Here is a 57,671-nt window from a genome sequence, read left to right on the forward strand (position 1 = left end):
GCGACGGGCATCACGGGTGCTACAGGCGATATTGGGCCAATCGGACCTACGGGCGCGATGGGCATCACGGGCGCTACAGGCGACATCGGGCCGACCGGACCTACGGGTGCGACGGGCATAACGGGCACTACCGGCGATATCGGGCCGACCGGACCTACGGGAGCGATGGGCATAACGGGCGCTACAGGCGACATCGGGCCGACCGGACCTACGGGTGCGACGGGCATAACGGGCACTACCGGCGATATCGGGCCGACCGGACCTACGGGCGCTACAGGCGATATTGGGCCAATCGGACCTACTGGTGCGACGGGCATAACGGGCGCTACCGGACCTACTGGGGCCACTGGCATCACTGGCGCTATCGGACCAACAGGACCTACGGGCGCGACGGGCATCACTGGGGCTCGTGGACCGACGGGACCTACTGGTGAAGAAGGAGACCGTGGAGCTACCGGTCCTACTGGTGCGACGGGTATCACTGGCGCTACCGGCGCTATTGGACCAACAGGACCTACTGGTGCAACCGGCGCGACAGGTGCTATTGGACCAACAGGACCTACTGGTGCAACCGGCGCGACAGGTGCTATCGGACCGACGGGACCTACTGGTGCAACAGGGCCAACAGGACCTACTGGGCCAGCTTTTACAGAAGGCTTCTCTGCATTTTTAAATACTCTAGCGGTTAGTAACTCTACTACTTTAACTAACTGGAGTGTAGCTTCACCTTATTTCACAACACCAGCATTTAACCCAACAACTGGTATATTCACAGTCCCAACAACTGGAAGATATTGCTTTGAAGCAACTATCAACTACTCAACAGTAGCTGCCATCAGTCTTGGCATTGGTGCAGGTGTTAACCCCTCATTTACAATTCGTAGAAATACTACAACTAATTTAATAAACGGTTTATTCCCAGTATTAAATTTAGCTGTTACCCTATTAACTATTAGAGCAGTTCTCGGTAATGGTACTGTAACATTAGCAGGAGAAGTCAATTTGAATGCAGGCGATTTGATTGATTTATTTTATGATGCAAATGGCTTAAGCATTGCATTGACCTTAGGGGGCGCTAACTCCGGTGGTATTGTTTGGTCATGCCACAGAATTTCTTAATCGCTAGACATAGTCTATTCTATGTTCAACAACTCCTATTACTTTTAAGAAAGATGGAAATCTACTAATCCATTGTGCTCCCATCCTGATTAACATTGCAGTTTCTTTTCAATAAACACTAATTATTTGGCGCCTTAAAATTGCCATGCTAATTTTAAAGCGCCCTTTCTTTATTTCAACATTTAAGTAATCCAACACTGTGAAGAACAAAAAAGTGCTTTCAATGATTGCTACTATCATTACTTAAACAAATACTTAAAAACCTATCAAAAAAAGTAGTACAAATGTAAATTTGCACTACTCTTTACTGTTTAAACATATCACTTAAAACTTCATTTGCCACTTTACAGCCTTGCTCTACACACTCTGGAATTGAAATCCCCTCAAAAGAGCTACCTGCAAGTTTTACTGTTGGAAAGTGTTGATAAAGTTCTTCCTTTACACGAGCAATTTTCGCTTCATGTCCAACAGTATATTGTGGCATAGCGTTTTTCCAACGAGAGACAACGGTTGTCACGGGTTCACCGTCTAGCCCTATTGTATTCTTTAAATCTTGTAATACTGTCTTTTCAATCTCTGAATCAGATAAGGCAACTATTGTTTCATCACCGACACGACCAATATAACTACGTAATAATACATAGCCTTCAGGGGTAGTATTCGGCCATTTTCGATTAATCCACGTACAAGATGTTATTGAAAAATCACTATTTCTAGAGACAAAAAACGAAAGTGCATCTAAGTCTCCAAGTTGCTCTTTTTTAAATGCCATCGTCACTGTAGCAATAGTTGCGGCTTTCATCGTATTTAACTCTGTCAAAAGCTGATGCTTATTAAACATCTTTTGTGCAACATTAAATGGTGTTGCGATAATAATTGCATCTGCTGTTATATGTGAAAAATTGTTTAGTACGACTTGCACAGCACCATCTTTACCATGATCAATTTGTTCTACTTTCGCACCTTTCATGACTGTCCCTGGAAGTAGAGATTCTTCTAACTTTTCGATAAGTGTCTCAAGCCCATTTTCAAAGGTTTGAAAAATCCCTTTATCCTTCGTTATCTGATTGAAACTTAGAAAATTTGTTCCTGATTTCTTCATCCCGAAAAGTAAACTACGATATTTTTGCTCCAATTCGTAAAGCTGTGGAAAAATAGAGCGCATACTTAGCTGTTCAATATCCCCTGCAAATGTTCCTGCAAGTAAAGGTTCCACTAGGTTTTCTACAACCTCTGCGCCAAATCTTCTTCGAAAAAACTCCCCTAATGGCTGGTCGTCATCCCGTGCAGAACGAGGGAGAATAAAATCTCCCGCTGCACGAATTTTCCCACTAAGTGAAAACAAACCAGATGTAATGAATGACGAGATATGTGGCGTTGCTCCTGACATCAGACTGCTCGGAATAGGGTACAATTTACTTCCTACAGCTACATAAGTCGGTCCTGAATCTCCGGTAATCATCTTATGTTCAATACTAAGCTCTTTTGCCAGTGCTTGTACATGATTTTCACGATCGAAAAAGGATTCTGGTCCACGCTCGATAATAAAGCCGTCTTTTCTAAGCGTTTGGATTTTTCCGCCAAGACGTAATGACGACTCGACAAGTACGATATCTACCGGCAATTCTTTTGTACGCGCTTGTTTTTGCATATAGAACGCAGCTGTAAGGCCTGTAATACCACCGCCAACAACAACTACCTTTCGTCTTTTTTGAGTCACCAACATCATCACTTTCTTTTCGCTTAGCTTAATTTTTTATGAATGGCATCTACCATCGCATCAATAAACAATGGATGTGTATTTGGCATTGCAGGACGATAATAGTTAGCACCTAACTCATCGCAAACCACTTTACATTCATAATCGTTATCATAAAGTACCTCTAAATGTTCTGTTACAAATCCTACTGGTGTGTAAACAAATGAACGGTACCCCTTTTGCTCATAAAGATCACGTGTTAAATCTTGCACATCTGGACCAAACCATGGCTCTGGTGTTTGTCCTGCTGATTGCCAGCCGACTTCTACATTTTTCACACCCGTCGCTTCTTGAATTAGGCGAGCTGTTTCAATTAATTGGTCTTCGTAAGGATCGCCTAGTTCTTTAATTTTTACTGGAAGTGAATGCGCTGATACGATTAAGCAAGCCTTCTCGCGTTCTTCAGCAGACATAGCATCGAATGTTTCGTTCACTTTCCCCTTCCAATATTCAATAAACTTAGGCTCATCATACCAAGACTCAACAGACGTAATTGTTAGGCGGTCACCTGCTGTTTCCGCTGCGCGGCCATTGTATGATTTAATAGAGAATGTTGAAAAATGTGGTGCTAAGACGATTGATACGGCTTCTTTAATGCCCGCAGCGACCATTTCCTCCACTGCATCCTCAATAAACGGATGAATATGCTTTAAACCAATAAATAACTTGTATTCTACTTCATCTTGCACTTCATTTAAACGTGCACACAAAGCTTCAGCCTGTGCTTCTGTTGCAGCAGCCAGTGGTGATAAACCACCAATTGCCTCATAGCGACTGCGTAAATCTTCTAAATGCTCGTCAGACGGTTTACGTCCATGACGAATATGTGTGTAGTACGGTTCAATATCTTCTTCTTTATAGGGTGTACCATATGCCATCACTAATAAACCTTTAACTTTTTTCATAGTCCTTTTCACCTCTAAATAATAGTTAAACTATATTTTTTGTCTGATTTCTATACGCTAGCACCAACTACACCATAATAAAGTGTAATTGTGTGATTTAAAATGTGCTCTTTTTCACTGTTGATATTTATGAACGTGCTTGAATTTGTTGGGCACTATATTCATGAATTAGTGTTGTTAAACGTTTTAATACGGCTGGATCAACCTCTGGGAATACTCCATGGCCTAAATTAAAGATATGACCTGGCACCTCTAAGCCTTGATCGATAATATCTTTTGTACGTTTTTCAATTACTGACCAATCAGCAAGTAATAATGAAGGATCTAAGTTTCCTTGTACTGGTTTTGTTATACCTTTTGCACGCGCTTCTTTAATCGGTAAGCGCCAATCTAAGCCTACTACGTCGATTGGTAAATCATTCCACTCTTTTACTAAATGGCTTGCACCTACACCGAATTGAATAAGTGGTACATTTTCTTTTTTTAACTCGCCGAAAATACGTGTCATAACTGGTTTAATAAAGACACGATAATCTTCAACACTTAAAGCACCTACCCATGAGTCAAATACTTGAATCGCTTTAGCACCTGCTTCTACTTGTGCAGAAACGTCCGCAATAATCATATCTGCTAATTTATCCATTAACGCAAACCATGCTTGTGGTTCTGAAACCATAAATGATTTTGTTTTATTATAGTTTTTAGAAGGTCCACCTTCAATCATATAGCTCGCTAATGTAAATGGCGCTCCTGCAAATCCAATTAATGGTACATTAAGCTGTTCTTCTGTTAGTAATTTTATTGTCTCTAATACGAAAGGTGTATGTTCCTTTGCATTGAACTCACCTAATTTTTCTACATCTGCTACTGAGCGAATTGGATTAGAAATAACTGGGCCTACACCCGCTTTAATTTTTACATCTATCCCGATACCTGGTAGTGGCGTTACGATATCTTTATATAAAATTGCAGCGTCCACATTGTAGTTTTCTACCGGTAAACGTGTTACATACGCACAAAGCTCAGGTTGATGTGTAATTTCCTCTAATGAATATTTTTCTTTAATTGCACGATATTCTGGCTGAGAACGACCTGCCTGTCGCATATACCAGACTGGTGTATGTTCAGTCCTTTCTCCTCGTGCAGCACGTAGAAGTGTATCATTAAAAAGTGTTGTCATTGATTATTTCCTTCCCCTCGATGAAATTCAAATCTTAAAAAATCACTTGTTTATTCCATTATTATTGATATCCGTTTTCAATAGTAAACGCTTCCTCTGCTATTGTATAGTTTTCCTCATGAAATGTCATAAAATTGTTCTTTCTACGCGCCTTCTTTTTTGACAAAGCGTTCGACTTGCACTTAAATGGAGTTAATCACGCAATTTTAGCTATTCATAAGGAGGGCAAAATAATGTATATTTATTTAACTTCTGGCACAGGAGAATTTATGGAACAGGTGAAAAATAAGTACCCTGATGAGCATATGATTTTATTGCATGGAGAAGGAAATTCTGTGCTTATACATGAAACGGAAGGAAAATCTGTTTTTGCAACCCCACGTAAATTCGAAGTATTGGATTCTGTAAACGAATTAGAAGAACGCGGCTTCTTTGTCTTCAACAATATTCCCGTTACTGATGAAGGTCGTCCTGTATTTGAACATCGTTTTTTAAATCGCGCACGTGCAATTGAGGACGAGCCTGGTTTTGTGGCGTTCCGACTACTACGTCCATTGAATGGTGACACGTATATTGTCATGACACAATGGAATGGACCACACTCATTTGAAGCATGGAAAAGCTCACAAGCCTATAAAACAGCTCATGCCCAACGTGAAGAGCCGACTGGCGTGCGACAACAAAATATTTTTTCTGCCGCTTCCTATGTTTCAACATATAGCGTTGCCCCTCAAGAAGAAGAAGAGGCTTAATTTTTAAAAGGAGCACTTATTTATGAATCAACAATTACTTGAAAAAATTGATGCTCATTTTGAAGAAATGGTGGCGATTCGCCGCCATCTACATATGCATCCAGAACTAAGCTTCCAAGAACAAGAAACAGCCAATTATATTATTCAATATTATCAAAAGCTTGGTGTCCCTGTTGAACCAAATGTTAGCGGCTACGGACTTATCGCGCGCATTAAAGGGAACAAACCTGGTAAAAGAATTGCCTTACGTGCAGATTTTGATGCACTTCCTATCCAAGATGAAAAGGACGTCCCTTACAAATCGACAGTAGCTGGTGTTATGCATGCTTGTGGTCATGATGGGCATACCGCTACATTATTAATCATAGGAAAACTTTTATGGGAAATGCGCGATGACTTAGCAGGAGAATATGTGCTGATTCATCAACATGCTGAAGAAGCCGATCCAGGTGGTGCTATCGGTATGGTACAAGCAGGTGCACTGAACGGGGTTGATGCTATATTTGGAACACACCTATCATCCAATCATCCAACAGGTATGATTGGCTACCGGGTTGGTCCATTAATGGCGGCAGTTGATAGTTTTGAACTGAAAATTCAAGGTAAAGGTGGCCATGGCGCACACCCTCATCAAACAAAAGACGCTATTGTGATTGGCTCCCAACTTGTTATGAACTTGCAACAACTTGTGGCACGCCGTGTAGCGCCAACTGAGTCAGCAGTTCTTACAGTTGGCTCATTCGTTGCTTCGAATGCTGATAACATTATTGCAGATACAGCCTATTTAAATGGAACAATCCGTACTTTTGACAAAGAGGTACGTGAAACGATGGAACGTGAATTTAAACGGGTTGTACATGGCACTGAAATTGCTCAAGATTGCACGATAGAACTTGATTACCGTCGAGGCTATCCAGCAATTGTCAATCATGAAAAAGAAACATATTTTGTTCGAGATATCTCACAAGATATTTGCGATGTTGTTGAAATACCAGCTACAATGGGCGGTGAAGATTTCGCTTACTACTTAGAGGAAAAGCCAGGGACATTTTTCTTCACAGGAGCGGCTCCTACTGAATATGCACCACATCATCATCCAAAATTTGATATTGATGAAAAAGGTATGCTTGTCGCAGCAAAAGTTATGTTAAACGCTGCGCTCGAATATCAATATGTAAAATAAACAAAAAGCTCATTTTACCTACGAAAAATAGGAAAATGAGCTTTTTAACATTGCCACAAACAAACATCCTTTTTTAAGACTTAGACATCTTGGCAGTCAAATCACTTATTACAAAGATAATGATTGGTGTCACATAAAACATCGGCTGTGTCACGCCACAAAGACCAACAATGACAGCTTGGGCAATCATAGTCAGGCGCACTAGTTGCTGAACGGCAACTTTACGTGCATTTTCTGGCAATGGATACAGCATGTCCATACGGAATTCTCCGCTAGCTATTAAAGCTTGCTTTAGCTGAACCGTCGTCGCAAAGCTAAGTGCACCCGCCACAATCCATGTTACCACTGGGATATTGACAAAGGCTGCAATTACGGCTGAGATAACCGTTAAGCGAAGCCATAAATAAAAATGATCGTCTGTACGAATAAACGTACGGAACACTAAATACTTTTGAGCATTGCCCTTTTGGTAGGGAATAAAATTGTAAAACCAGTCAAGCCACGCTCTCCGTCGAATACTTCCATGCAGATGGGGTACATCTGTGAAATAATTTGCAAAACGGTAGAAACTCATCATGCGATTTTGTTCTAGTTTTACAAAATGTTCATATGGTACAGGCTCATTCGCACATTTTTTACGAAACACCCATACATAGACATATCCGATGACCGCCACAAGGAGTGCTAAAAGAAGCTGCATTTGAAGCCCCATATAGACGGTTACACCACATACGATAGCGCGTACTAATCGATCGACCCATATGTAGTGACCACGTTCACTATAACGATAACTAAATTCTCCCTGCACACTTACAAATTTCAAGGCGATGACAATGAAAAATATTGACCAAATATTAAAGGTTGTTAATTCTGTGACAGCTTTTATTAACGGAATACTAATGATATAAACAATTGCCACAATCCAAACTTGTGACCAAAATGTCCACGCTAGCGCCTTTTTAAAATACTGTGACATTTTTGATTCTAATGGCAATAAATATACTTGGTCAGGCTCGCGCAATAATGTTGTTGGGCGGCTAAATGCTAATAGTATACCGATTATTAAAGCAATGAGCCCTTCCGCCGGAAAATCTGTTTCAACGATTTTCAACCATTCACTATATTGATAGCCCCCAGCGCCAACAAGAAATACAAGTACAATCGCTATATGTCCAGTGAAAATAAACTGCATATATTTTTGTACTTCACTGATATAGTGCATGAAGCGCGAGGACCATACATCACGCATGTTCTTCATGGTCCCGCTCCTTCGTCATAGCAATATAGAGGTCATCTAACGTTGCATGAGGCATTGCAAATGCTTTACGTAAATCAGCCATCGTTCCTTGCGCTCGCACTCTTCCTTCATGCAATAAGATAATGCGGTCACAATGTTTTTCGGCCGTCGATAAAATGTGCGTGGACATTAAAATCGATGCCCCCTCTTTTTTCTTTGTATCCATTTGATCTAGCAATGATTGAATACCAAGCGGGTCGAGCCCAACAAACGGCTCATCTATAATATAGAGGCTTGGATTAACTAAAAACGCACACATAATCATTACTTTTTGTCGCATCCCTTTAGAGAAATGCGATGGAAACCAGTTTAAACGCTTTTCCATTCGAAATTCTTTTAACAATAGTTCAGAACGGGCCGCGAGTGTAGCCTCATCTAAACCATAGGCCATCGCGGTTAATGCCAAATGTTCACGCAATGTTAACTCATCATATAAAACTGGTGTTTCAGGAATATATGAAAATGCTGTTCGATACTTGTCCGTGTTTTCTTTTAACGTTACGCCATTTAGACGAATGTCGCCTTCCTTTGGGAGCATTGTACCTATGATATGTTTAATGGTCGTACTTTTACCTGCACCATTTAAACCTATTAGCCCGACAAGTTCTCCTTTACCTATTGTAAATGACAAATCTCTAATCACAGGCTTTTTCGTATAACCACCTGTCACATGTTGCACTTCTAATACCGACATACCCTCACTCCTCTTCTAGTTATTATTTTATCAAAAATTAGCAAATGATTCAGTTATGAGTATGATAGAATAAACTTACATATTAAATAAGGGGGATTTTACGAATGAGCGATTGCCTATTTTGCAAAATCATTGATGGAACAATTCCAAGCACAAAAGTATATGAAGATGAACATGTCTATGCATTCACGGACATTGCACCTGTTGCAAAAGGTCATACTTTATTAATACCTAAACAGCACTGCCAAGACCTATTTGAAATGCCTGAAGATGTAGCGCGTAATTTATATGCGGTCGCACCTAAGCTAGCCAATGCCATTAAAGCAGCATTTAACCCAATTGGCATGAATACTATTAATAACAATGGTGCAGCAGCTGGACAAACTGTTTTCCACTACCACTTACATTTTATTCCGCGTTATGACGAAAAAGAAGGCTTAGGCTTAATTTGGCAAACACAAAAATATACGCCAGAGCAATTGACAGAAGTAGCCGACAACATTAAAGCGAATCTTTAGTGCATTCTTTGGTGCCAGGCACGCAAACAATTTGCATACATGAATGCTGGTTACAATTGGACATGGAACGCTATTGTCAAACGAACAATTTTAGCGTACAATCACTAATAAGTTTCGCTAACGGTCAAGAGGACACGTTAGGAAACAACTAGATTAGCATAGTTGAGGAGAGATTAGAAATGAATACAAAAAATTTAGTGTTAATGGCACTCTTAGTTGGTGTCGGTGCTGCCCTTTATGTGGTCACACCAGGTATGGTTAATGGCATGAAACCTGACTTCATGTTAACAATGATGTTTATCGGTATTTTATTGTTCCCTACAATAAAAGAAACGTTTTTACTTTCCTTGTCAACAGGGGTACTATCCGGTTTGTTTACAACTTTCCCAGCAGGCTTTATCCCAAATATTATTGATAAAGCAGTTACTGGATTTGCGTTTTTAGCAATACTGGTCGTGCTGAAAAAAGTCGTGAGTCATTTTGCTGTATCAGCTATTTTAGTTGGGTTAGGTACCATTTTATCAGGTACAGTCTTTTTATCCGTTGCCCTCTTTGTGTTTAACGCAAACGTTGGCGCAACATTCACAATGTTATTTGTTGGTGTTGTCATACCAGCTGTTGCATTTAACGTTGTAGCCTTTGTGATTATCTATCCAATCGTTGCAAAATTAGTGAAACGCTCTAAATTCAACACGGCAATTTCACAAGCTCTATAACAGCAGCAGATAGTTCTTGTTGCTACACTTTTTAAACGAACAATGAAGACAGGTCCGAACGTAAGACGTTTTAAGGCTAAATATAAGGGAAGAAGCTAAACTGTGAAGCAAAATCACTCGTTTAGCTTCTTTTTTCTTTTTGATTCTATAGATTTCATGGTTTAATAGAGGGAAAGATAACAAATATAGAAATGAGGGTACTTAATTATGAAAGCAAGACCATTTTTACTTGGATTAACAACAGGCATTATTGGTGGGGCAATTGCGGTCCTTTTTTCAACACCTCAATCAGGCCAACAATTACGCACTACTTTATTGTCCAACACAGATAGTGCAAAAGAAAAGCTTCAAGATGTAAAATATCAAGTTAACAACGTGAAACAATCCGTTAGCACATTAACAAATGAAGCGAAAAATAATATACCACAAATAATAAATGATCTAAAACAGTCGATTACTACTTTCTCACAAGAAATCGAACCGACAAAGAATAATTTACAACAAGAAATAGAAGCATTACAGAATTCAATTAACGAAATCGAGAAAAACATTGCACAATTTACTGACAAAAAGAAAAAACCACAAGAAAAAGTACAGGCATAAAGTTTCATAAACCGAAATAAAATCACGTTTTTTTACCAAAAATAATCATCAAAATATTATTTTTTAACCACTTTTCAATTTTTTAATTTTTCTAACTTTAAACTTTTTTTCTTTATTGCTATAATAATTTTAAAACGTTAAAGAAAGCAGCAGGTGATGGCTTTGTCAGAGGAATTATACACGCAAAAAGAAGCGATGCTTTACAGTCAAAGAATTGCACAGTTATCAAAGGCCTTATGGAAAGCAGTTGAAAAAGATTGGCAACAGTGGATTAAACCTTATGATCTAAACATTAACGAGCACCATATACTGTGGATTTCCTATCATTTAAAAGGGGCTTCCATTTCAGATGTAGCAAAATTTGGCGTAATGCACGTTTCAACCGCTTTTAACTTCTCTAAAAAACTAGAAGAACGTGGATTACTAAAGTTTTCGAAACGTGATGATGACAAACGTAATACTTATGTAGAGCTCACTGAAACAGGGACAGACCTTATTATTGAAATGAATAGCAATTATCATAACACATATCATTCTGTACTTGAGGGCTCGTTAGCGTTAAAAGACTTATATGGTCGCTTCCCGGAATTTTTAGATGTGATGGCTGTTATTCGTAATATTTATGGTGAAGACTTTATCGATATTTTTGAACGCTCATTTCAACACTTCCGTGATTCCTTTGACACGTTAGAAGAACGTTCAACTGTAAAAGGATAAATGTATGTTAAAAAGGAGGCGTTTCAGAAACATTTCTGAAATACCTCCTTTCTCTTGCATTCTGTTAGAAATCAATTTACATTAAATAGGACCCTTCCCTATTATGGAGTTGATATTAAACATGCATTGCTGGAAAATTTTAAACCTCGAACATCATTATGGCACCACACGTATCATCATGATGGCTGTAATCGTCTTTCTATCTGTCTTTTCAGTGTCCTATGTGACATTTAATTTATTCAATGATGAGTACTATACTGACCATTTATTCTGGCTATTCGTGGTTGCTGTACTTGCTCTTTACCCTATCCATAAATATATTCACTTTCTCGCATTATTTGACTTACGCCAGCATCTCAAATTACGGATCCGTACCCAATTTTATGTTATTCCTGTACTACACATGCGTATTCGAGAGCCCTTATCAAAAACTAGATATATTTTTGCATTGCTTGCACCCTTTATTGTGTTAAATACAAGTATCGTTATCGGTACATGGCTATTACCTGCCTATACACATTACGGAACATTACTTTTAGCGTATCATTGCAGTTTATGTTTAATTGATATTCTTTACGTGAAATATTTATTAAATTCACCTAAAGATGCCCAAATCGAAGAAACACCGAAGGGCTATGAAATTTTAGTACCACCTACGATTCATTGATTTGCTTGTACTTGTGTTTTATTGAAGTTTTTTGATATGCTAATAATACTGAAAGAGGGGAGGAATAGACTTGCTATTAATGATTGTAGTTCTATTCTCGGTATTCTATTTATTTCAAATTAACCGCATGACATACGCATTGTGCATGCGACGTGAAATTCCCGAAGAAAACCAACCAAAGATATTCCGAACTATCAATATACTTATTACAATTTTACTTGTATCATTTTATGTTGAAATTTTATTTGCAGTCTAATGAAGCCGCATCCGCGCCCGTCCGCACGCGGGTCTTTATTTTTAAAACATTGAAACAGCTATTGGTTTTAAGTGACGCCAAAATTCTTTTGGCCTCGACCCAAGCGTGCGGTGCGAATGCCTAGATATTGCTAAGAAAAGCTAAGGAAAAACATATCCTTAGCTTTTCGGCTTTTTATTAATTAGTATAGGAACGCTGCACCAACAATAATTAATAAAATAAATAACACAACTAATAAAGCAAAGCCTGAGCCGTAGCCACCGCCACCACCGTATCCTCCGTTGCTCATAACTTCACCCCCTTTCTTTTCTATATCCTATGCGCTTTGAAATTTGAAATTTAGGCTATACTCAAGGGGGAACCATTTTGTTTTTAAAACGTTTATGTTATAGTAAAAAATGGACGAAACGAAAGTAAGGAGAGAATATCCATATGAAAAAGACTGTATTATCTTTAACATTAGCAGCCTCAATTTTAGCTCTTGGTGCTTGTAGTGGAGCTGATAAAGCGTTAGTTACATCTAAAGTAGGCGATATTTCAGTATCTGATTTTAACGACAAAGCAAAGACTTTAACAGGCTCTTATGTATTACAACAGATGGTGACAGAAAAAGTATTAGCCGACAAATATGAAGTGACTGATAAAGAAATTAAAGAACAATACGACGCAACGAAATCACAATTTGGTGATAGCTTTGCACAAGCGCTTGCTGAGAACGGCTTAACGGAACAAGGCTTTAAAGATTCTTTACGTGTACAACTGCTTCAAGAAAAAGCTTTAAAAGACAAAGCAATTAAAGAAGAAGACGTAAAAAAATATTATGAACAAATGAAAACAGAATTAAATGGTCGTCATATTCTTGTAGCAGATGAAAAAACTGCGAAAGAAGCTATTGAGAAAATTAAAGGTGGGGCATCTTTTGCTGATGTTGCAAAAGAATACTCAACTGATACTGGTTCTGCAGCAAAAGGCGGCGAGCTAGGTTGGTTTACTGTTGGCTCTATGGTAGATGAGTTCAACGACGCTGCTTATGCACTTCCATTAAATACATTAAGTGAACCAGTTAAATCAAGCTACGGCTATCACGTAATTGAAATTACGGAAAAGCGCGATGTAAAAGGTGTTGGCTCATTTAAAGACGAAGAAGATAAAATTCGTACAACAATGATTAACAAATTAACACAATCTGGTGAAGCTCAAACATTGCTAAAAGACATTGTTGCAAAAATGGCAAAAGATGCAGACTTTAAAACTTCTGATAAAGAATTAAAAGATGCATTACAATCATTTACAACAACATCTGAAGAACAAGCAAAAGCGGCTGAAGAAGCAGCTAAAAAAGCTGAAGAAAAAAGCAAAGACGAATCTACAGATAAAGAATCTAAATAATCGTGGCTTGTCGATAGAAAAAAGGGTTACGCTGATAAAGCGTAACCCTTTTTATTTCCTTTTTGTTTACTAAATACTTGGCTTGTAAAACGAACGATTATCGAGTGGGAATAGTCGCTCTGTAAATTCTCCAGGAGCCGTTTTACCCAATGCTCGCGTAAGCATATTCATTTTTGCATCAATATTATCAATATAATGTAAGATTTCCGCTTCTTGAATCATCGGTTTTTTCGGACTGCCCCATTCTTCTTTCCCGTGATGTGAAAGTACTAAATGTTGTAAAAGCATCACTTCTTCGCCTTCGATTCCAAGCTCACTTGCAATTTTAGCTATTTCATTGACCATAATGGTAATATGACCAAGTAAATTCCCTTCCACTGTGTACATTGTTGCCACAGGTCCAGATAATTCAACAACTTTACCTATATCGTGTAAAATAATGCCCGCGTATAACAAATCACGATTTAACGTTGGATACAAATCAGCAATTGCTCTTCCTAGTCTCAGCATCGATACCATATGATCCAGCAAGCCAGAAGCATAATCATGATGGTTTTTTGTTGCTGCTGGATATACTAAAATAGCATCCTGGTGCTTTTTAATAGCTGCACGTGTAATACGAGAAATATTCGGATTTTTAATATCGAAGAAAAATTGCGTTAATTCTTCGTAAAGCTGTTCTTTTGGAGTAGCTGCAGAAGGAACTAAATCATTTACTGCAATTCCCTCCTCTGGTTTTGCCACACGAATCGTTTTAATACGTAATTGATTTTTCCCGCGATAGTCGTGAATTTCTCCACCTACATGGACAATCGCCTCTGCATGATACATTTTTTCATGCTCTTCGTTTGTGTCCCATAGTTTCGCCTCAATATCTCCACTTTTATCTTGTAGTAATAGTGACATAAATGGCTTACCTACAGTGGTAACCCCTTTTGTCGACTGTTTAATTAATAAAAATTGATCAACTGATTCTCCTACTTGGAGCGTCGTAATACCTTTCATGTGGACGTCACTCCCCTTTCATTTGCTAGTGCTCCTAGATCGACAATTTGTTCTTTTTGCCAAAGTTCGAGCATCCCTTCATGGCAAGTAAAATATAAAATTTGACGTTCATATCCTACTTCTTTCATCAATTGTACCATTTTGTTTGTACGGTTTCGATCAAAATGGACAAAAGGATCATCCATAATAAACGGGAATGGTGCTGAAGTTGCAAGGGTTTTCGCAAGTGCCATTCGCAGAGAAATATAAGCTTGCTCCTTTGTGGCTTGTGATAATTCTGCCACATGATAGCGTAATCCAGAAACAGCTTGTGCTTCGAAATAGCCTTCTTCATGAATAAAGAGCTTATCGTAACGACCAGCTGTTAAGGAGTGGAAAATAGCATTTACTTGCGTAAGGACATGTGGCAATTTCTCCTCACGTAGGCGGAATAATGTTTCATGAATTGCGGTTGCCAACATTTTTTTACTAGCCCATTGTTCTATCAGTTGTTGCAATAGTGCTTTTTCTTGCTCAAATTGTTGCAGCAATAGTCCATATTTTTCATCATTGAGCAATTGTTCTTTTTCAATCTGCAATGTAGCTCGTTCTTCTAGACATTGATCAATTGTTACTTGAAGGGCATTACGCTCTTCCTCTAATGCGTGTATTTTTTCGTAAAGTTGTGCCCCATTTAGCAAACGCTCTTGCTGCTGTATTTCTAAAGAAGCCAACTGATTTTGAATTGTTTGTAATTGTGCCTGTAGTTTTTGTTGCTGCTGAAAGTGCTCAAACATCTCATAAAAAGCGTGTTCTGAATTGACATTTGCGCTAGTAAATAACTGTGCGATTTGTGATTCATAGTTTTGCAAAAGTGATTGTACCTCTTGCTTTTTTGATAGTAGCTGGGCAACTTGTTCTGTTGTTTGCAACATTTGTTGTTGTGCCTGCTGAATCGCTAAATAGCTTGCACGCAGATGCATAAAAATTTCCTGCTCACTATATTCATTTTTTAAAACTTGCTGTATCGCTTCATAAAGCTCGTTTTTTTCATTTTGTATCGCATGCAAAAGCTTGAATGTGCTCCTTTGCTTTACGTCCATTTCCTGTACAGTGCGAATGCGCATAAACAACTCCGGCAATAAAGTCCTTGGCACATTTCCTTCTAAACGAAAACGCCGCAAAAAGTTTTCCAGCATTTGATTTGCTTCAGCGCTTGTTTGTTCAGCTTGTTGAATTTTATGTTCGAGCTGTGCATATTGGCGTTCTTTGTCGCGCTGTTGTTCATTAGCTACTATCCACCGATCTTCAAGACGCTGTTTTTTCGCAAGCAACTGTTGAACTAAGTGTTCTTCTTGCTCTAGTTCTTTTAATAAGTGGCTATTACGCTCCAGCGGCTCTTCTTCCACTTGTTTAACATGTTTTAAAAACAATAAGAATAATAACCCTAAGATGGCTCCAATCACAATGACCGCCCAATTCTTTTCAACAACACCATAAACAACTGCCACAATACTTAAAGCTAACACGAGATAGATAAAAAGTATCGGTTGCTTCGGTTTCGAGCGTTGTAACGGAACATGTCGTAATTGTTCCAAGCGCCTTTTTTTCTGGGGCCACTGTGCTAAAATATGTTCTTCCTCAGCAGTTAATGCCTCCTGTTGAAGCTGCTTTTTCTGTCTAGTAATGCTATCTAATTCCTCATGTATTTGCTCCAATGATTTTAAATAAAACTTTAACTCTTCTTCTGTTGTACTTAATACGGTCAAGTGTCGTTGAAATTGTTCCTCTTGTTGTAAAGATACAGTTCCCTCAAGAAGTATTGCTTGCGCTTCATTTTCTTGCACACCTAATAAACGAAACTGGGCTTCGATGTCTTGCTGTAAGACAAATAGCTCGTCCTTTAAGTTCTGTTCTTTAACAACAAGCTGATTCCACGTTGCTTCTTTATGCATCAGCCTTGTCATTTCTTCAATGGTCTGTTCATCCGCAGTCAATTGTAGCTTACTTTGTAGAACTTGATATTGGTCCTCTAGTTGCGTCAGTTGCAACGTTTCATGCGTTAATCGATCTTTTAACTGTTCATAGCGTCTAATCCCTTCTGGAGGGAATTGAACAGGTGCATTGCTATTCAGTGACTGCTGTAGCTTATCTTGCTGTTCAATAAGTGGCAGCGCTTGTTTCATGATAGTAAGTTGTTGCCATTCATGTTGCAATGTTTTTTGCTGGTTGTATAATTCCTTTAACTGGTGTTCGAGATGCTGTAATTTGAGCGACTTAGCTTCAAAGGTCTGAATGGTCGCCTGTTCTTTTTTAATCGTCTTTTCAAGCTGCTTTAAATGTTCAATCTTTTGATTAATAAGTGGTAGCTTCCCAGATTTTTTAAAAAGTTCGCCAGCATCTTTGTCTAATTTCTTTTCAAGTGCAGATAGTTGGTGAATACCGGTCGTTCCCGATGCGAGCAATAAATGCGTCAGTTCATCCTCCGACATTTTTTCGATGCCTTGTAGTTCATGAATGGAAAATGAAAAAATAGCTTCGAATGATGCGCGTGAATAGCCATACAAAAGCTTCGCTAACAGTTCCTCATGCCCCTTTGTACCATCTTCTGTATAAACTGTGACATCGCCCGTTGCCTTTCCTTTTACACGTTCAATTGTACACTGACCATATATTGGGTGTTGAATGGTCAACTGACCGCCAAATTTAGGTGATGTCTTCGGCTCATATTTCCGCTGGCTTTGCTGCTTTGTTGGAAAACCAAAAAGCATCTGCAATATAAATTGTTGGATTGTCGTTTTCCCAGCTTCATTCATACCGTAAAAAATGGTCACACCATCTTGGAGGGAAATGGTGATATTTTCATGTTTACCAAAGCCGTAAATGTGGATTTTCTGTATCGTCAACAAAGTTCTCACACCCTTTGAATTTCATCCGCTAATAACGCCTGCGCCTCAAGCTTCAAATGCTCAATTTCTCGTTCCGTTAAAGGTTCAACAAATCTCGCACCACTCGCATGTTGGTACAAATCCTTTAAAATATCCTTCCACTCCGTAATGTCCCATTGATCCATAACGCTTATGACCGATTGTGTTATAGCTGTCGATTCAGAAGAAGCTATACTTTTGTGGATAAATAGTTTTTGCACCCACCCCATCGGTTCAATGCCATCCTCTGCTTCCCGAATAGTTTCTAGCCATTCATCTATCGTGGCATGTTCAAATAATGTTTCAGCTTCATCATCTATATGGTGTAAGTGCAAGTCAATAACTGATGCACCATATTCCATGCGATTGTTGGCGATAGCCTCCTCGCATTTTTGCAGTAACTCGTTAGCATGCATTACATTTGTACAATCCACTTCCACGACGTTATAAACAACAGCAGAAGTTGGTACAAATGTTAAATTAGCTGTGGTTTGTGACAAGGTTACATCGTAAAATCCTTTTACACCTTGTTCATTACGATGGCGGCTTTGAATATTGCCTGGATAAACAATAGGTGGTTCTTTGTGTAATAACTGTCGTTTATGAATATGGCCAAGCGCCCAATAATGATATCCTTTTGCAAGAAGTTGTTCTTTTTTAAATGGTGCATAAACCGCGTGCGTTGAATCACTGGCTTCACTGCCATGCAACATACCTATATGGATTGCATGCTGATCCTGCGCCACTGGATAATGATGGATCATCGCTTCTTTTACATGACGCTGACCATAGCTGAAGCCATAAATATTGACCTGCTGACCACGAATTTTTAATTGCACAACACTCGTATCTGCTGGTAACTCGTAGACATTGCTTGGCAAGGCAAAGCGTGTCCAAGAACCATGTAAATGATCGTGATTGCCATAGCTGACAATAACGGGGATGTTATGCTCAAAAAGTGTTTCCATTGCTGTTTGAAAACGTCTTTGTGCCTGTAAGCTACGATTTTCTCCATCATAAATATCCCCAACAATCAGCAAGAAATCTGGTCTTTCTTCGATTGCCCTATGAATAATTTTATCAAATGCTTCAAAGGTACTTGCTCTAATTTTCTTAAGATTACTGTCAGGTAATCCAAATAAGCCTTTAAAAGGACTATCTAAATGTAAATCTGCCATATGGAAAAAACGAATTGCGGACATCTAATCACCTCTATAAATAAATTGAATCTCATCATTAAGTCTAGATTTTAATTTTTTTTGTAGATTTGTGCCTATCTACAGAATGGATGAATCAAAAGCGAATATTTGTTCTATTTTATCATACTTCCTACAATATGAGAAACGAATTCATGTAACAGCTCTTCTTAAGGTTGTACTAAATTTTCCACAATTTTCGTAAATTATCGAAATATTCGCTAGATATACCGTGAAGTTTATATTTCTTCTATGTATAATAGAGATATAATTTAGTAAAGGGTGGGGTTTGTGTATGAATAATTATCGTTTTACAGCTTTTGAGAAAACTGGTGAAACTTTGTATGATGAAACTTGGACATTTGAAAACGATGAAGCTGCAAAAGTAAACGGTCAACAGCAAATCGAAGAAAAGGGAGTTGCGGAAAAAACACATCGCCTTGTTAACTCTTCTGGAAAATTAATATTATTCCATGTTTAATTGATGACGCATGTCACATTGTAATTAGCTATATCTTTGAAAATAGGTAAGCCCCGCCACTTCGCTTTTTGTGGTCGAGCATCGAGCATTCTCTTTTGCATCATGCATGCAACGGAATCTCGTTGTCTCGCTACAGAAATGTTCGTGGCGGGGCTTACGTTGTATAGTCTATTGTTATCAAAACATCAATCGTACTTTTATCCAGCCTGTTCTTTGCTAAGCTGTGACCTATACCTCAATTACAGGAATGCCTTATTGTCCTACAAAGACAGGTGTTCTTTTTTCAACAAATGCATGAATGCCTTCTAAATGATCTGCCGTTTTTCGCATAGCTGATTGCCCTTGAGCTTCCATCGCTAAAATGCTCTCTAATTGAGGCATATTTTGACTATGCAAAATTCTTTTTGTCATAATCATTGACGCAATTGGTGAAGCAAGCATCTTTCCTACTAACTGATCAGCCACTGCAAAAACCGACCCTTCAGGTGCAACATAATCAATTAAGCCTACGCTATGTGCTTCCTCGGCTGTTAGCACTTTTCCTTCCCAAATCATTTGTTTTGCCTTTACGGTACCAATTCTTTCCTTCATAAAGAAATGACCCCCACCATCTGGTATTAAGCCAATCCCGATAAAGTTCATTGCCAGCTTGCTATTTTCACAAGCAACGATAATATCTGCACCAAGTGTTAAACTAAATCCTAACCCCGCTGAAGCACCATGAACTGCTGCTATTACAATCATTGGTAGTTGGTAATAGGCCTTAACAATACGAGTTAAATAGCCCATTGCCTCATCAATATTTAACGGCTTATTAGGATCAAGCATTGCTTTAATATCCCCACCCGCAGAAAAAACTTTACCTTCCCCGCGAATAACTAATACCTGTATTTCCTGTTCTTGCTGTAATGCTTCAAAGCACTCCGCTAATTCACGCATCATCACATCATCCATTGCATTCATAGCTTGTGGTCGATTGAGTGTTAATGTTGCACGACGCTCTAATTTTTCTAATGTAATTGTTGAAAATTCCATGTCCCACACCCCCAAATATGAATAGTCATTCACTATGTACTATTCGTCTTTTTTTGGAAAACTCCTTCTGTTCTACGCAAAATAGCTGTTGTTATGCTATATTTAATGTCGAATAATGAAATTAAAGGTGGGTATTTTTGTGACACAAAAGGACTTTCGTGTATTACTTTATTATAAATATGTTGCTATCGAGGATCCTGTAGCATTTGCAGCAGAGCATTTAGCATTCTGTAAAGAACTTGGTTTACTCGGTCGTATTTTAGTAGGATTAGAGGGCATTAACGGGACAGTATCTGGTACGGTTGAGCAAACTGAACGCTATATGAATCATATGAAGGCAGATCCTCGTTTTAAAGATATTATGTGGAAAATCGATGAAGCAGAAGGACATACCTTTAAAAAAATGCATGTACGTCCTCGTAAAGAGATTGTCCACCTAGGGCTAGAACAGGATATTAACCCATTAGAAATAACGGGCGATTATTTAACACCTAAGGAATTTATGACGCGTATGCAGGCAGATAATACCGTTATTATCGATGCCCGAAATGATTATGAATATGATTTAGGACATTTCCGTCATGCTGTGCGTCCAGATATCGAAAACTTCCGTGATCTTCCTGCTTGGATGGAGGAACATAAAGAGGATTTTGCTGGTAAAGATATTTTAACTTATTGCACAGGCGGCATTCGCTGCGAAAAGTTCTCTGGTTGGTTAAAGCGTGAGGGCTACGGTGAAAGTGTCGGTCAATTACATGGCGGCATTGCCACGTATGCTAAAGACCCTGAAGTTCAGGGACAATTATGGGATGGACAGATGTTTGTTTTTGACCGCCGTCGCAGTGTGCCGATTAATCAAGTAGAGCATGTGATTGTTGGCAAAGACTATTTTACAGGAGAGCCAACAGAGCGTTATACAAATTGCGCGAATCCGGAATGTCATAAATTAATGCTATGCGAGGAAAAGCATGAGGCATTTTATATGCGCAGCTGTTCAGATGATTGCCGACGCGCAAAACGTAATTTCTTTGTTGAAGAAAATGGCTGGACAAAAGAGCAAGTGGAAGAACAAATCGCAAAAATTGCACAAGTTCAACGTCAAATTGTTTGAGTGACTGGCACTGCGGGCACGTTGTAAGCCGCAAGCGGCTTACATTTCGTGCTTCCCGCAGATACCCTAATTGTGTGAGTGACTGGCACGGGCTAAATATCGTCCTACTTGCCGTCCAGTGAATAAACATCCTCCAACAAATGTGCCTTCCAACGCGCGGTATCCGTGTACCCCACCGCCACCGAAACCACTCACTTCTCCAGCTGCAAATAACCCTGGCATTGGTTGACCGTCCATACCAATTACAGCCCCATCTAAATTGGTTTGTAACCCCCCTAATGTTTTACGGGTTAAAATATTTAAGCGCACCGCAATTAATGGCCAATTTTTTGTATCCAACATTTTATGAGGCTTTGCAACGCGCACGACCTTATCACCAATATAATTTCTCGCTCCGTAAATGGCATTCACTTGGACATCCTTCGTAAATTTATTATCCATTTCGCGATCTCGTGCTAGAATTTGTTCCTTAATTTTTATAAAATCAAGCAAGTCATTACCTGCAAGCTTATTCATACCATCGACGAGTTGCTTTAAATCGTTCGCTATAACAAAATCCTCACCATGATTTTTGAATGCTTGAATCGGCGCAGGTGGACCAGGCAATATACGTTTCAGCAACTGCGGGATGCTTCTATTTGTTAAATCTGGATTTTGCTCTGAACCCGATAAAGCAAACTCCTTTTCAATAATTTTCTCCGTTAAAATAAACCATGAATAATCATAACCTGTTTTTTGAATAGCCTCTAATGTACTTAATGTATCAAACCCTGGAAAGTTGGGTGTCCCAAAGCGATTTCCCTCGGCATCAAACCACAAGGAGGAAGGGCCTGGTAAAATACGAATACCGTGATTGGGCCAAATTGGATCCCAATTTTTCAATCCCTCTGTATAATGCCACATACGATCACGATTAACGATACGGCCACCTACATGTTCAGTAATTTCTAGCATTCGGCCGTCTACATACGCTGGTACACCACATACCATATTTTTTGGTGGTGCCCCAAGTCGAGATGGCCAATTTTTGCGCACTAAGTCAATATTGGCACCAATACCACCACTTGCAACAATAACCGCATCTGCTTCATAGGAAAATGCACCAATGCCAAGACGCGAGCTTTGCTCTCCACGTTGGGCAAAGCTTTCTGCTAAAATTGTGCCACTTATTCCTGCAATTTTGTCGTCTTTTTGTATAAATTCATCAACACGGTGCCTCGGCTTAAAATCTACCAAGCCATCCATAATCGCTTTTTTCACTTTATCGGCAAATGGCTTTACAATCCCTGGGCCTGTTCCCCAGACAATATGAAAACGCGGAACTGAATTACCGTGACCACCTGCTAATGAGCCCCCACGTTCAGCCCAACCAACAACAGGGAAAAACTTTATTCCGAACGATTTAAGCCAAGCGTATTTTTCTCCGGCAGCAAAATCTACATACGCTCGTGCCCATTTGTAAGCCCATGCATCCTCATCTTGCAATCGGTCAAAACCAGCAGTCCCTAGCCAATCCTGCCATGCAAGCTCTTTACTATCCTTAATGCCAAGCCTCTTTTGCTCTGGTGAATTTACTAAAAAGATGCCACCAAAAGACCAAAATGCCTGTCCCCCCATCGAATTTTCAGGCTCCTGATCCACTAACAGTACACGCTTCTTCGCATCTATTAATTCACAGGCGGCAACAAGTCCAGCCAGTCCAGCACCAACAATCGCTACATCGTATTTCATACCCACACCCCCTAAAATCTAAATCCAGCTTTCTTTACATACATTCTTCTCTTGTTGTTGCTTTACCTTCTAACTTATTATTACTTTGCAAAAAATGTTTCAGCACAAAATTGTTCGCCTTCCGCATCAAAATAAAGAAAGTTTATTGGAAATAATCTATTATATTCCAATAATTATTTATTGTTTTTTTATCATTTCATTCTCTAGAAATCCCCATGTCACCTGTCTTGACAGATTCGTTAGCGCTTACATTGTCCTCTACAAAAAGACGAACGTTATTAAATTAAAAAGTTAATATAGTTCGTTTTTAGGTATTTTTCAGACTTTTGAAGTGAGGAATTTTAATCTTTTTTCGATTTATTGTTGACAAAGGTGAACAATAAGGATTATGATGTTATCAAATTTAATCACACAAAAATATAACGACGGAGACACGCTAGTCGAAAGAAAATCCAAAGAGAGCTGATGGTTGGTGTAAATCAGTGATTTCTACGATATAGTTCCACTCCCGAATAGATAAGCCGAAACTGTCAAAGTAAGCCTATCCGTCACATGCACGTTACGCATATAGCTAAGACTGCAACGAAATCCTTTCGTTCAGTGATTAAGGGTGGTACCGCGAACCTATATTTATTCAGCCTTTCGCCCCTTACGACACAATACCTGTGTTTGTAAGGCGTGGAGGGCTTTTATATTGTTTCGAATAAAGAAAGGAGATTGTTTGCATGCTGTAAGATGCCGCAATATTACAAAATCCGGACTGTCACATAGAGACACCACTAATAATTTTATTTAAAAGGAGCTAATTACAAATGACAACTGCAACAAAAACTATTAACGTATTTATCGCTGACCCACTAAGTGAAGATGGTATTTTCCCACTACGCCAAGAAAAAGATTTAAACTTAAACGTTATTATTGATACTGGGCTAGCACCAGAGGAGTTAATTGCAAAAATCGCTGATATTGACGTATTACTTGTGCGTTCTCAAACTACTGTGACACGTGAAGTAATCGAAGCTGCAAAAAATTTAAAATTAATTGGACGTGCTGGTGTAGGTGTTGACAACATTGACCTAGCTGCTGCAACAGAGCATGGTATTATCGTAGTCAATGCTCCAGATGGTAACACAAACTCTGCAGCTGAACATACAATCGCCATGATGACTTCTCTTGCTCGTCACATTCCACAAGCTTTCAACACACTGAAAAACGGTAAATGGGACCGTAAATCATATGTTGGGGTTGAGCTTAAAAATAAAACATTAGGTGTTGTTGGCTTCGGTCGTATCGGTGTAGAAGTAGCTTACCGTGCAAAAGGGCAACGTATGAATATTATGGCGTACGATCCATTCTTAACTGATGAACGTGCAAATGAATTAGGTGTAACAAAATCTACTGTAGAAGAAATTTGTGCTGCTGCTGATTTCATTACAGTACACACACCATTACTTCCTGAAACACGTAACCTTATTAACAAAGAAAAATTCGCTATGATGAAAGATGGCGTACGTATCATTAACTGTGCACGTGGTGGTATCATCAATGAAGACGATTTATATGATGCGATTGTAGAAGGCAAAGTAGCAGGTGCAGCACTAGACGTATTCGTTTCTGAACCAGCGACTGATCATAAATTACTAACTTTACCACAAGTGATTGCAACACCTCACTTAGGTGCATCTACAATTGAGGCGCAAGAATCTGTAGCCGTTGACGTTTCTAATGACATTATTAAATTCTACAAAACAGGTACAGTAACAAACCCAGTTAATATGCCTTCAATTCCAAAAGAACTTCTTGCACAAGTAGAACCTTTCTTTGAATTAGCTGAAAAACTTGGTTCATTCTTATCACAAGTTACAGTAGAGCCTGTAAAAGAGATTAACTTATCTTATGCTGGTGAAGTAGCAAATTACGACGTACGTCCTTTAACTTCTAATGCATTAAAAGGATTACTAGCTAAAAACCACGGCAACCATGTCAATGACGTTAATGCTCGCTACTTATCTGAACGTATCGGCATGAAAATTAACGAACATAAAACAACTACTGCTAAAGGCTTCACAAGCTTAATTACGATTGAAGTAAAAACAGCAAATGAAACACATACAGTAGCTGGTACATTACTAAATGGCCTTGGCGCACGTATTGTAAAAGTAGAAAACTATGTAGTAGACGTTGTACCAGAAGGACACCTTCTTTACATTAAAAACACAGATAAACCAGGTGCAATTGGACGTGTGGCAACGAAACTAGCTGAAAAAGACATCAACATCGCTACGATGCAAGTGGGACGCGCTGAAGTTGGCGGAACAGCTGTTATGATGCTAACGATCGATAATGTAGTGACAGAAGAAGATTTAAAATTCGTTGCACAACTTGAAAACATCGACGAAGTAAAAGCAATTGACCTTTAATCATTAACATAAGCAAGCAGAGAGTGATTACTCTCTGCTTTTTCTTATTCATGAAAAACGGAGTTTATTTTAACAAGCTGGGACAAAAAGAAAAAGTGTTAGATAATCTAACACTTTTGGCTATGCCGTTGTTGTCTGCCTTACTTTTTGTTTAAGTATTATTTTAACGCAATACAAATATTTTTTGCTTCGGTGAAAAATTCTAGACTATGGTGACCACCTTCACGCCCTACGCCGCTCTTTTTAAAGCCGCCAAACGGGGCACGTAAGTCTCGTACAAACCAGCAATTGACCCAAATTGTTCCCGCCCGCACATCATGTGAAATACGATGTGCACGCTGTAAATTTTCCGTCCAGACCACTGCATTCAATCCATATTCTGTGCCATTTGCAATCGCTAATGCTTCCGCTTCTGTGTCAAATGGAATAATCGTCACGATTGGCCCGAAAATTTCCTCTTGGCAAATACGTGCTTGAGCATTTTCCTGCAAATATATAGTCGGTTGTAGGTAATATCCAGTACTTAAATGTGCTGGTAATTCAGGACGTTTGCCACCATAAATAAGCGTAGAGTTTTCATATTCAGCGATGCTTAAATAGCTAGTTACTTTGTTGTAATGGGCTTGACTTACGACTGGTCCCATATTTGTTTTAGCATCTTGCGGATCGCCAACAACTAATGCTGCAGCCGCTTCTTTAAAGCGTGAGAGGAATTCATCTAAAATAGTACGCTGCACTAAAATACGTGATCCTGCTAAGCATACTTGACCCGAATTCATAAATGCTGCCTGAATGGAGACAGGAACGGCCTTATCTAAATTGGCATCTTCAAAAATAATATTAGCTGCCTTTCCACCTAATTCAAACGATACCTTTTTTAATGAATCTGCACCATTTTTCATTATAGCTTTCCCTGTTGTTGTTTCCCCCGTAAAAGAAATTAAATCAACTTCAGGATGTGTCGTCATAAATTCTCCTGCCGACTGAACACCAAAACCATGCACGACATTAACGACCCCATCTGGAATGCCAGCCTGTTGTGCTATCTCCCCAAGTAACGATACGGTTAGTGGAGTAATTTCTGCTGGTTTAATAACTGCCGTATTCCCTGAAGCTAAACATGGCCCAAGCTTCCATGTTGTCAGCATAAATGGTAAATTCCATGGTGTAATTAATGCAGCCACCCCAACTGGCTCATAACGCGTATAATTTAAATACGCATCATCCATTGGATATACCTCACCACCTTGCTGTTCCATAAAATCCGCAAAAAACTTTAAATTTTCTGCTGCCCGTGGGATTTCACGCTCTAATGCTACTTGGTAAGGCTTCCCTACGTCTAATGCTTCTAAGCGTGCTAACTCTTCTTTGCGTTCGATGATGATTTCTGCCATCCGTCGAATTTTTGCACAACGTTCCGATAGTTTCATCGTTCGCCAAGGACCTTCTTCAAAAGCTTGACGTGCAGCTTCACAAGCACGATCCACATCTTCAAAACTAGCTTCGTGAACTTTTGCAATAATTTCCTGAGTCGCTGGATTCTTCACCTCGAACAATGTTTGAGAAGAAGATTCTACATATTCTCCATTTATGAATAGTTTAACTTCCTTCAATTTCGTTTGTGTATTTGCCATGATAGACCACTCCTTACTCTTCATTTTGTCGACGTTGGATGGACTTTCCTGCAATCCCCCAATGAGAACTTGGGATTTCATTTAAACATACACGAACCGTTTCCAGTGGTGCCTCGAGTACCGAAGAAACGGTTTTACTTAGTTCTTCTATTAATAGTTCCTTCTGTTCTTTCGTTCGCCCCTCAATAAACGTTACTTGAATAAATGGCATCTCGACTCCTCCTTATCTATCGCTCCACTTGAACAGATAATGATTCCATTCCATCAAAACTGACAGTAAAGCTATCTCCTGCATGCATTGTAGCAGAACCAGTTAGTGCGCCACTAAGTACAATATCCCCTGCTCGAATATGCTGACCACGGGCAATTAATTTATTCGCCATCCATGCAATGGCTCTTGCTGGATGCCCCATAACGGAACCTGCTGTACTCGTCGCAATCATTTCATCATTTTGTGTAAAAATACAGCCCATATTAACCAGATCCACTTCATTCACTGCATATTTTTGAGAACCCACTATGTAGCGAGAGGAAGAGGAATTATCAGCGATTACATCCGGTAATGTAAAATGGAAGTTTAAATAGCGACTATCAATTATTTCCATGGCAGGTGCAACATACGCAGTTGCTGTCAGTACGTGCGCGACAGTCACTACTGGGCCGACTAAATCTTGCTTAAACACGAAGGCAATCTCTGGCTCAATTTTGGGGTGAATAAGTGATTTTAATGATATTGGATGTTGGGCATTGACCGCCATATTCGCTAATAACACGCCATAAGTAGGCTCATGCACTCCCATCATTTGCTGTTTAGCTTTGCTTGTTAAACCGAGCTTAAGTCCCGAGATGGATGTTTGCTCATGTTTGCACTTTAGTTCAATAAGTTTGTCTTGAATATCATAAGCTGTTTCAACGGTTAATTCTGGATAGCGCTCGGCAAACTTCGTAACCTCATACACATCCCGCTCTGCTAAATACAACGCATATGCAATTTGATCTAGCGTATCGGTTTTCATCATCGCTCGTTCCTCCATTCCCTTTATACTGACTGCTTAACAACTGCTAAGTTACGTGCAATCTCTGCTATTAAATCTTCCTGACCACCTACTGCTTTCATTTTGCCAAGTTCTACTAAAATTTCGCGTTCATCTACGTTATATTTTTTCGCTGCTTCTTGAGTGAAGAGTAAAAAGCTTGAGTAAACGCCTGCATAGCCCATCATTAAGCTAGACCCTGTTATTTCCTGTGATCGTGGCATAAATGGTGCTACTACTTCATTGGCAACGTCGATTGTTCGATATAAATCAATGCCTGTTTCATAGCCTAAACGATTGAAAACCGCTACCATCACTTCTGTTTGAGTATTTCCACTACCGGCACCTAAACAGCGTAAACTACCATCCACATACGTAGCACCTGCTTCGACTGCAGCCATCGTATTTGCCATAGCGAGTGATAAATTATTATGGGCATGGAAGCCAATTTCGCAAGAAACATGCGATTTTAGCGCAGCTACCCGCTCTTTCACCTCATGGGGAAGCATGGCACCTGCTGAATCTGTCACATAGATAATTTCAGCTCCATAACTTTCAAATAATTTCGCCTGCTCCACTATTACTGACGTCGGAGCCATATGTGCCATCATTAAAAAGCCGACTGTTTTCAATCCTAATTCTCGACTTAAATAAATATGTTGACTAGCAACATTGGCCTCGGTAACATGCGTTGCAACTCGCGCCATAGTAGCGCCCGCCTTCACAGCATTTTTCAAATCTTCCTTTAGACCAATTCCAGGTAATATTAAAACTGAAATCGAAGCATCACCACATTCTTCTTTTGCCGCAGCTATTAACTTCAGTTCATCCACTTTCGAAAAACCGTATTGCAAAGAGGAACCACCTAATCCATCCCCATGGGAAACCTCAAAGTATTTCACTTTTGCTTCTCCTAAACCTATTGCAACATCTCGCACTTGCTGCTCCGTAAATGCATGACGCATTGAATGACTACCATCCCTCAATGTCACATCTAAAATGGTTAGTTGTTTTGTCATCATCCTCACCTCCAATTAGTTCGACTTGACTGTTCCATGTTGCAACTTAGCCATTTGATTTCCGACTTGCACTGCTGCCGCCGTCATAATATCGAGATTTCCTGAATACGGTGGGAAAAAGTCTCCCGCCCCCTCAACTTCCAGAAAAACTGATATTTGTTGACCATCAAAAATAGGCGCACTCGTCATGCGATAACCCGGTACATATTGTTGTACAGCGCTCACAATCTCTTCAATAGCCTTTGTAATTTCTTCTTCCTTGCCACCTTCATTCACTAATACATGTACGGTGTCACGCATCATAATTGACGGCTCTGCGGGATTTAATATAATAATGGCTTTCCCTTTGTTTGCACCGCCTACTTCCTCTAGCGCCTTAGCTGTTGTGCGTGTAAATTCATCAATGTTAGCGCGTGTGCCAGGCCCTGCACTTTTACTCGCCACTGTTGCCACAATTTCTGCATACGTAACATCCACCACTTGATTAATGGCATACACAATGGGAATCGTCGCTTGCCCCCCACAAGTCACCATATTGACATTGTCAACTGCCACGTACTTTTCCAAGTTTGCACACGGCACAACAAATGGACCAATAGCCGCCGGTGTTAAATCGACTATCTTTTTGCCAAGTGCCAGTACTTGTTCACTGTGCGCACTATGGGCATTAGCAGTTGTTGCATCAAACACAATATCGAAGAGCTCTGGACGTGCAACTAAGCCTGCAATCCCATTTGTAATGGTATGATAGCCACGATCTTTCGCACGCTGAATGCCCTCTGATGTTGGCTCTATTCCCACCATTACACTCATCGTTAAATCCTCACTGCGCTCAATTTTGTACATTAAATCTGTCCCAATATTTCCAGAGCCTAGAATGGCAACTTTCAATTTGACCACTTTTATTTCTCCTCCTTTCTTTTAAACGTGGCGGAAACAGCACCAAGATGAGCAAACTCCGCTGTAAAACTATCTCCATCTTCTATCGTTACGGCTGATGTTAATGCGCCTGCTAAAACTATTTCCCCTGCTTGCAAGCCAATATGGTATTTACTTAGCTTGTTAGCAAGCCATGCTACTGCCCGTAGTGGATTTCCCATTACAGCAGCCGCTGCTGCACTATCAAAAAGCTCGCCATTGCGATAAACATTCATACCAATATGCGGTAAATCTACCTCAGTCAATTTTGTTGGTGTGCCGCCAATAATGACCATTGCGGAAGAACCATTATCTGCTACTGTATCTTCAAAATTAATTTTCCAATCGGTAATACGACTATCAATAATTTCTAAAGCTGGCACAATATAATCTGTCGCTTCGATAACATCCATCTCCGTAATAGAGGGCCCATATAAATCCTTCTTCAAGATAAATGCTATTTCAAATTCCAACTTCGGCTGAATAAAATGATTAAGAGAAATGGTTGCACCGTCCACCTCAACCATATCCGATAAAATATGACCGTAGTCTGGTTCTGTTACTTGAAATTGTTGTTGCATCGCCTTGCTTGTTAAACCTATTTTTTTACCGATAATGTGTTTGCCCATTTGTTGCTTTGCTGCAATTTGAAGTAATTGAATTGTATAAGCGTCATCGACAGTAATATCTGGTACAGTGGACGTTAATGGGGCAATAGGTCGCTTTGCTTCTTCTGCTTCTAATAACTTCTTTGCATAAAGTTGTCTATCCATTGTCAACCTCCTAAGCCTGCATTGTTGTTTCCACTGCAAGTGAGCCGTATCTTCCATTGAAAAATAGTAAGGGCTCTCCTTCTTCTAGCTGAATGTCCTTTACACTGCCGATAAATAAAGTGTGGTCGCCTTCAACATATGTGCTCGCTACTTCACAGCTTATTTGTGCAAGCGCACCCTCAATTGTTGGGGCCCCTTGTAAATCACTGAATTGGACCTCGCGCTTTTCTTTTAGTTGGCCGGAAAATAACATAGACAATTCTTGCTGTTGTGCTGATAAAATATTGACTGTAAATGTACCACTTTGCTTGATATGCTCAAGCATTGAAGCCTTCTCCCCGATCGAGATCACTACTAGTTTTGGATTAAGTGAAACAGACATGAACGCATTTGCCGTCATGCCATGAATAGTGCCATTCACATTTGTTGTAATGACAGTTACACCTGTTGCAAATTTCCCCATTGCATTTCTAAACAGACGATCATCCATTACATAACCTCCTCATCAATTAGTGCTGTCTCAAATACTAAAAAGTAGTAGTTAAGACAGCTATTTAGGCACGCTATTTATTAATCACCATTATTACTCACCTATTTATTTCACTGGAACTCTTACTGCACGATCAGGTGTGCCATATAAGAAATACTCATTAGGTAGAGGTGAGCCATACCAAATAATCGCCTCATCTAACTCATTTTCGCGCCAAGTGATTGGCTTCCAGTCAGGGTCAAAAATGAGATAACCAGAGTCACCAAATAATTCTACTCGGTTTCCACCAGGCTCCATTACATACATGAAATACGCTTGGCTTACACCATGTTTTCCAGGGCCCGCTTCTATTTGAATTCCGTTTTCTACGAAAATATCCGCTGTATCCATTAAATGCTGTGGATAGCCATACCAAAACGCAATATGATGGAAGCGACCACTATTACCAGTTTGATCGTTCATTAATGCCACTTCATGTACTAATGGGCTCACACTCATCCACGCACCAATTTCTTCGTTATTATTTAAGACAATTTGTTCACGTAGCTTAAAGCCTAAATGTTCCGACATAAATTCACGATTTTTTGCTACATCTCTACACATTAAATTGATATGATCTAAACGGCGGGCAGGGACACCCATTAATGGCCTTTTTTGTGGACGGCTTTTTAATAATGTTTTTTGATCTTCCGCTGGCTGGAAATAATCTACTTCCCACAAAATTTCTTGTTTATGACCATCAGGTGTAACAAATTGATAAGCACGACCATGCCCTAAATCGCCATCGATCCAACCTTTTCCATAGCCGCTTTTCTCTAACGATGCAACCCGTCGTTCTAACGCTTCAGGTGAACTTGCACGCCATGCCGAATGGCCAAGACCAGCTTCTTTACCTTCTGTTAACTTTAATGTGTGATGATAAAAATCCTCGTACCCTCGTAAATAAACCGATTGCCCTTCACGCGCTGTAATTTGTAGCCCCATATAATCGGTGAAAAATTTTAAAGATTCCTCTGGTTTTGGTGTAAAAAGCTCCACGTGTGCTAATTGTGCTACATCAAAATTTGTCATCCATCATTCCCCCTGATTTTTTATTTATTTGTAAAGTAATTCACATCATCCGGATTTACCCAAGTTGGGTCTGTCCAACCGGTTAAATCATAATCAGCCATACATTGCTCTGCAAAAGCGATAAACTCGTCTGTTTTCCCGCTTCCCTGTGCACCAAACAACGTTTGTAACCTTATGTCTTCATGGTTTCCAGCGTAATTCCGTTCATATAGCTCACTTCGACCACCGAATTCTGTACCAATCGCATCCCACAGTAGCTTGATTGTTTTAATTTTTTCAAGAGCCTCAATACCATTTGAACCACGATAAAGCTTATCCAATGTTGGACGGAATTCCTCATTTAAAAAGTCCCTTGCACTGGAAGGCTGTACAATTAAATTTCCTGCTACGATTTGCTGTATAATGCCTTTAATCTTCGGCCAGCCTTCCTGCAAAAATACACGATAGGCTAATCCACCATTTAAATTTGGAATGACAATACCATTCTCTTTTTTCTCTGGATTCAGCGCCATCGCATCACTTAATGACCAGAACATATGACGCCACGCCATAATCTCGCCTATATGCACTTGGACACCTCGGAATTGATCCGTACCTGCTGTCTTTAATGCCTTTAGCAAGACACCAATAATAAAATCTAATTTCACCGCTAAGCGCGTGACACCTTGGAACGTAAAACGATTAATGAATCCGCTTTCTACAAAGAATGAAGTCGTCTTCTGCATATCTTCATAAATTAAAATATTTTCCCATGGAATAAGCGCTTGTTCGAATACAAGTACGGCGTCATTTTCATCGAAGCGACTACTTAATGGGTAATCGAACGGACTTCCCATAATCGCTGACGTCATTTCATATGAAGCACGGCTTATAAGCTTCACTCCTGGAGCATCCATAGGTGCAATAAAAACCACCGCAAATTTTTTATCTTTGATAGGTAAACCATACGAACCAACGAAATTGTAGTTTGTGATTGCAGAGCCAGTAGCCACCATTTTCGAACCACTAACGATTAAGCCCTTATCCGTTTCACGCTCTACTTGAATAAATACATCGCCGACTTCATGCACGTCTTTATGGCGATCCACTGGTGGATTGACAATGGCATGATTGAAAAACCAATTGCGCTCTTGTGACTCTTTATACCAACGCTTTGCATTTTCTTGAAAAGGTGAATAGTATTCGGGATTTCCTCCGAGTGTTGCAAGGAAGGATGCTTTATAATCTGGTGTGCGTCCCATTTGTCCATAAGTGAGTTTTGCCCAAGCAACAATTGCGTCTCGCCCTTGAATTAAATCATCTGCGCTCCGTGCTGCTCGGAAGTACTTATGTGTATACCCCCCGCTCCCCGTATCCGTTTCACAAGTTAAAATATCTTTGTATTGCGGGTCATGCATGGCATCATATAAACGTGAAATCGATCGTGCTGAATTTCGAAAAGCTGGATGTGTCGTGACATCCTTCACACGTTCACCATGTAACCAAATTTCCCGACCATCCTTTAAACTTTCTAAATATTCCTGCCCTGTTAATGGCTTCGTACTTTGTTGAACAACCATTCCCTTCCCTCCTACAAATCTTTTTTCTTGTTTGACATGTCTATTTCAATTTAATACTTTTTGAATTTTTTGATAATTAACAAAAAGTATAGTCTTCTCTTTTTTTTCTTTAAAATTTGAAAGAAATTTTCGTATAAACTAGAAAAAGTCAGCGAAATCGCTGACTTTTCTCATTTTTCATTTTCTAAAGTTTTAATTGCATAATAAATTTTTAACGCTAAATGACAGCGAAAACGACCATCCCCTGTACGCATGTCTTCCTGCAATAATGATTCAATTTTTTCCATACGATAACGAAAACCAGGGATTGATAGATTCAAAGCTTTTGCAGTTTGATTGACGTTACCGCTATGGTTTAGAAAGACTTCTAACGTATGGACAAGTGTTGCATGATTTTGCTCATCATATTCCAATAACTGACCAAGTACCTCTTTATAAAACTGTAAAAGCTCTCTTGGATTTGTCGTTTTTAAAAATAACATAATATGCTGGAAGTTTTCATAAATGGCCGCTTGTGTTTGTTGTGGGGATGCGTAACGTAAAAATTGGCATATTAATTTCGCATCGTTATAGCTATTCCCGATTTCTTCTAACTTCTCTGCATTTTTTCCTACGCCAATTTGGAAAGTTGCTTGCTTAAAGCGCTCCATTACCCTTTTCGATAAACTACTAAGGAAATTCGACATATATTGAACATCTTTCTTGCAATCTTCAAGAATAAGCAGTACTTCCTGGTTTTTAATAAAGCACTCCACATTTAAATACTCAGTAGCTAAAAAGCTATGCACGATTTCGGGTTCTTCCTGTTCCATTGTTATAACGATAACACGATTATTTTTACTCGGATCAAAATAAAAAATATTTCGTGCTTTTTTAATAAGCTCCTCAGAGGGAGATTGTTGACTCATAACTTCATCTAAAAAATCCGATTTTTTCTTCCACTGCGATTGTGCGATTTGTATTTGTGTATATAAATAAATTGAAAAAACCGTTACAGCGCGTTCAATAATCATTTCCTGTTCACGTGTTAATGCTTTGTGACTTAAAATTACTAATGTACCCAATTGTTTTTTCATCGTCATAATATCATATTCATGGCGAAACTCTTTTTTCTTACGACTCGCTTCTATATAAAGACGTTCATCGTCCTCATGCATAAAATAGTAACCAATTGGTTTCATTAAGTATCTTCGTTCCACAGTTACACTGCATTGTAACGCATCACTTAACAGGTATAACAGCTGGTTTAATGTATATCCTTCAAGCATTGCATGTGTCATTTGTTTATGAATAGTGTCTGAATGCACAATGGAATTATTGAGACTTTTTAACTCATTAAATGTATTATCTAATTCATCAGCTAACGAAGTATCTTGAAAGTAGCGTAATATTTCCAACTGTTCTTCAGTAGCGTGCTCCTTTGTCCGTACAACAAATTTACAATAATCATCACATTTTCCCCGGCATTTTTCCTCAAAAACGACAATCTCTTTTGGATACGTTTTGGCTAAAAAGCCTGCTACATAACCGATTAATGTCCAACAAACACTTTCATCACTAAAACCAAAATGGCGGACATGTTCCTCTGCCTCGTAAGAATGAAACCATTTCCCTTCCATTTCAAATTTGTCATTAGTTATTTCTAATACATCAATTTGTACACTGACAACGCCCTCTAATGTATGAATGGCAGCACCAGCCCTAATTAACTCTTTTAACTCTTTCCAGTTGTACATTTTCTTGATAGAGCCACCAGCACTGTAGCCACACGCCCAGCCATATCGTAATAAAAAACCTTTTGCACGCTCCATATTCAAGGTTTGAATAATATCACGTCTAAAAAAGCCAAGCGCTTCAGCTGACTTTAAAATCATTCGATTCCCATTGAATTTTATAATGCCTGAGCGTGGATTAATATCTATAGCATTTTCAAACACTAAACGATTTGCTTTCATGAATAGGCACCCCCATAAACATGCTGTTTTCTCCCATCATGTTTTTACTGTCTACACATCTTCCCTTACTACTACGATTTCCCAGACGAATAAGTAAGCGTTTTCTTGACATTAAACAAAGAAGAGCACAAAAGCGTTGCCAGATCGATAATTCGAAGATTTAAAGTGTTTAAGTTTACTAACAATCATAGTATATTTTTAGTTTTCAGACAATTTAAATTACTAGACGCCAATATGTTTGCATAAAAAAAGTACTGACCATTTAAGAATCAGTACTTAAAAAATAGTAAAGATATTAAAGTTCTTGTATAAGCTTTAATAAGGCTGTTAACGAATCTACCTCAAAGGTTGGTGTTACATTCCCAGTTAGTTCGTTGTTTTCACGGTTAATCCACACATTGCGCATGCCCACTCGAGAGGAGCCTAAAATATCCGTATTTAAGTTATCGCCAACCATAATAGCATCGCTAGCAGTAATGCCCGCCGTTTCCATCACATGCTCAAAAATAGAGGCATCTGGTTTTCCTTTACCAAAATCACCAGAAATAATGATATGGTCGAAGTACGGTGCGATTTCAGGTGTAATTTCAAGCTTTAAATTTTGTAAACTTGGTGCACCGTTCGTTAGTAATATCAGTTGATATTTGCCTTTTAGCTCATCTAAAACGGTAAAAGTATCTTCATATAAAAAAGGTGAAACTTTGCGTTCGGCTACAAAGCGTTCTCCTAGTTCAGCACCTAACTTTGCATCGTCAATACCAAGTGCCGCTAAACCCTTTGTCCATGCTTCAGTACGATAACCTGGCACAAGTTTTTTCATTTTTTGAAAAGAATCAGTAGGGTCATCAAATGTTCCCCAAAGCCCTTCAAAAGGGTTAATACCGATTAATACTGTATAATCATATGTTTCGTAGCCTTCATAAAGTGCACGTGCTTCTTTGCGTACGGCTTCCTCTAATGCTGCTGAATCCACATTATGTATTGTCGCTGCATATTCACATGTTTTTTCAAAAGCTGTTTTAACAGATTTTTTGTCCCATAACAACGTATCATCCAAATCAAAAATAATTGTATTAATTGACATAGTGTCAGCTCCTAGCTTCTTTTCTACTTGAACAAAAAGCATTCATATCGCTTATTTTAGCATATTTTCAAAATAGTTAGCATAGCTTTTTGAGCAAGTTCTCGCTCCTACAAACATCATAATTGTTTGCGTGACTGGCACTCAATTTTTCACGTAATGCGCTACTAGTTGTTTTGTTTTCATGCGAATGAAACGATATGGTTCTTGCATTGCCTGCACAACAGTAGTGGATTCATCTACTAGTGATTCCACAACGGTAAAAAAATCAAGCAAAGCAGGCTTATCCTTTTCATCAATAGCACCAGACAATAGCACAACATGAGCATTTGTTGATTTTGCAGCTAGCGCTACCCCCAATGGCGCCTTTCCATGTAATGTTTGACGATCCGATTTGCCCTCACCAGTAATAACTATTTGAGCGCCTATCAAATGCCTTTTTAACTGTACTGCCTCTAACACAATATCTATGCCTGCTTGGAAAGTGCCATTTAAAAAAGCCATTAATGCGCCACCAACACCTCCTGCCGCACCAGCTCCTTTATAATCGTGTAAACGAATGTGAAATTGTCTTTCCACAATATCTGCAAATCGTTTTAAACACTCATCGAACAAAGCAATTTCATGCTCTTTTACACCCTTTTGCGGACCAAAAATTGCTGTAGCTCCGCGCTCTCCAATCAAAGGATTATCCACATCACAGGCAATAGTAAATGTTGCCTCAGACAACCGTACATCGAGTTGACTACTATCAATGGATGCTAAATCTAGTAATCCCGACACGCCATTAGCAATGGATGAACCATCACCTTTCCTAAATTGCAGCCCAAGTGCCTGTAATAGACCGATACCAGCATCGTTTGTTGCACTGCCACCAATACCGATAATAAACTGACGAAAACCTTTATCCAATGCAGCCCTAATTAACTGCCCTGTGCCATACGTTGATGCTAGCTCAGGATTTTTTTCGCTATCCTGCAACAGCATAATACCCGAAGCTTGTGCCATCTCAATAACACAGGTTTCTTCATCCCCAAGCACTCCATAGTTTGCTTTAATCATTCTGCCTAGCGGATCAAGTACACTTGCTGAAATATATCTCCCGCCCGTTGAAGCAATAAGTGATTCTAATGTACCCTCTCCTCCATCCGCTACTGGTAAAATAACTGTCTCAATTGCTTGATCTACATCCAAGACCCCTGCCTGCATTGCCTTTGCAACCTCAAATGCAGATAAAGTACCTTTATAAGAATCTGGACAAATAATGACTTTCATCTTATACCCCCACTCTGTTCATATTTACCTCGTTGTTAGCAGTCAGACAATCCTATAAAATATCAAATGTTAAGCGCTTACAAATTAGTATAATGACAATAAATTCAAAAGCTAGAGGAAGGTTTTGTGGCGATTTGTCCTGCCTTTATGGCGATTCGTAGACATTAAAACAGCAAAAGTGTTAGATTCTCACGATCAATCTAACACTTTGCTCTTTATGCATGATATAAATCATTTAATAGCTCGATTTTTTTACCTATGGCTTCTTCAAATGTCATAATATAAGCCGCCGGATCTTTTGGATTATGGAACTGTGTAATCTTCCCTGTCTCAGGGTGAACAAATTTAGAAGATGCTCCACAGCCAATCCCTAAAATCGTCTGCACTTCCTCCATAATGACAATATTATAAATGCTTTCTTCGCCTGCTTTACTATAGCCTACATTTTCTAAATTACCTAAAATATTTTTTTGACGGTATAGATAATAGGGAACATAATCATTTTCCTTCGTCCACACTTGTGCCATCTGCATCATTTCTGCTACCGTATCACGATCAGCTACTTTATATTTATCTTTATTACGCGTCATTTCTGAAGCACGTTTAAAGGATAGCGTGTGCACAGTTAACGACTCTGGTTGCATTTTTGCTGATTCCTCTAAAGAATGTCGGATCTCCTCTGTCCCTTCATTCGGCAAGCCAATAATTAAATCCATATTAATATTATTCATACCGGATTCACGTGCTAACCAAAACTTATCAACCGTTTCTTGTACCGTATGATGACGTCCAATTGCCTTTAGTGTTTCATCTGTATAAGACTGCGGATTAACACTAATTCGATCAATGCCCCATTTTTTTAAAACAGCTAATTTTTCTGGTGTAATCGTATCCGGACGACCGGCTTCAACTGTTACCTCACGAATCGTTTCAGGATGTGGGAAAGAGTCATACATCGTTTGATATAATGCATCCATTTCATGTGCTTCGATTGAAGTTGGTGTACCCCCGCCCCAATAAATAGAAGTTATTTTCATGTTATTTTCTGTCAGCCATTTACCCATTTCACGTAATTCGATGTGTAGTCCATCTAAAAACGTGGTCACACGCCCTTGCTTACGGTTACTACCAATTGCATAGGCTGGGAAGGTACAATAAGCGCATTTGGTTGGGCAGAACGGAATGCCAATATAAACGCTAATCTCTTTCCCGATATGGTCTAAGTCAGGAATTGTAACTAACTGTCGTTCAACAATGTTTTTCAACAATGCTACCTTTTCCTCTGACAATCGAAAATCACGAATTAACACTTCCGCAATCGCTGCGTCATCCATACCAGCTTTACGGAATTTGTGATAGAGTTTTGTAGGACGGACACCTGTTAAAATACCCCATTGTTGATGCATCCCCGTATGTTGCTCAAGCACATCTAAAAATACATGCGATAATGCACGTTTCATACGAATATTTTGCTCACGTCCAACAGCTTCTGTCGCATATTCAATATGGTAATCATTTGTATAGCGTTTATCATCAACCTCTAATACCGCGCTTGTATAGACAGTAAAATTAGCATCAACGCGGTAAGTGAATGCAACTGACATCTCCGCTTCTTGTGCATTTGTACTCAACTTCGAATCCTCAAAAAATAAATTCGCAATATGATTTAAAACGCGAATCCAATCTTCAGGATATTTTTGATCTATTTGAATAATTTTCATCGTATTCGCTCTCTTCTTTCAATATTCCAGTGTACTCTGTTCAATAAATGGATTGCCTCAATAGTTTAACAAATTTTATTCATGATAAGCAAAACTACCATAATGACAGAATATTCCGTCTAATGATAGACATATAAAATAATATTACTTATAATTTAAAAAAGGTGGTGTTGATAGTGGTTTTAGTTAAAGGCAAGTATTCTCCTGTTTCTAACTTCATTGAGCAATTAGAAGTAGCTTTCCATCATTTTGATTTACAACGCTGTGATGAAAAGACTTTGTATGTAACCATATTACTGAAATATCGTGGGCAAAAAGTTCTTTGTGATTTGATTTATCTTATCAATCAACAAGAAATGTACGGGGCTATCTCTATCAACGAGCATTATAAACACGCCCGAAACTTTATTCAACAACATTTTCGCCATACCCTTCTCTATTCTGATGAATTACGTTTAGCTCATAACTTTATGCATACATTTCCTTTCAAGGAAACTTTACAGCAATTCGCCAAAAAGTATCCGAAGTATATAACAAATAAACAGCTCGTATAGGACAAGTAAGCACAGAGACTCCTACCGCAAAACATCACGAAATCTAATATGTATGGTCAATAAAAAGACTAAAGACAATTTCAAATTTCTTTGACCTTATCTTCAGTCTTAGGAGCTATCATTAGTTTGACACCTCACGTTCGTGTATTATTCCTTTATCATTTCACTCAACCCTGTAATATCAATACCGTTTAATGCTTGTGTAGCCAATCTGTCCGCTTCAGTATTTTCTTTTCTGGAAATTAGTTGATAGTTTGCCTGTAGGCCAAGCTCGCTTAGTTTTGCATCGATCTTATCCGCCCAATCTGACAAATCCTTTTCCAAAGCTGGCCACTCGCCAGTTAGCTGATTAATAACTACTTGCGAATCACCTACAATCTGTATCGGTAGATGATGAGCATTTAATAATTCAAGCTCTACTAAACCTAAATATAGCGCGGCATATTCGGCCTCATTATTTGATTTCAGTTCAGCAGAAAATGCATTTTTTCTTAACCTAAAAGGCTTACCATTTTGCTCATAATAAATGGCACAACCAAGACCAGATTGTCTCGTTGCACGGTCAAAGCCTCCATCAAAATAAACAGTAATGTTATGAGGTTCTGTTTCAACTTCTTTTAAATAAGCCTTGAGCTCCTTGATAGACCAGTTCGTATTCTGTCGGTCAATAAATTGTAGTGATTTGACACGTCCAGTCCGTTCCATATCTTCTGCCAACAATAAAGCTTGTACTGCTGGCATTTCCTCTGACCTTAATACTGTTCCCGCACCCTTTGGTGTTTTATAAGCCCATTCAATTAAAACATGCATGACAATCCCTCCAAAATATAAGCTACGGTTAACTAAAGTGAAAACGTGTCTCGAATAGCCGAGACACGTTTTCCTACTTACTTTGTTATATGTGCAAATAACCGTTTATTTATTCGTCGCAACATGTAACAGTCTATCGACAACTATTTTCAGCTACTATAGTTTTTGACTTACTTACATACCTTCATACAACGACTGTATCGGTTTTACTAAAATGCGATTTACTTCTTCAATTACACCACTTAGCTTCATCTCTGCCTCAAGCATCGCTACAATTTTCTCATTTTGTTGCGCAAGCTGAGCAGTTTTTTGTGCATAAATCAGTTCATCTTCTTGTAAATCCTCACCAGCCATTTGTTTCTTCTGTAAATCCACCTGAATTTTACGGAAGTTTTGGAATAACTTTATCGCATCTTCATCTGCCTTCACTACAGCGACCGCTGCTTCCAATACTTTAAATTCCTCTGTTTTACGGAAAGTAGCCTCCAAAGCATTAATTTCATTATAAATATTAACCATTCTTATTTCCCCTTTCTAAATCAAGTAAACAATTAAACCTTGCACAATACCAATTAAACCACCAAGAACTGCACCTAGCACTGTAATCATTTTAAATTCACGCTTGGAAATACCAAGTACAAGCTCTTCTAGTTTCGATACTGGGAACGAATCCACTTGTTCACGAACTACTTCTTGTAAATTTAAACGTTTTAGTACATCTTCTAATTTCTCTTCCGCTCTAACAAATGCTTTATCAATTACTTGAGGTATTACCGTTTCCCTCATCCAAGAACTACCTGTTGGCCAATAATAAGAAATAGAATGCTGTAAGCGTTCTGCTACTGCTAATTGATTTTTTACATAGCTTTGTAAATTTGCCAATATCGGTTCAAAGTCAATATCCCCTAAATAATCCATAGCCGGTCGGTCTTTTAACTTTTCCCATTCTTGTGTAAAAATGTTTGTCAGCAGCGATGTTGTCCCTGGGGCTTGTAAAAACTTTACAAGCTCGCGTTGTACTTTGCCGACAAGTGAGGAGGAATCCCCTAAAAACATATTAATCATACCGCCAAATGACCCTTTTGACGATAAAAAGTCATCAATCATTGCTTTTATCGTCATCTCGCCTGCGGGTGATAAAAAATACTCCTCACCCTTCTCTAAAATATGTCCCACTGCTAATGGAATTTTAGCATCAATCGTATTTTGGATGTCCTCCGATAACAGTGTACGAATTGATCTCGTGGATAATGTATTCTTTACTGATTCAAATTGTCCCGCTACAATTCGTTCAACTTTTTGTTCAATAGTGGCAGGCATATCAGAGAAGCCAGCTAAATCTAGCCAGTCCTGAATGGTTTTATCGTTCGTGAAAAATGTCTCTTCAACTTTTACTTGTGCAAATTGTTCAACTTTATCTTGAATATCTTTAGAGAAAAATTTCTTTCTAAACGTCTCAGGTGTTAATAAATAATTTACAACGGTAAGACCTAATTGTTTCGCTAGTTCATCACGTCTTTTTGGAATAAGACCCGGTGTAAATGGTACGCGCCAATTTTTAATATAAATTGCTTCGTGCGGTCGAAAAAGCATTTTAATCGCTAGATGATTTGTTATACCACCGATTGCGGCGCCGATAATTGCCATAAATAATAATGTCACTAAAAAATTGTCCATTAGCATCCTCTCATTTCAATCGTATTCACATTTGGCGTAATTTGTCGCCTATTGCACTCATTATAGCAGAGCAATGAAATCCAACGAAAGAAATACCCTCCATTTTATTACGACAAAGCATAATTGTTCCTATCAAAACATCATCCGATATTGTTTAGTTGCAATATTACCACTATCCTTGAATAATATTAAATACATATCATTAGAAATGGGGTTTGTATATGATTCAGCATTTTAGCTTTAAACCTTTATTTGAAAATACACAGCTTCCTGGATGGGCCATTTCCTTTTTCTATCAACGTGAACGTTACGCGGCAGAATATTTAAAGGATGGCGTCATCCAATGGATTGGTCCTATTCCTCCACATGAAGAAGATGTTAAAAAAATGATTCATGAGTTAATGCTCTTCCATATTTATGACTAAAAAAACCAATATTTTTTTGCCTTTGCATAATTAAAAACGCCTAATTTTTACTATTAAAACCACTGCTATTATACGAAAAGTGTCTGTTTATATTGATATTCCTGTATTTTTCTTATACATTTAATAAATGAATTTAATTCTAAATGTTTTATATGCAGGAGGCTATTTCAATGAGTAAAGTCGCACTTTCTGATGACTTAAATAACTATAATTCAAAAGCGTTAATTCGTGCTAAAGTAAAGGAACTTTTTTCGGAATTTTCCGCAAAAATTTTCGAGTTAGTCGATGAGTCCAGTTCAATCGATAGTAAAAAATTCGAAGCACTATCTGGATATAGTAGTAATTTTTACAGTGAGTATTGTAGCCAGCTAAAAGCTATTTTCGAATCTCCTAGTGCACTAGGAAAACGTTCCATTAAACATCTATACTTATCTTACAATGGGAAACATTATGTCCTAACACAACAAGGACTAACCGAAAAGGCTCCTATCACCATCTCCACATACTTAGACGCGATCCCTTTAAAAGAATCTGTTCATGATGTGGAAAAGGCTTGTCTAAAGTTGCGCTTCCAACAGTAAAAAATGATTGCCCTATTTAGAAATACATATTACAAAAGTGTCCATTTATGTGCTTCTCGTTCGCGCAAAAAAGGTTGCCTCATATGAGACAACCTTTTTTTGTTGCATATTAAAATAATTCATTTAAAAAAATCCGCAAGTAAAGCTCTCTTGAGATTTTTGACGTGTCGTTTTATATGAGATGCAAATGCTTCTTTCTCTAAACAAACTATCCTTGCTCCATTTAAAGTTAGCATAATGCCTATTGATTTTCAATCATTTGTCATCTGAAAGTATCCGTTTTCTTTATAAGCAAATCCATCTTAAAATAGTATAAAAAAGTCGTTGTCAATATTTGTGTTTTAGTTACAAATAACTTATGATTAAAACATCCAACAATTTTTTAAATCATAGGAGGTGTACACTTTGTTTACTTCCCTCATTTGGGCGGGGACAAAGGAATTATTTGGACGGAGACATATTGGAAATAACCATTAGGTTGGCGGCATTCGCCCTACTAATTATAATGACAGGATTTTTCGTTGCAACTGAATTTGCAATCGTAAAAGTGAGAACTACCCGCATCGATCAATTACTCGCAGAAGGACATAAAAAAGCGAAAAATGCAAAACGTGTTGTATCGGATTTAGACGAATACTTATCTGCATGTCAATTAGGTATTACCATTACAGCACTTGGACTGGGTTGGCTAGGTGAGCCTACATTTGAAATCATTTTACATCCAGTGTTCGAGTTTCTAAATCTGAGCGGTAGCATAACATCTATCCTTTCATTTATACTTGCATTCTCAATCGTAACGTTTATGCATGTAGTTATTGGGGAATTGGCGCCAAAAACTTTAGCCATCCAAAAAGCAGAATTTGTAACATTACACTTTTCTGGTGCATTAATTTTATTCCACAACATTACTTATCCAATCATTAAATTATTGAATGGCTCTGCACGTGGTTTAACAGGTCTATTCGGTCTTAAAATGATGTCAGAATCAGAAGTTGCACATACTGAAGAAGAATTGCGCATGATTTTGTCAGATAGTTTAAAAGGTGGAGAAATTAATAACGCAGAATATGAATATGTTAACAGTATCTTCGAGTTCTCAGATCGTCTTGCAAAAGAAATCATGGTGCCACGTACTGAAATCGTCGGAATTGAGAAAGAACTTACGATTAAAGAAGTATTTGATTTAATGGGTGTGGAGCAATATACTCGTTATCCAATTATCGACGGGGATAAAGACCATATTATTGGATTAGTGAATATGAAGCACTTATTAACTGCTTATATTAAAGATCCTGCAAATGGCGATAAACTAGTAATTGACTATATGCAACCAATTATTCGCGTGATGGAAACTACGCAAATTAACGGATTGTTACTCAAGATTCAACGTGAACGTATTCATATGGCTATTTTAATGGATGAGTATGGTGGTACATCAGGTCTTGTAACCATTGAAGATATTATCGAGGAAATTGTCGGGGATATTCAAGATGAGTTTGATGAAGATGAAATTCCAGAAGTACAGGAAATTGCAGAAAATCATTTTATTTTAGATGCAAAAATGCTACTAGAAAATGTCAATGATATGCTAGGTACTGACATAGAAGATGATGATATCGATACGATTGGTGGTTGGTTCATGACAAAGCGTTTTGATGCAATCGAAGGTGATAGCATTGAAGAGCAAGGTTATGAATTTACAGCAAAAGAATTAGATGGTCACCACATATTATACTTAGAAGTTCTGAAATTACCTGAACTTGATTTAACAAATGAAATCGAAGAATCGAAAGACGATAAATAAAAATGCAAAACGACTCCCTTTCATATAAGGGGGTCGTTTTATAATGCCCGAAAGTTTTGCGAGGAGGAAACAAAATGGAGCTCTATACAAATTTACGTCAAGGGGAAAAAGGAGCTTGGCTATCAATTGCCACTTACTTAATACTGAGCTCAGTAAAACTAACAATTGGCTATATCGGAACATCAGAAGCTTTAAAAGCAGATGGATTAAACAATACAACGGATATCATCGCATCCATTGCCGTTTTAATCGGCTTACGCATTGCTCAAAGACCACCAGATTCAAATCACCAATATGGTCATTTACGAGCTGAAACTGTTGCGTCACTCGTTGCCTCATTTATTATGCTAATCGTCGGCTTACAAGTTTTAATTGCTTCTTTACAAGGACTATGGGAGCCATCTGGCACAACACCATCTTTGTTAACAGCATTTGTGGCAATCGGAAGTGCAGCCGTCATGTATGTTGTCTATCGTTATAATTTAGCACTGGCAAAAAAAATACGAAGTGCGGCTGTAAAAGCTGCTGCCTATGATAATCGCTCGGATGCGCTGGTCAGTATCGGCACAGCCATCGGGATATTCGGAGCAATTTTTGGCTTTCCGATTATTGATACATTAACAGCCCTTGTTGTAGCTTTTCTAATAATTAAAACTGCTGTAGAAATATTTTGGGAAGCGGTTCAAAGTCTTACTGATGCCTTCGATATTGATGAAGTCGAGACATTATCGGTATTAATTCGCAATGTTAGTGGCGTTATTGAGCTTTTAGATTTCAAAGGGCGTGCGCATGGGAATATGTACTTTATCGATGTAACAGTGACTGTCGATCCTTATTTAAACGTCTTTGAAAGTCATCGTATTACAGAGGAAATTGAACATACCATTATGCGCGAAAACCGCTTTTGTCAGGTGCTTGTGCATATTGAACCACATATCGAAGAACTACCTCCAACAAGCAAAAGCCAGTCACCTACCATTTGATGGTAGGTACTGGCTTTGTTGTATTATGTCACTCGCGTTTTAACTAGCAGTATTGTATTTACTTAATTGCAATATAAATATCCACCTGTGCCTCATGAGGCTGGGCACATCGTTCATCATACAATTCAAAGTCTCCACTATACGTTCGTTCTACTTCCGTAGTATTGGCAAACCAAGCCCAAATATCTTGCCAAGCCTGTATTACAATATCAGGCATTAGCCCTTTTTCTGAAGTGAACACTAAATATTTGGATGCGGGAATTGTTTTTATGACCATACCTGTTGGAACTTCAACGTCAGCCGATACCTCCACTCCAAGCGTAAGTGTATATTCTCCGTTCACATCTGTTTCGTAATCTGAATACAGCCCATACATGCTGACATTGTTTTGTGGACTTGGTAGTTGGCCTGCAATATCTTGCTGGTAATAAGTGGTCCATAATTGTGGTATTTTCGCTTGTGCTGTGATTTCGTTCGCATTATTCGTTTTTGCTGAAATCCCAGCGATATGAAAGCTTTGTTTTTCTTTCATCACAGGTTGTTTTCCAGTATCTGTTCTCCATCTTTTTAAACATGGTAAAAAGGAAGCTAACATTTGTCGTGCTTCTTCTTCTGCCATCCCTTCTTCCTTTAAATGAGGTACACATATGTCAATCATTTCATGGATCGTTACATTCGGCTGTTTAAACGCTCCTAATTCGTAACAATATGTGCAATAGTCCCGACAAACTTGCCCCTCTTTTTCTGTTCCAAATAATTTTTCATGCACTAATGGCATCCCACAGCTTTGGCAATAACTTTGCATAGTTTACGTCCACCCTTCGTTTAATTTGTTATTACTATAACAAAGCAAACTTGACATCTGTATGTCATCTATTGAATGGACAAAATTGATTTTACCTATTGTTTGCTGTATATATTTCGACGATTTCTTGTGCCCGTTTTTGCACGATATCAACTAAATAAGGTGGGTCAAGAAGCTTTATTCGATTACCAAAGCTCAGCAAAAAGCCATAGAGCCATTCATCTTCCGGCAATGCAACATGCACGATGGACCTTTCATAATCTATCTGTTCCACCCCAAATGTTTCTTCAATCAATGTTAAAATCTGTGCATCAAATGACAGTGTGAGTTCTACTAAATTTTCTGGTTGTTGCCATGCTTTATCCCACGGAAGGTCAGATAAATGTACTTCCTTTCGTTCAAAGCTGCGTTGCTCCTCTTTCATTTGTTTCATTCTTGATATTTTGAATAGACGAAAACCGTTTCTTAATGTGCAATAGCCGTAAATATACCACATCTTGCCTTTTTGGACTAAAGTGTGAGGCTCTATTATTCGATTGGTCATCGTACCATACGTAGTCGAATACAAGAAGCTTACACAACGCTCTCTCTCGATTGCATTTTTCAATAATGTGATTTGTTCTTTTAATAGTATATTTTGTCCCCATGGACTAAGGTCAATAAAAAAATGATCAATTGATTGTTTTACTTGCTCATCTGCTACGCCTGTTAACTTTTCTAAAACAGCTTTAGCATGGGCATCCTCATAGGAGGTTAAAGCACTTTTAAGAGCAATTGAAAGAGAGGTTAGCTCTTCTTTTGTTAATACTTGTTTATCCATTCGATAGCCTTCCATTAAACTTATTCCGCCATTAACCCCTTGTTGGCTTAAGATTGGAACCCCCGCACAGCTTAGGGTTTCGACATCCCGATAAATGGTTCGAACAGATACGTCAAATAACTCGGCTAATTCCTGTGCTTTTACTTTTTTACGATTAATTAAAATCATTGTCATCGTGAGTAAACGATCTACTTTCATTTCTTCAATCCCTCAACTTTGTACATTTTTTTAAATCACACACTACTTTTCCACAACAAAGTAATTTTCAATTACTTATATCCTATTATTTTTAAGTATTTTTTAAGTACCTTTTGAGTTTTCTTTAAGTCAAATGTACTATAATAACGGCTATTACATAATACAAGCATTAAAAAGGTTTTATAAAATAAGAAAAAAAACAAACTTTAACCCTTCAATCAAATTTCTAGTTTAACTATTATATTTTTATTTTTTCAAAATAGTTTAATTATAAACGCTTATACAATTATTTCAATTCTCTTAACAGTACATAAAAAACTTCTATCCTCTAATAAGGGGGAGACCTTTTCAAAAACAATGAACTAGAGTTTAATGGTTTTCAATTTAATTGTATAAAGGAGATTTTGATGTGATTCGAGCCGTTTTAATAGACAAAGAACCTCTAGCTTTACACTATTTTCAAAATAAGCTACAAAACTTTCAACAAATAGAGGTTACTAAAACCTTCACTAGTGTAAAGCTATTTTTAAATAGCCTTCCATCACTGGACTTTGAAGTCATATTTTTAGAAATAAAGCTTGATGAACTGAATGGGCTTGAAGTTGCTGATATTATCAAAAGCAATCGACCACATGTAATTGTTATCTTTATTACTTCGTATTCAGATTTTGCCATACAAGCATATGAAATTGGAGGACTTGATTATTTACTTAAACCGATTAGCCTAGCACGATTAGAAAAAACCGTATCACGTATTGAACATGAATTTTCTATGCAACAGTTGGTACATCAAACTTCTAATACTACGTTAAACGTCCAATGCTTTAATCAATTCGCTACCTATAGCAACAATAGTCTCGTTTCCTTCAAAACAGAAAAAACAAAGGAATTATTTGCTTATTTCATATTACATCCAAACATGCCCATTCATCGGGATGTTCTCATTGAAATTCTTTGGCCAAATTTAGATTATGTTCGCGCAAAATCGAATTTGCATACAGCCTTATCCTATTTAAGGAAAACGTTAAATAATATGGGTTATTCCAATTGTATTATATTTTCAAATAAGTATTATGTTTTTGAAAAACCGAATATCATGTGTGATTTATATGACTTCCAAGATTATTTTAGTGATTTCAAGAAGTTAGATTGCCCCCCTCTGTCATTAATCAATCAATGCCTTGCCATTTATAAAGATGGGCTACTCATTTTTGATGATTATGAATGGGCTACTGCAGACAGAGATAAGCTAACTAAATCCTACATAGAGTTATTGGAAAAAGGCTTTCAAATTAGCATAATGAATGAAACAGAAGTGGCCATAGATTATCTGAATCGCTTATTAGAGTTCGACCCTTATAATGATTATAAAATCGAACAATACTTAAAACTGTTGATTGATGCAGGAATGCAAAAACAGGCTCACTCTGTTTTTTTAACCTACGAACAAAAATTAAATGAAGACTTGGCCCTTACGCCGAGTACTACATTGCAAGAAATGTCGAACAAATTATTTAGTCATAATCAATAAACTTATATGAACGACATGGTGAATCTTTGCAAAATGCACATAACAAAAAGTGTTAGATTGCCTTTAATCAATCTAACACTTTTTCGCTTTTGTCCCATTTCGGGTTATTCTACTGACCACTGCCCTCTGTCAATCCATGCTTTACTGCATATAGCGCAGCCTGCGTTCGATCTTGTACTTGTAGTTTCGTAAAAATATTTGAAATATGTGTTTTCACTGTTTTTTCCGTAACGAATAAAGATGATGCAATTTCTCGATTGCTTTTTCCCTTCGTAAGTTCAGCAAGTACATCTTGCTCACGCGGGGTTAGTGGATTTAACACATGTAGTGCATTTTCTGATTGTTGTCGATCCATTTCTAGCGTCGATGTTGCTTCAGGGTGCAAAGTATGTTCCCCTTGCATAATGCGACGAATTGAACATACTAATTCATCGGGTTCAATATCCTTTAGCTGATATCCTGCCGCTCCAGCTTCCATAGCTGGTACAACATGATCTCGGTCAGAAAAACTCGTCAACATTAAAATTTCAATTTGTGGAAACTTAGCTTTTATACGTTTTGTTGCTTGAATACCATCCATTTCTGGCATTACTAAATCCATTAATATAATATCCGGCTGTATACTTTCAGCAAGTGCGACCGCTTCCACACCATTTTTCGCTTCCCCTACCACTTCAATATCTTTCTGTGTCTTTAAAAAAAATAATAATCCTCGTCGGACTACATGATGGTCATCTGCAATTAGTACACGAATCATTGTCGTTCCCCCCTCAATACGGTAAACGAATTAGCAGTTCAGTTCCCTTGCCAATTTCGCTTACCCAGTCAGCAGTACCTCCTACCGATTTAGCCCGATCCTTTATCGATTGTAAGCCCATAGATAGAAGCTTAGTATCATGATCAATCACAAAGCCTCGTCCCTCATCACGAATAACTAATAATATATCCGTAGCTGTGACAGTAATATAAAGTGCCGCCTCAAGTACTCCAGCGTGGCGACGAACATTATTAAGTGCCTCTTGTGCCACACGAAATAATGTTTCTTCAATACGAGATGGAAATTGTAGTACGCCCGATACGGTAACATGAAGCTTTAAGCCAAGCATTTCTGCATACACTTTTATCGCTTCTAATAACCCATTTTCCAAGCCTTTTGGTCGTAGCTGCCATATTAGTGCACGCATTTCAGTTAAAGCATCTTGTGTTAAATGTTGAATTTCCTTAAACGTTTCCTTTACTTCACTATCGTTACTCATTTCAATGCCAGCCCTCGCCGTTAATGTCACGGAAAATAATAGCTGGTTGACAGAATCATGTAAGTCACGTGCTAATCGGTTACGTTCTTTCACAAGTGCCATTTCCTGCTCTTGCTTTGTCAATAATATCCGTTTAATGGCCGAGCCCATTTGAAAGGCAACTGATTCAAGTAAAGCAAGTTCCTCCTCTGAAAAACGCACTGTATTTTTGGACGCTACATTCAAGACACCAAAACGTTCCTGCCCCGATTGAAGAGGTACTGTTGCATGATGTGTGATGCCATCGTGATCGCCAACATTCGCAGCAATTGCACTTTCGATACGTTGACATTCAATAATGTTCGAAGCCTTTTTTAACTCCTCATTGCGATAGCGGGAGACACACCAACAACCTCCCTTTTTTAAATAGTGACAATTTTTATATTCAAGTGCCTCTGGTAAATTTTCATGGACAACGAGCTCTGATCGTCCCTTCTCGTCAATAAAGAATATCCAGCCTGTTTCAAAATTTGTGCCATTTAAAAACTTTACTAGTGCGCCTTTTAATGTTGTGACGATTTCTGTTTCTTCGTTCAATAACTCAGCAATTTCCTTTAAAATACTAATATTGGAGTGCTCGTTCTCTCTCACAAAAACACCTCTTTTTATTGGCATTACTACTAGTAATGATAACATTTCCAAGTCGCAGGTGTCTGCCTGAGCCATTCATACTTTAGACTGAATTTCCAACAGATTTTGGAATGCTATGAGCGTATTGGCTGGTTATAATTGAAACATTTTACTTCTAAATTCAAAACACATATAATCTTAACAAGTACAGCGTTATAATAAAGGGAGTTTTGATATGTCTAAAAAAGAGGAAAATAGTTTATTATTTATTTGGATAGTGTCCGTCGTTGCAACACTCGGTTCTTTATATTTTTCTGAAATTCGTCATTACGAGCCTTGTAAAATGTGTTGGATTCAACGTATATTTATGTATCCAATTGTAATCATGACTACTATAGCCCTTATTCAAAAAAATACACGTATTGCGGTAACAACAGCCGTCTTTGCTATAATGGGGGGTACAGTATCACTTTATCATTATGGTATTCAGAAACTAAGCTTTTTAGCTGCATCTGCCCCATCTTGTGGTGCCGTATCTTGTACAGGTCAATACATAAACTGGCTTGGGTTCATTACAATCCCGTTTCTGGCCCTAACTGCATTTATTTTAATTGCAGGAGCTAGCTTCTATTTACTAAAGGCTTCTAAAGCAAAGTAAAGCTCTCTTTCATGTAAGTATATTGTTTAAAAGACAGAACAACATAAGAAAATTCGCGCTATGCCTGCGGGACTGCGATTCAAGCTAGATTATCTAGCGGCTTTAACATTTGTTTCGTGTGAATCACCTGCGGAAATGGAGCGGATTTTTTTGTATCAAAAACAAGGGTATCTAAATAGACCCTATTCCACGGAGGAAAATCGATGTTTCAATATGAAATAAAAGACAGTAATATCACAGTTGAGGAGCTTTTGCGAAATCATTGGCGACTGGGAAAAAAGCTAGTACATGAAATACGTATGGCAAAGGCTGTCACAACAATAGATGGCGAGCCCTTACTTTGGAAGGAGCCACTTCCAGCAGGAACCATGTTAAAATTTACATTCCCAATCCCAGCTTCTAACTATAAACCAACACCTGTTTGTGCAATTGACGTTGTTTATGAAGATGATCACTGTTTAATTGTCTCTAAACCAAAGGGTATGTCCACCCATCCAAATGATGACTACGATACACATACTTGTATGAACCATGTAATGGCTCATATGAAAGAGCAAGGCCTTCACTATGCAGAGCATGTACATCGTCTAGATAAGGGCACTGAAGGTTTGTTATTAGTTGCAAAACATCCTCTAGCCAAATCCATTTTTGATCGGATGATTGAAGAAAAGACGATTATTCGTACGTATGCTGCCGAGGTACAAGGCAATCTTCGCTCCACATCTGGTACGATTGCTGAATCTATTGGGAAAGATCGTCATCACCCAACACGACGCGTCGTTTCAAAGACAGGTCAACATGCCGTCACACACTATGAAGTTGTAGCACGCTATAAACATTCTTGTGTTGTCCACCTTGTACTAGAAACAGGTCGTACACATCAAATTCGTGTACATTTGGCGCATATCGGTCATCCTATTATTGGCGATACAATGTACGGTGCACGTGAAACGGCAAGTGGTGACTATGAACTACATGCTATCCAATTAGAATTTGAACACCCATTTTTAAATAAGCTCATTTTAGTGAAAGACGAATCATAGCAACCTCATCGTAGTACAAACCTGCTCAAGGTTTGTGCTATTTTTTATGGAAAAGTTACAAAAATAAAAATATCCATTTTTAATATTTATTTCAAATTAGAATATGAATTTATGAATTAATAATTACTTCACCTATTTTTTACAATAATTTTAATATTGATTTTTCCAATATTGGTAATGACGATGGATTTCTTTCATGTTAGAATAGAGTAAATTGTCAGTCATCTGACATATACATGAGGGAGGAATTCATTATATGAAATGGGTTAAAAGTATTGCAGCAACAACTCTAGCTGCCAGTTTACTAGCTTCACCAGGCTTTGCGGCACATGCAGCAGAAACAGCACCAGCTGCTACAAAGGAAGGCTTTAATTTAACAATTTTACATTCCAATGATACACATTCGCACGCTGAATATGCTCCGCAACGTACAACAAAAATTAAAGAGTTACGTGCAGCAAATCCAAATTCACTTCTATTAGATGCAGGTGACGCATTAACTGGTACGCTTTACTTCAACGAATTTACTGGAGAAGTAGAAATGAAGTTAATGAACCTAATGGGTTACGATGCGATGACATTTGGTAACCATGAGTTCGATTTAGGGTCAAGCCCAGAAGGTCATGCTGCTCTTGCAAAATTTGTTAAAGGTGCTGAATTCCCATTACTTGGAGGCAACCTCGACTTCTCAAAAGACCCACTATTTGATGGCTTACAATTCCAAACAGTAACAAAAGACTTCCAAAATGGTAAAATCTATAACGGCATAATTAAAGATATTGACGGTGAAAAAGTTGGTATTTTCGGTTTAACGACAGAGGAAACGCCATCTATTTCAAGCGTAGCAAACGTACAATTTGCAAACTATATCGACTCTGCAAAAAAAGCAGTAGCTGAATTTGAAAAACAAGGCGTCAATAAAATTGTTGCGCTTACTCATATAGGCTATGACGATTCTGCTGATTGGGATAATGATAAACTACTAGCATCAGCAGTAGAAGGTATCGATGTCATTGTAGGTGGACATACACATACAAAATTAGATAAAGCTGTGAAAGCAGATACTTCATTTAAAAATCCGACAATTATTGTTCAAACAGGACAATATAGTGAAAACTTAGGTGAGCTAGATTTAACGTTTGACGATAACGGTGCTGTTGTTGAATACTTCGGCCAATTACATGCTTTAAATAATAAAGAAAATCCTGTAGCAGCAGATGCTGATGCAACAAAACTATTAGCGCCTTATACTGAAAAAATTGCAGCAGTTAAGCAACAATCAACAGGCAATACAGCTGTTTCAGTACTTGATGGCAAACGTGGACTTTGGGGCGTTCGTGCAGGCGAAACAAATCTAGGCAACGTTATTGCGGATGGTATGCTAGCTGGCGCTAAAAAAATTGATCCAGAAGTACAATTCGCATTCCAAAATGGTGGCGGTATCCGTGCGAGCATTGATGCAGGAGATATCACTGTTGGTGAAGTAATGACGGTAATGCCTTTCGGTAATGCACTTGGTATCGTAAAATTAACAGGTGCTGAACTCTATGAAATTGCTGAACATAGCGTAAAAGAGTTCCCGAAAGAATCAGGTGGCTTCCTACACTTCTCTGGTCTACAAGTAGAATTTGATGGAAAAGCACCTGCTGGCAAACGTGTTCAATCGATTAAACTAAACGGTAAAGAACTTGATAAAGCAGCTTACTATAAAGGTGCTACAAATACGTTCACTGCTAAAGGTGGCGATGGCTACGAAACACTTGCAAAAGCTTATGCAGACGGCCGTGTAAGTGAACCTGGTACAGTAGACTTTGAAATGTTCATCGATCACTTAAATTCACTTAAAACAGTAGACGCTAAAGTGGAAGGACGCATTATCGCGACAATTCCATTTACGGATATTGCTAAAGGTTCTGAAACAGAAGGTTACGTGCGTGATCTTTACTATCGTGATTTAACACAAGGTACATCGGCAACAACATATTCGCCGAATGCAAACTTAACTCGTGCACAAGCTGCATCATTTATTGCGCGTGTCTTAAAGCTAGAAGCTAAAGGTGCAACAACATTCTCTGATATTACTAGTTTAGAAGCAGCGACTCAAAAAGAGATTACAGCACTTGCAGAAGCTGGCATTGTACAAGGTCAAAATGGCAAGTTCAACCCTACTGCAAAAGTAACACGCTCTCAACTTGCATTAATGTTTGCACGTGCCTATAACTTACAACATGATGCAAAAACTGGTTTAACGGCTGATTTCAACGATATTTCTAAATATAATGAAGAAACACAAAATGCTATCGCGCTTATGCAAGATTTAAAGATTGCTAGCGGTTCAAATGGCAAATTCATGCCAAGTAACAACGCGACACGTGCACATATGGCAAAAATGCTATCAAACTACATTCCTTATGTAAAAGAATCGAAATAACATCAATAAAATCCCGCTTCAACTAGTTTGATAGCGGGATTTTCTATAGTTAAAAATTAAATTTGAAATTATCTGGATCTTGGCCAAAACGATGATTGCGATTTAATGTTGTCATCTTATCCATCTGCGCCTGCGTTAATTCAAAATCGTATATTTGTGCATTTTCCTCAATACGACTGGCTGTTACAGATTTCGGAATAATCAATGTATCTTTTTGCAAATGCCAACGAAGCACGACTTGTGCAGCTGACTTCCCTAATTCTTGAGCAATTTCAAGAATAGTAGGGTTATCAAGCACACCCCCACGCCCTAGTGGTGACCATGCTGTGACAGCAATTCCATGCTCTGCACAAAATGCCTTTAATGCCTCTTGTTGTAAGTATGGGTGTAATTCAACCTGATTGACCATTGGCGCGATATTGGCTTTTGATAATAGTTTTTGTAAATGATGTCCATGGTGATTCGACACACCTGTTGCTCGAATTAACTTCTCGTCATACAAACGCTCAATAGCTCTATATGTTTCTTCAAATGTTTCAGGCACTGCCCAATGCGTTAAATATAGATCTAAATAATCCATATTTAAATTTTTTAGTGACACTTCAAAGGCACGTAGCGTTGCATCATAACCTTGGTCCGTATTCCAAACCTTTGTTGTGACAAAAATATCCTCGCGCTTAATGCCTGAATAACGAATCGCCTCACCCACTTCCACCTCATTACCATATAACGAAGCAGTATCAATTGCACGATAACCCACTTTTAATGCCTTATCAATCGCCTGTAATGTTTCATCACGTTCAGTCATTTTGTATACGCCTAGACCAAAGCGAGGCATTTCAATACCATTTGTTAACGTTTTTGTTGATTGTATATTCAAAAACATCAGCCCCTTTCTTTTCCTAGTTTCATTATACAAAAAATTGGATTAAAAATAATACCATTCGTTTCTGTTATCGAATTCTTTCTGCTGTGCGCAAGGATTGTTCTCATTCCGAGGGATTTACTCCTGCTTCGCGGGTATTCTCTCCCATTCCGCGGGTATTTACCTCTGCTTCGCGGATATTCCCTCTCATTCCGCGGGTATTTACCTCTGCTTCGCGGGTATTATCACTCTTTCCGCGGGTATTTACCTCTGCTTCGCGGATATTCCCTCTCATTCCGCGGGTATTTACCTCTGCTTCGCGGGTATTCTCTCCCATTCCGCGGATATTTACCTCTACTTCGCGGGTAACTCACCTCACCCGCTTACTCAAGCAGACATCAAATTCCATATTACACCTATTGTTTGTCTTCGGGTTCATCATCTACTTGAA

54 protein-coding genes and 1 pseudogene (1 of these 55 running past the window's edge) are annotated in these 57,671 nt (G+C 38.5%); 22 read left to right on the top strand and 33 right to left on the bottom strand.

Annotation, left to right across the window (positions count from 1 at the left end):
- A pseudogene (locus FC748_RS21010) lies at positions 1–1,119 on the top strand (collagen-like protein); the annotation flags it as partial.
- 304 nt (positions 1,120–1,423) lie between these two features.
- Here FC748_RS21010 and hemY read toward each other — a convergent pair.
- The 3 genes from hemY to hemE all read right to left on the bottom strand — a co-directional run bounded on the left by hemY (position 1,424) and on the right by hemE (position 4,963).
- Entirely contained in the window at positions 1,424–2,848 is a 1,425-nt protein-coding gene (gene hemY, locus FC748_RS21015) for a protoporphyrinogen oxidase (RefSeq protein WP_108031269.1), read from the bottom strand.
- A 14-nt stretch (positions 2,849–2,862) separates the two neighbouring features.
- Complete coding sequence (hemH, locus tag FC748_RS21020) at positions 2,863–3,783, bottom strand: ferrochelatase (protein ID WP_024362284.1); 921 nt, start codon at positions 3,781–3,783, stop codon at positions 2,863–2,865.
- A gap of 127 nt (positions 3,784–3,910) precedes the next feature.
- The gene (gene hemE, locus FC748_RS21025) at positions 3,911–4,963 is read right to left on the bottom strand and encodes a uroporphyrinogen decarboxylase (RefSeq protein WP_024362285.1); all 1,053 of its coding nucleotides are present in this window, start codon (positions 4,961–4,963) and stop codon (positions 3,911–3,913) included.
- A gap of 233 nt (positions 4,964–5,196) precedes the next feature.
- Between hemE and FC748_RS21030 the strand changes: the two genes are divergently transcribed.
- Positions 5,197–5,715 carry an antibiotic biosynthesis monooxygenase family protein gene (locus FC748_RS21030; protein WP_108031271.1) on the top strand — a complete coding sequence of 173 codons (519 nt, stop codon included), beginning with the start codon at positions 5,197–5,199 and terminating at the stop codon, positions 5,713–5,715.
- Positions 5,716–5,737: 22 nt separating this feature from the next.
- Entirely contained in the window at positions 5,738–6,898 is a 1,161-nt protein-coding gene (locus tag FC748_RS21035; RefSeq protein WP_108031273.1) for an amidohydrolase, read from the top strand.
- Between the two features lie 73 nt (positions 6,899–6,971).
- Here the strand turns inward: FC748_RS21035 and FC748_RS21040 are convergent, their stop codons facing one another.
- Both FC748_RS21040 and FC748_RS21045 read right to left on the bottom strand, forming a co-directional pair.
- Positions 6,972–8,156 carry an ABC transporter permease gene (locus tag FC748_RS21040; RefSeq protein WP_108031275.1) on the bottom strand — a complete coding sequence of 395 codons (1,185 nt, stop codon included), beginning with the start codon at positions 8,154–8,156 and terminating at the stop codon, positions 6,972–6,974.
- Entirely contained in the window at positions 8,140–8,889 is a 750-nt protein-coding gene (locus FC748_RS21045) for an ABC transporter ATP-binding protein (RefSeq protein ID WP_024362289.1), read from the bottom strand. Before FC748_RS21045 ends, FC748_RS21040 begins: the two co-directional genes overlap by 17 nt.
- A 104-nt stretch (positions 8,890–8,993) precedes the next feature.
- On the opposite strand from FC748_RS21045, the gene FC748_RS21050 reads away from it, so the two are divergent.
- The 6 genes from FC748_RS21050 (at position 8,994) to FC748_RS21075 (ending at position 12,366) form a co-directional block, all read left to right on the top strand.
- Positions 8,994–9,407: an HIT family protein gene (locus FC748_RS21050; RefSeq protein ID WP_025220510.1), complete on the top strand. Its 414-nt coding sequence runs from the start codon at positions 8,994–8,996 to the stop codon at positions 9,405–9,407.
- Positions 9,408–9,586: 179 nt separating this feature from the next.
- Positions 9,587–10,123, top strand: coding sequence for a tryptophan transporter (locus tag FC748_RS21055; RefSeq protein WP_024362291.1), 537 nt, complete (start codon positions 9,587–9,589; stop codon positions 10,121–10,123).
- Between the two features lie 207 nt (positions 10,124–10,330).
- On the top strand, positions 10,331–10,726 hold the full coding sequence (locus tag FC748_RS21060; protein ID WP_024362292.1) for a YtxH domain-containing protein: 396 nt from the start codon (positions 10,331–10,333) through the stop codon (positions 10,724–10,726).
- Between the two features lie 156 nt (positions 10,727–10,882).
- Complete coding sequence (locus FC748_RS21065) at positions 10,883–11,443, top strand: HTH-type transcriptional regulator Hpr (RefSeq protein ID WP_029747195.1); 561 nt, start codon at positions 10,883–10,885, stop codon at positions 11,441–11,443.
- A gap of 121 nt (positions 11,444–11,564) precedes the next feature.
- Entirely contained in the window at positions 11,565–12,110 is a 546-nt protein-coding gene (locus FC748_RS21070; RefSeq protein WP_024362294.1) for a DUF3267 domain-containing protein, read from the top strand.
- 70 nt (positions 12,111–12,180) lie between these two features.
- Positions 12,181–12,366 carry a hypothetical protein gene (locus FC748_RS21075; protein ID WP_010857338.1) on the top strand — a complete coding sequence of 62 codons (186 nt, stop codon included), beginning with the start codon at positions 12,181–12,183 and terminating at the stop codon, positions 12,364–12,366.
- Between the two features lie 181 nt (positions 12,367–12,547).
- On the opposite strand, the gene FC748_RS21080 is transcribed toward FC748_RS21075, so the two are convergent.
- A complete protein-coding gene (locus tag FC748_RS21080) occupies positions 12,548–12,655 on the bottom strand; it encodes a YjcZ family sporulation protein (protein ID WP_080647610.1) in 108 nt (35 codons plus the stop codon).
- A gap of 143 nt (positions 12,656–12,798) precedes the next feature.
- On the opposite strand from FC748_RS21080, the gene FC748_RS21085 reads away from it, so the two are divergent.
- Complete coding sequence (locus FC748_RS21085; protein ID WP_025220512.1) at positions 12,799–13,755, top strand: peptidylprolyl isomerase; 957 nt, start codon at positions 12,799–12,801, stop codon at positions 13,753–13,755.
- Positions 13,756–13,824: 69 nt separating this feature from the next.
- Here the strand turns inward: FC748_RS21085 and yhaM are convergent, their stop codons facing one another.
- From yhaM to FC748_RS21100, 3 genes are read right to left on the bottom strand one after another with little or no spacing between them, the layout of a single operon-like run.
- Positions 13,825–14,760: a 3'-5' exoribonuclease YhaM gene (yhaM, locus tag FC748_RS21090; RefSeq protein WP_108031277.1), complete on the bottom strand. Its 936-nt coding sequence runs from the start codon at positions 14,758–14,760 to the stop codon at positions 13,825–13,827.
- The gene (locus tag FC748_RS21095) at positions 14,757–17,645 is read right to left on the bottom strand and encodes an ATP-binding protein (RefSeq protein ID WP_238600232.1); all 2,889 of its coding nucleotides are present in this window, start codon (positions 17,643–17,645) and stop codon (positions 14,757–14,759) included. Before FC748_RS21095 ends, yhaM begins: the two co-directional genes overlap by 4 nt.
- 8 nt (positions 17,646–17,653) lie before the next feature.
- Positions 17,654–18,868: a metallophosphoesterase family protein gene (locus FC748_RS21100; protein WP_108031281.1), complete on the bottom strand. Its 1,215-nt coding sequence runs from the start codon at positions 18,866–18,868 to the stop codon at positions 17,654–17,656.
- A 289-nt stretch (positions 18,869–19,157) separates the two neighbouring features.
- Here FC748_RS21100 and FC748_RS21105 point away from each other — a divergent pair, with 289 nt between their 5' ends.
- The gene (locus FC748_RS21105; protein WP_024362299.1) at positions 19,158–19,343 is read left to right on the top strand and encodes a YhzD family protein; all 186 of its coding nucleotides are present in this window, start codon (positions 19,158–19,160) and stop codon (positions 19,341–19,343) included.
- A 252-nt stretch (positions 19,344–19,595) separates the two neighbouring features.
- Here FC748_RS21105 and FC748_RS21110 read toward each other — a convergent pair whose 3' ends face one another.
- Entirely contained in the window at positions 19,596–20,378 is a 783-nt protein-coding gene (locus tag FC748_RS21110; RefSeq protein WP_024362300.1) for an enoyl-CoA hydratase, read from the bottom strand.
- Positions 20,379–20,517: 139 nt separating this feature from the next.
- Here FC748_RS21110 and trhO point away from each other — a divergent pair, with 139 nt between their 5' ends.
- The gene (gene trhO, locus FC748_RS21115) at positions 20,518–21,489 is read left to right on the top strand and encodes an oxygen-dependent tRNA uridine(34) hydroxylase TrhO (RefSeq protein WP_024362301.1); all 972 of its coding nucleotides are present in this window, start codon (positions 20,518–20,520) and stop codon (positions 21,487–21,489) included.
- A 66-nt stretch (positions 21,490–21,555) separates the two neighbouring features.
- Here the strand turns inward: trhO and FC748_RS21120 are convergent, their stop codons facing one another.
- Entirely contained in the window at positions 21,556–23,220 is a 1,665-nt protein-coding gene (locus FC748_RS21120; RefSeq protein ID WP_108031283.1) for an FAD-binding dehydrogenase, read from the bottom strand.
- An 812-nt stretch (positions 23,221–24,032) separates the two neighbouring features.
- Here FC748_RS21120 and serA point away from each other — a divergent pair.
- Positions 24,033–25,640 carry a phosphoglycerate dehydrogenase gene (gene serA, locus FC748_RS21125; protein WP_024362303.1) on the top strand — a complete coding sequence of 536 codons (1,608 nt, stop codon included), beginning with the start codon at positions 24,033–24,035 and terminating at the stop codon, positions 25,638–25,640.
- Between the two features lie 158 nt (positions 25,641–25,798).
- Here the strand turns inward: serA and FC748_RS21130 are convergent, their stop codons facing one another.
- The 13 genes from FC748_RS21130 to FC748_RS21190 all read right to left on the bottom strand — a co-directional run bounded on the left by FC748_RS21130 (position 25,799) and on the right by FC748_RS21190 (position 40,170).
- Positions 25,799–27,274: an aldehyde dehydrogenase gene (locus tag FC748_RS21130; RefSeq protein WP_108031285.1), complete on the bottom strand. Its 1,476-nt coding sequence runs from the start codon at positions 27,272–27,274 to the stop codon at positions 25,799–25,801.
- 13 nt (positions 27,275–27,287) lie between these two features.
- Positions 27,288–27,485: a 2-hydroxymuconate tautomerase family protein gene (locus FC748_RS21135; RefSeq protein WP_024362305.1), complete on the bottom strand. Its 198-nt coding sequence runs from the start codon at positions 27,483–27,485 to the stop codon at positions 27,288–27,290.
- Between the two features lie 16 nt (positions 27,486–27,501).
- Positions 27,502–28,293: a 2-keto-4-pentenoate hydratase gene (locus tag FC748_RS21140; RefSeq protein ID WP_025220518.1), complete on the bottom strand. Its 792-nt coding sequence runs from the start codon at positions 28,291–28,293 to the stop codon at positions 27,502–27,504.
- Between the two features lie 20 nt (positions 28,294–28,313).
- On the bottom strand, positions 28,314–29,327 hold the full coding sequence (gene dmpG, locus FC748_RS21145; protein ID WP_108031287.1) for a 4-hydroxy-2-oxovalerate aldolase: 1,014 nt from the start codon (positions 29,325–29,327) through the stop codon (positions 28,314–28,316).
- A gap of 15 nt (positions 29,328–29,342) precedes the next feature.
- Positions 29,343–30,227 (bottom strand): acetaldehyde dehydrogenase (acetylating), encoded by an 885-nt coding sequence (locus tag FC748_RS21150; protein ID WP_108031289.1) that lies wholly within the window; start codon positions 30,225–30,227, stop codon positions 29,343–29,345.
- A 2-nt stretch (positions 30,228–30,229) separates the two neighbouring features.
- The gene (locus FC748_RS21155; RefSeq protein ID WP_025220521.1) at positions 30,230–31,018 is read right to left on the bottom strand and encodes a 2-keto-4-pentenoate hydratase; all 789 of its coding nucleotides are present in this window, start codon (positions 31,016–31,018) and stop codon (positions 30,230–30,232) included.
- Positions 31,019–31,028: 10 nt separating this feature from the next.
- Entirely contained in the window at positions 31,029–31,508 is a 480-nt protein-coding gene (locus FC748_RS21160) for a flavin reductase family protein (RefSeq protein WP_108031291.1), read from the bottom strand.
- A 105-nt stretch (positions 31,509–31,613) separates the two neighbouring features.
- Positions 31,614–32,579 carry a catechol 2,3-dioxygenase gene (locus tag FC748_RS21165; protein WP_108031293.1) on the bottom strand — a complete coding sequence of 322 codons (966 nt, stop codon included), beginning with the start codon at positions 32,577–32,579 and terminating at the stop codon, positions 31,614–31,616.
- A 20-nt stretch (positions 32,580–32,599) separates the two neighbouring features.
- Complete coding sequence (locus FC748_RS21170) at positions 32,600–34,138, bottom strand: 4-hydroxyphenylacetate 3-hydroxylase N-terminal domain-containing protein (protein WP_108031295.1); 1,539 nt, start codon at positions 34,136–34,138, stop codon at positions 32,600–32,602.
- Between the two features lie 170 nt (positions 34,139–34,308).
- A complete protein-coding gene (locus tag FC748_RS21175) occupies positions 34,309–36,093 on the bottom strand; it encodes a XylR N-terminal domain-containing protein (protein ID WP_108031297.1) in 1,785 nt (594 codons plus the stop codon).
- Positions 36,094–36,388: 295 nt separating this feature from the next.
- The gene (locus FC748_RS21180) at positions 36,389–37,177 is read right to left on the bottom strand and encodes an HAD family hydrolase (RefSeq protein WP_108031299.1); all 789 of its coding nucleotides are present in this window, start codon (positions 37,175–37,177) and stop codon (positions 36,389–36,391) included.
- A 141-nt stretch (positions 37,178–37,318) separates the two neighbouring features.
- Positions 37,319–38,449 carry a glycerate kinase gene (locus tag FC748_RS21185; protein ID WP_108031301.1) on the bottom strand — a complete coding sequence of 377 codons (1,131 nt, stop codon included), beginning with the start codon at positions 38,447–38,449 and terminating at the stop codon, positions 37,319–37,321.
- Between the two features lie 215 nt (positions 38,450–38,664).
- Entirely contained in the window at positions 38,665–40,170 is a 1,506-nt protein-coding gene (locus FC748_RS21190) for a coproporphyrinogen III oxidase (protein WP_108031303.1), read from the bottom strand.
- Between the two features lie 176 nt (positions 40,171–40,346).
- Between FC748_RS21190 and FC748_RS21195 the strand changes: the two genes are divergently transcribed.
- On the top strand, positions 40,347–40,724 hold the full coding sequence (locus FC748_RS21195) for a hypothetical protein (RefSeq protein ID WP_193768824.1): 378 nt from the start codon (positions 40,347–40,349) through the stop codon (positions 40,722–40,724).
- Between the two features lie 147 nt (positions 40,725–40,871).
- Here the strand turns inward: FC748_RS21195 and FC748_RS21200 are convergent, their stop codons facing one another.
- The 3 genes from FC748_RS21200 to FC748_RS21210 all read right to left on the bottom strand — a co-directional run bounded on the left by FC748_RS21200 (position 40,872) and on the right by FC748_RS21210 (position 43,211).
- On the bottom strand, positions 40,872–41,534 hold the full coding sequence (locus FC748_RS21200; protein ID WP_108031305.1) for a ribonuclease H family protein: 663 nt from the start codon (positions 41,532–41,534) through the stop codon (positions 40,872–40,874).
- A 174-nt stretch (positions 41,535–41,708) separates the two neighbouring features.
- A complete protein-coding gene (locus FC748_RS21205) occupies positions 41,709–42,053 on the bottom strand; it encodes a YlbF family regulator (RefSeq protein WP_108031307.1) in 345 nt (114 codons plus the stop codon).
- 15 nt (positions 42,054–42,068) lie between these two features.
- The gene (locus FC748_RS21210) at positions 42,069–43,211 is read right to left on the bottom strand and encodes a DUF445 domain-containing protein (RefSeq protein ID WP_108031309.1); all 1,143 of its coding nucleotides are present in this window, start codon (positions 43,209–43,211) and stop codon (positions 42,069–42,071) included.
- Between the two features lie 221 nt (positions 43,212–43,432).
- Between FC748_RS21210 and FC748_RS21215 the strand changes: the two genes are divergently transcribed.
- The 4 genes from FC748_RS21215 (at position 43,433) to FC748_RS21230 (ending at position 47,004) form a co-directional block, all read left to right on the top strand.
- A complete protein-coding gene (locus tag FC748_RS21215) occupies positions 43,433–43,636 on the top strand; it encodes a YheE family protein (RefSeq protein ID WP_024362321.1) in 204 nt (67 codons plus the stop codon).
- Between the two features lie 170 nt (positions 43,637–43,806).
- Entirely contained in the window at positions 43,807–44,217 is a 411-nt protein-coding gene (locus tag FC748_RS21220) for a hypothetical protein (protein WP_024362322.1), read from the top strand.
- A 460-nt stretch (positions 44,218–44,677) separates the two neighbouring features.
- Positions 44,678–46,021, top strand: a complete 1,344-nt coding sequence (locus tag FC748_RS21225) for a hemolysin family protein (protein WP_255313809.1) — start codon at positions 44,678–44,680, stop codon at positions 46,019–46,021.
- A 74-nt stretch (positions 46,022–46,095) separates the two neighbouring features.
- Positions 46,096–47,004: a cation diffusion facilitator family transporter gene (locus FC748_RS21230; RefSeq protein ID WP_024362324.1), complete on the top strand. Its 909-nt coding sequence runs from the start codon at positions 46,096–46,098 to the stop codon at positions 47,002–47,004.
- Between the two features lie 58 nt (positions 47,005–47,062).
- On the opposite strand, the gene FC748_RS21235 is transcribed toward FC748_RS21230, so the two are convergent.
- Together FC748_RS21235 and FC748_RS21240 are read right to left on the bottom strand one after the other, a co-directional pair.
- A complete protein-coding gene (locus FC748_RS21235) occupies positions 47,063–47,809 on the bottom strand; it encodes an effector binding domain-containing protein (protein ID WP_108031311.1) in 747 nt (248 codons plus the stop codon).
- 91 nt (positions 47,810–47,900) lie between these two features.
- Positions 47,901–48,827, bottom strand: coding sequence for a helix-turn-helix transcriptional regulator (locus tag FC748_RS21240; RefSeq protein ID WP_108031313.1), 927 nt, complete (start codon positions 48,825–48,827; stop codon positions 47,901–47,903).
- Positions 48,828–49,236: 409 nt separating this feature from the next.
- On the opposite strand from FC748_RS21240, the gene FC748_RS21245 reads away from it, so the two are divergent.
- Positions 49,237–50,358, top strand: coding sequence for a response regulator (locus tag FC748_RS21245; protein ID WP_024362327.1), 1,122 nt, complete (start codon positions 49,237–49,239; stop codon positions 50,356–50,358).
- Between the two features lie 109 nt (positions 50,359–50,467).
- Here the strand turns inward: FC748_RS21245 and FC748_RS21250 are convergent, their stop codons facing one another.
- Positions 50,468–51,115, bottom strand: a complete 648-nt coding sequence (locus tag FC748_RS21250) for a response regulator (RefSeq protein ID WP_108031315.1) — start codon at positions 51,113–51,115, stop codon at positions 50,468–50,470.
- A gap of 13 nt (positions 51,116–51,128) precedes the next feature.
- A complete protein-coding gene (locus FC748_RS21255; RefSeq protein ID WP_024362329.1) occupies positions 51,129–52,244 on the bottom strand; it encodes a GAF domain-containing sensor histidine kinase in 1,116 nt (371 codons plus the stop codon).
- 214 nt (positions 52,245–52,458) lie between these two features.
- Between FC748_RS21255 and FC748_RS21260 the strand changes: the two genes are divergently transcribed.
- The 3 genes from FC748_RS21260 (at position 52,459) to FC748_RS21270 (ending at position 56,355) form a co-directional block, all read left to right on the top strand.
- Positions 52,459–52,881: a disulfide oxidoreductase gene (locus FC748_RS21260; protein ID WP_025220530.1), complete on the top strand. Its 423-nt coding sequence runs from the start codon at positions 52,459–52,461 to the stop codon at positions 52,879–52,881.
- A gap of 203 nt (positions 52,882–53,084) precedes the next feature.
- Entirely contained in the window at positions 53,085–53,924 is an 840-nt protein-coding gene (locus FC748_RS21265) for an RluA family pseudouridine synthase (RefSeq protein WP_108031317.1), read from the top strand.
- Positions 53,925–54,180: 256 nt separating this feature from the next.
- Positions 54,181–56,355, top strand: a complete 2,175-nt coding sequence (locus FC748_RS21270) for a 5'-nucleotidase C-terminal domain-containing protein (protein ID WP_108031319.1) — start codon at positions 54,181–54,183, stop codon at positions 56,353–56,355.
- Between the two features lie 49 nt (positions 56,356–56,404).
- On the opposite strand, the gene FC748_RS21275 is transcribed toward FC748_RS21270, so the two are convergent.
- Both FC748_RS21275 and FC748_RS22165 read right to left on the bottom strand, forming a co-directional pair.
- Positions 56,405–57,235 carry an aldo/keto reductase gene (locus tag FC748_RS21275; RefSeq protein ID WP_108031338.1) on the bottom strand — a complete coding sequence of 277 codons (831 nt, stop codon included), beginning with the start codon at positions 57,233–57,235 and terminating at the stop codon, positions 56,405–56,407.
- A 401-nt stretch (positions 57,236–57,636) separates the two neighbouring features.
- A protein-coding gene (locus FC748_RS22165; RefSeq protein ID WP_162832714.1) for a hypothetical protein crosses the window boundary here: on the bottom strand, positions 57,637–57,671 show its end. Its footprint extends 136 nt past the window's final position; 35 of the gene's 171 nt are visible here — the last part of the coding sequence; its start codon lies beyond the right edge, outside the window; the stop codon is at positions 57,637–57,639.

It is taken from the genome of Lysinibacillus sphaericus, from assembly GCF_005217585.1.
Classification (GTDB): domain Bacteria; phylum Bacillota; class Bacilli; order Bacillales_A; family Planococcaceae; genus Lysinibacillus; species Lysinibacillus sphaericus.

What these genes read in the sequence shown, in the direction of transcription:
- FC748_RS21080 (WP_080647610.1), bottom strand. Translation starts at nt 12,655, where the DNA reads ATGAGCAACGGAGGATACGGTGGTGGCGGTGGCTACGGCTCAGGCTTT.
- FC748_RS21110 (WP_024362300.1), bottom strand. Translation starts at nt 20,378, where the DNA reads ATGGAATTTTCAACAATTACATTAGAAAAATTAGAGCGTCGTGCAACA.
- FC748_RS21190 (WP_108031303.1), bottom strand. Translation starts at nt 40,170, where the DNA reads ATGAAAATTATTCAAATAGATCAAAAATATCCTGAAGATTGGATTCGC.
- FC748_RS21130 (WP_108031285.1), bottom strand. Translation starts at nt 27,274, where the DNA reads ATGGCAAATACACAAACGAAATTGAAGGAAGTTAAACTATTCATAAAT.
- FC748_RS21260 (WP_025220530.1), top strand. Translation starts at nt 52,459, where the DNA reads ATGTCTAAAAAAGAGGAAAATAGTTTATTATTTATTTGGATAGTGTCC.
- FC748_RS21045 (WP_024362289.1), bottom strand. Translation starts at nt 8,889, where the DNA reads ATGTCGGTATTAGAAGTGCAACATGTGACAGGTGGTTATACGAAAAAG.
- FC748_RS21170 (WP_108031295.1), bottom strand. Translation starts at nt 34,138, where the DNA reads ATGGTTGTTCAACAAAGTACGAAGCCATTAACAGGGCAGGAATATTTA.
- FC748_RS21055 (WP_024362291.1), top strand. Translation starts at nt 9,587, where the DNA reads ATGAATACAAAAAATTTAGTGTTAATGGCACTCTTAGTTGGTGTCGGT.
- FC748_RS21240 (WP_108031313.1), bottom strand. Translation starts at nt 48,827, where the DNA reads ATGAAAGTAGATCGTTTACTCACGATGACAATGATTTTAATTAATCGT.
- FC748_RS21120 (WP_108031283.1), bottom strand. Translation starts at nt 23,220, where the DNA reads ATGAAATACGATGTAGCGATTGTTGGTGCTGGACTGGCTGGACTTGTT.
- serA (WP_024362303.1), top strand. Translation starts at nt 24,033, where the DNA reads ATGACAACTGCAACAAAAACTATTAACGTATTTATCGCTGACCCACTA.
- hemE (WP_024362285.1), bottom strand. Translation starts at nt 4,963, where the DNA reads ATGACAACACTTTTTAATGATACACTTCTACGTGCTGCACGAGGAGAA.
- FC748_RS21205 (WP_108031307.1), bottom strand. Translation starts at nt 42,053, where the DNA reads ATGGTTAATATTTATAATGAAATTAATGCTTTGGAGGCTACTTTCCGT.
- FC748_RS21030 (WP_108031271.1), top strand. Translation starts at nt 5,197, where the DNA reads ATGTATATTTATTTAACTTCTGGCACAGGAGAATTTATGGAACAGGTG.
- FC748_RS21165 (WP_108031293.1), bottom strand. Translation starts at nt 32,579, where the DNA reads ATGACAAATTTTGATGTAGCACAATTAGCACACGTGGAGCTTTTTACA.
- hemH (WP_024362284.1), bottom strand. Translation starts at nt 3,783, where the DNA reads ATGAAAAAAGTTAAAGGTTTATTAGTGATGGCATATGGTACACCCTAT.
- hemY (WP_108031269.1), bottom strand. Translation starts at nt 2,848, where the DNA reads ATGATGTTGGTGACTCAAAAAAGACGAAAGGTAGTTGTTGTTGGCGGT.
- FC748_RS21105 (WP_024362299.1), top strand. Translation starts at nt 19,158, where the DNA reads ATGAATAATTATCGTTTTACAGCTTTTGAGAAAACTGGTGAAACTTTG.
- FC748_RS21185 (WP_108031301.1), bottom strand. Translation starts at nt 38,449, where the DNA reads ATGAAAGTCATTATTTGTCCAGATTCTTATAAAGGTACTTTATCTGCA.
- dmpG (WP_108031287.1), bottom strand. Translation starts at nt 29,327, where the DNA reads ATGACAAAACAACTAACCATTTTAGATGTGACATTGAGGGATGGTAGT.
- FC748_RS21265 (WP_108031317.1), top strand. Translation starts at nt 53,085, where the DNA reads ATGTTTCAATATGAAATAAAAGACAGTAATATCACAGTTGAGGAGCTT.
- FC748_RS21270 (WP_108031319.1), top strand. Translation starts at nt 54,181, where the DNA reads ATGAAATGGGTTAAAAGTATTGCAGCAACAACTCTAGCTGCCAGTTTA.
- FC748_RS21200 (WP_108031305.1), bottom strand. Translation starts at nt 41,534, where the DNA reads ATGCATGTTTTAATTGAATGGGCTTATAAAACACCAAAGGGTGCGGGA.
- FC748_RS21235 (WP_108031311.1), bottom strand. Translation starts at nt 47,809, where the DNA reads ATGCAAAGTTATTGCCAAAGCTGTGGGATGCCATTAGTGCATGAAAAA.
- FC748_RS21135 (WP_024362305.1), bottom strand. Translation starts at nt 27,485, where the DNA reads ATGCCATTTATTCAAGTAACGTTTATTGAGGGGCGAACGAAAGAACAG.
- FC748_RS21140 (WP_025220518.1), bottom strand. Translation starts at nt 28,293, where the DNA reads ATGATGAAAACCGATACGCTAGATCAAATTGCATATGCGTTGTATTTA.
- FC748_RS21035 (WP_108031273.1), top strand. Translation starts at nt 5,738, where the DNA reads ATGAATCAACAATTACTTGAAAAAATTGATGCTCATTTTGAAGAAATG.
- FC748_RS21180 (WP_108031299.1), bottom strand. Translation starts at nt 37,177, where the DNA reads ATGTCAATTAATACAATTATTTTTGATTTGGATGATACGTTGTTATGG.
- FC748_RS21100 (WP_108031281.1), bottom strand. Translation starts at nt 18,868, where the DNA reads ATGTCCGCAATTCGTTTTTTCCATATGGCAGATTTACATTTAGATAGT.
- FC748_RS21250 (WP_108031315.1), bottom strand. Translation starts at nt 51,115, where the DNA reads ATGATTCGTGTACTAATTGCAGATGACCATCATGTAGTCCGACGAGGA.
- FC748_RS21215 (WP_024362321.1), top strand. Translation starts at nt 43,433, where the DNA reads ATGATTCAGCATTTTAGCTTTAAACCTTTATTTGAAAATACACAGCTT.
- FC748_RS21175 (WP_108031297.1), bottom strand. Translation starts at nt 36,093, where the DNA reads ATGAAAGCAAATCGTTTAGTGTTTGAAAATGCTATAGATATTAATCCA.
- FC748_RS21040 (WP_108031275.1), bottom strand. Translation starts at nt 8,156, where the DNA reads ATGAAGAACATGCGTGATGTATGGTCCTCGCGCTTCATGCACTATATC.
- FC748_RS21050 (WP_025220510.1), top strand. Translation starts at nt 8,994, where the DNA reads ATGAGCGATTGCCTATTTTGCAAAATCATTGATGGAACAATTCCAAGC.
- FC748_RS21070 (WP_024362294.1), top strand. Translation starts at nt 11,565, where the DNA reads ATGCATTGCTGGAAAATTTTAAACCTCGAACATCATTATGGCACCACA.
- yhaM (WP_108031277.1), bottom strand. Translation starts at nt 14,760, where the DNA reads ATGAAAGGTATTACGACGCTCCAAGTAGGAGAATCAGTTGATCAATTT.
- FC748_RS21230 (WP_024362324.1), top strand. Translation starts at nt 46,096, where the DNA reads ATGGAGCTCTATACAAATTTACGTCAAGGGGAAAAAGGAGCTTGGCTA.
- FC748_RS21060 (WP_024362292.1), top strand. Translation starts at nt 10,331, where the DNA reads ATGAAAGCAAGACCATTTTTACTTGGATTAACAACAGGCATTATTGGT.
- FC748_RS21085 (WP_025220512.1), top strand. Translation starts at nt 12,799, where the DNA reads ATGAAAAAGACTGTATTATCTTTAACATTAGCAGCCTCAATTTTAGCT.
- FC748_RS21160 (WP_108031291.1), bottom strand. Translation starts at nt 31,508, where the DNA reads ATGGATGATCGTCTGTTTAGAAATGCAATGGGGAAATTTGCAACAGGT.
- FC748_RS21155 (WP_025220521.1), bottom strand. Translation starts at nt 31,018, where the DNA reads ATGGATAGACAACTTTATGCAAAGAAGTTATTAGAAGCAGAAGAAGCA.
- FC748_RS21065 (WP_029747195.1), top strand. Translation starts at nt 10,883, where the DNA reads ATGGCTTTGTCAGAGGAATTATACACGCAAAAAGAAGCGATGCTTTAC.
- FC748_RS21210 (WP_108031309.1), bottom strand. Translation starts at nt 43,211, where the DNA reads ATGGACAATTTTTTAGTGACATTATTATTTATGGCAATTATCGGCGCC.
- FC748_RS21220 (WP_024362322.1), top strand. Translation starts at nt 43,807, where the DNA reads ATGAGTAAAGTCGCACTTTCTGATGACTTAAATAACTATAATTCAAAA.